Below are 45,874 nucleotides of genomic sequence, written 5' to 3'. Positions count from 1 at the left end.
CCCTGACCGCCGGTGACCTGGAGCCGCTCCTGGAGCAGTACGGCGCCGGCAAGCTGGTCACCCCGGCGCGTCCGGCCACCGCGACGCCCCGCGCGACCGCGCGGCCCGTGGTGACGACCCGCCCGGCCACTCCGGTCCGGCCCGCGGCCGCGACCCCGCCGCCGTCACCGGTGCGCCCGGCCACGCCCGCGCCTTCGCCCGTGCGCCCGGCTCCGCCCGCCCCGTCGCCGGTCCGCCCGGCGGTGACCGAAACCCCGGCCGAGCCGGAGCAGACCGAGAGCGCCGCGCCCGCCGAGGTCCCCGCGGTGGCTGCCGAGTCGCCGGAACCGGTTGCGGCACCGGCCGAAACGGAACCGGCCGAAGCCACCGACGTCCCCCGGCCCTCGTGGCCGCGCCCGGCCGAGCTGTACCTGGTCAGCCTCGTCGAGGGCGGCGAGCCGTCGGCCGAGGCCGAGTACCGGCTGGAAGAACTGTCCCGCGAGTACTCGCACCCCGGCGAAAACGGTGAAGCACCCTTCCGTGTCGAACTGTTCTGGGCCGACGACGGCCAGGGCCAGGACCCGCCGCGCACGCTGCGCGGCGGCGTGCACGTGATCCGCGTCTACAGCCAGAAGCAGGGCCGGGCGCTGGTCGGGTCGCGGACCGAGGCGCCCGGTCTCGTGCTGCAGGCCTACACCGACGAGTTCGCCTACCCCCGCCGCACGTACTGCTACCTCCTGACGCGCGAGACCACGGCCAAACCGGCGTTCGGGGACCTGCGCAAGGGCCTCGCCACGATCGGCGAGAAGCCGAACTTCCGGAACAGCTTCCAGGTCCCGCGGAAGATCGAAGCCCTGCTCGCCCTCTGGCCCGACCTCGAATTCGACCCCCGCTAGGGGGCGGTTCACGCCACACCGGGGGACGGACGCGCGGAAGTTGTCGGGGCAGGCGGATATCCTGCAGTACGGTGCAGGCCGAGTCCGCACCTCACCGAACCTTCGCGAGCCACGATCCGGGAGAACGACCCTGTGACTGCCGAGACCTTGTACGGGGCCGACGACCTGACGCACCTCGAGGGGCTCGAGGCCGTCCGCAAACGCCCCGGGATGTACATCGGCTCCACCGACAGCCGTGGCATCAACCACCTCTTCTCCGAGGTGGTGGACAACTCCACGGACGAAGGTGTCGCCGGCCACGCCACGCGCATCGTCGTCACGCTGCACGCCGACAGCAGCGTCCAGGTCGACGACGACGGCCGCGGCATCCCCACCGGAACCCACGCCAAGTCCGGTTTGTCCGGCGTCGAACTGGTCCTGACCCGGCTGCACGCCGGCGGCAAGTTCGGCGGCTCCGGCTACAAGACCTCCGGCGGCCTGCACGGCGTCGGCGCCTCCGCGGTCAACGCGCTGTCGCACCGCTTCGACGTCACGGTGAAGCAGGACGGCAAGGTCCACCAGATGTCGTTCAAGCACGGCGTCCCCGGCATCTTCGACGCGCCCGGCCCGAAGGCGAAGTTCACCCGCCACTCCGGCCTGAACCTCGTCGGCAAGATGAAGCGCGGCGAGCGCAGCGGCACCTCGATCCGCTACTGGTACGACGCCCGCTACTTCGAGTCCGGCGCGGCGCTGGACGTCGAGGGCGTGCGGTCGAAGCTGCGCAACACCGCGTTCCTCGTCCCGGGCGTCACGTACGTGCTGCGCACGGCGATCGAGGACACGATCAACGAGGAGACCTTCCACTTCCCCAACGGGCTAGTGGACATGGTCGACTTCCTCACGCCGTCCGGCGAGAAGCCGGTCTGCGGCACGCTGATGATCACCGGCGAGGGCACGTACAAAGAGAACGCGGCCGACGCCGCGGGCGTCATGCAGTCCAATGTGGAGCGCCGCGCCGAGATCGAGGTGGCGCTGCGCTGGGGCACCGGCTACGAGCGCACGGTCGAGTACTTCACCAACACGATCCGCAACGTCCACGGCGGCACGCACCGCCGCGGCTTCGACCGCGCGATGGCGAAGGCGATGCAGGACGCCATCTCCAAGACCCGCGGGCTGCTCAAGCCCAAGGAGGACATGCCGACGATCGAGGACGTCCTCGAGGGCATGACCGCCGTGATCCACGTCCGGCTGCCGGAGCCGCAGTTCACCTCGCAGACCAAGGACGAGCTGTCCACCGCCGGCATCACCCGCGTCATCCAGGGCATCGTCGACAAGCACGTGAAGGCCTGGACCGAGGACCGCCGGACCAAGTCCGAGGCCAAGGTCGTGCTGCAGAAGGTGGTCGACGCCTCCCGCGTCCGGCTCACCCAGAAGCAGCAGAAGGACGCCGCGAGGCGCAAGACCGCGCTCGAGGGCGCGGCGATGCCGCCGAAGCTGGTCGACTGCCGCACCACCGGCGTCTCGCGCAGCGAACTGTTCCTGGTGGAGGGCGACAGCGCGCTCGGGTCGGCCCGGATGGCGCGCGTCTCGGAGTACCAGGCGCTGCTGCCGCTGCGGGGCAAGATCCTGAACGTGCAGAAGGCGTCCCTGGGCGACACGCTGAAGAACGCCGAGATCGCGTCGATCGTGCAGGTGCTGGGCGCGGGCACCGGCCGCACTTTCGACCTGACGACGATGCGCTACGGCCGGGTGATCCTGATGGCCGACGCGGACGTCGACGGCTCGCACATCCGGACCCTGCTGATCACCCTGTTCGCCAAGTACATGCGCCCGGTGATCGAGGACGGCCGGCTGTACGCGGCGATGCCGCCGCTGCACAAGCTCGTCACGAAGGGCCGCAACCCGGAGACGCACTTCACGTACACGCAGCAGGAGATGGAGTCCAAGTACGCGGAACTGGAGCGGGCGGGCAAGAGCATCGTCACACCGGTGCCGCGGTTCAAGGGCCTCGGCGAGATGGACGCCGACGAGCTGTGGGACACCACGATGAACCCGGCCAGCCGCTCGGTCCGCCGGATCACGATGGACGACGCCGAGGCCGCCGAGAACGCGCTGGAACTGCTGATGGGCGAGAAGGTCGAGCCCCGGCGCAACTGGCTGGTCGCCTCCTCGGACCGCATCGACCGCGACGCCATCGACGCTTGATATTTTCGTAGCTACCAAGGAGTTCTGCCGTGGCACGCCGCAAGGGCACCACCACCAAGGTCGATCCCAGCGCGTTCGACTCCGCCGGTGCGAACGTCTTCGACAACTCGCTGAAGACCGAGATCGAGGACTCGTACCTGGAGTACGCGTATTCGGTCATCCACTCACGCGCCCTCCCGGACGCCCGGGACGGCCTGAAGCCGGTGCACCGCCGGATCCTGTACTCGATGAACGAGAACGGCTACCGCCCGACACACGCGTACGTGAAGTCGTCACGCGTGGTCGGCGACGTCATGGGCAAGTACCATCCGCACGGCGACGTCGCGATCTACGACGCGATGGTGCGGCTGGCGCAGGACTTCTCGTTGAACGTGCCGTTGATCGACGGGCACGGAAATTTTGGGTCTCCAGACGATGGACCGGCCGCGAGCCGTTATACCGAAGCCCGCATGTCCCCCGAAGCGATGCAGCTGGTCGGTGAGCTCGGCGAGGACACCGTCGACTTCCGGCCGAACTACGACGGTTCGCTCGAAGAGCCGACCGTGCTGCCCGCGGCGTTCCCGAACCTGCTGGTCAACGGCACGTCCGGGATCGCGGTCGGGATGGCGACCAACATGATCCCGCACAACCTCGGCGAGGTCGTCGCCGCGGCGCGGTGGCTGATCACGCATCCGACCGCGACGCTCGACAAGCTGATGGAGTTCGTGCCCGGCCCCGACCTGCCCACCGGCGGTAAGCTGCTGGGCCTCGACGAGGTGCGCCGCGCGTACGAGACCGGCCGCGGCGTCGTCCGGATGCGCGCGAACGTCGAGACCGGGCCGCTCGAAGGCAGCCGCGGGCGGCAGGCGATCACCGTCACCGAGCTGCCCTACGGCGTCGGCCCGGAGAAGGTGATCGAGAAGATCACCGACGAGGTCAACAAGTCCAAGCGGCTGACCGGCATCGCCGACGTCAAGGACCTCACCGACCGCGAGAACGGCACGCGGCTGGTCATCGAGTGCAAGGTCGGCGTCAACCCGCAGGCCCTGCTGGCCGACCTCTACCGGTTGACGCCGCTGGAGCAGTCGTTCGGCATCAACAACCTCGTCCTCGTCGACGGCCAGCCGCAGACGCTGGGCCTCAAGGAGCTGCTGGAGGTCTTCCTCCGGCACCGCTACGAGGTCGTCACGCGGCGCACGAAGTACCGGCGCCGCAAGCGTGAAGAGCGGCTGCACCTGGTCGACGGCCTGCTGATCGCCCTGCTGAACATCGACAAGGTCATCAAGCTCATCCGCGAAAGCGAAAACGCGCAGGCCGCGAAGGACGGCTTGATGACGCGGTTCAAGCTGTCGGAGATCCAGGCGACCTACATCCTCGACACCCCGCTGCGCCGGCTGACCAAGTACGACCGGCTGGAGCTGGAGTCCGAGCAGGAGCGGCTGCGCGAGGAGATCGCGGAGCTGAGCAAGATCCTCGACGACGAGTCGGTGCTGAAGAAGCTCGTCTCGTCGGAGCTGGCGAAGATCGCGAAGGACTTCCCGACCGAGCGCCGCACCGCCCTGATCGACGGCGACCTGAAGGAGGTCCTGGCCGCGTCGAAGCCGTCCGGGCCCCTGGAGGTCGAAGACGACCCGTGCCAGGTGATCCTGTCGGCGACCGGGCTGGTCGCGCGCACGGCGGCGGAGTCCGAAGAGTCGACGGAGACGCGCCGGCGCAACGGCCGCGTGAAGCACGACGCGGTGTCGGCGGTGGTCCACACCACCGCCCGCGGCCAGATCCTGCTGGTGACGAGCCGCGGCCGGGCGTTCAAGACGGACGTCCTGCCGTTGCCGGTCCTCCCGGAGCAGGCGGGCACGGTGTCGCTGCGCGGCGGCATGGCGGCGCGCGAGCTGATCCCGTTGGAGAAGGGCGAGACGGTCGTCGGCATCGCGCCGTTGGGTGAGCAGGCAGCAGGCTCTCCCGGCCTCGCGCTCGGCACGCGAGCCGGCGTCGTGAAGGTGTGTTCGCCGGAGTGGCCGGTCCGCTCGGACGAGTTCGAGGTCATTTCGTTGAAGGACGGCGACGAAGTCGTGGGCGCCACGTGGCTTCGCGATGGCTCGGAAACGCTGGCGTTCGTGACGTCGGAGGCGTCCCTGCTGAAGTACGCGGCCTCGCTGGTCCGCCCGCAGGGCTTGAAGGGCGGCGGCATGGCGGGCATCAACGTCGGCGCGGGGTCGGCGGTCTTCTTCGGAGCGGTCCGCACGGACGACGACGAGCACGGCGAGCCGATGGTGATCACGGCAACGGGCGTGAGCGTGAAGGTGACCCCGTTCAGCGAGTACCCGGCCAAGGGCCGAGCCACCGGCGGGGTTCGAGCGCAGCGGTTCCTGAAGGGCGAGACAGCGCTCCGAGTGGCCTGGATCGGCCCGCGCCCGGCAGGTTCGGCCCGCAACGGAGACCCGGTGGAGCTACCGGAGGTCGACGTCCGCCGCGACGGCTCGGGTCACGCCCACCCGGGTCCGGACGTGGTGGGTCACCTCATCGAGCGAGACTGACGGTTGTTGGTGGTGTGCCTGCCCGGCCCACCACCGACAACGTCGTAGCCGCCCGATTACTCGGCACAGAACTTCTCCAATTTTCTGGCCAGTTCCTCGGCCGCGCCATGGTCGGACTCTCCGGACCGTCGAGTGCCGACGCGATTCTTTCCGCCGAATACAAAGGCATCCGTCCTACCCGGGTTTTCGGGCCGCTCGCTCACGTCGGCCTGTTCTGCCGGGCCGAACACAGCAGCACCCATAGTCACGTCGGCAGCATGCTTGAGAAACCCCTCGCGAGCTGCCTCGGCCCTCTCGGCTGCCAGGAGCGCTGTCTCGAACTGCTCGGCCACCCAGAACGGTCGTGCGAACCTCGGCATCACGTAGAGCTCGGCGAGCAGCTCGCGACGACGCCCGTCGCCTTTCGGGTACAGCAAAACCGTTACTCGCAAACGAATCCGGGGGAACCCGAAGGCCAGTTCGTCTCGCCCCTTCTCCGTGAGCTCGTAGTAACGACGCGGCGGACGGTCGCTCACCTCTTCCGCGGCCTCCCAGCCGTCAATGCCCCAGCCGTCTTCGAGCATCCTGCGCAGGATCGGATGAAGGACTCCCGACCGCACCCCGGATTCCTTGCTGAGGCTGTATCCCCACTGTCGAGCGGCGGAGTCGGCCATCATGGCGATCGCCACTTGGACGAGCGCGTAAGTTGTCTTTCCGCGTTCAGGTGGGCTCTTTCAGGCCAACAGCGCCTTCGCGATGTGGGTCACCTGGATCTCGTTGCTCCCGGCGTAGATCATCAGCGACTTGGCGTCCCGGGCCAGCTGCTCCACCCGGTACTCCGCCATGTACCCGTTCCCGCCGAACAGCTGCACCGCCTCCATGGCCACATCGGTCGCGGCTTCCGACGAATACAGCTTCATCGCCGACGCCTCGGCCAGCGACGGGCGCTTTCCCGCCCGGAGCTTGGCCACCGTCTGGAACACCATGTTCTGGACGTTCAGCCGGGCCACCTCCATCTTCGCCAGCTTCAGCTGGATCAGCTGGAACCGCCCGATCTCCTGGCCCCACAGCGTCCGCGACCGAGCGTACGAGACGCACAGCCGCTGGCACTCGTTGATGATGCCCAGCGACAGCGCCGCCACGCCCACCCGCTCCGCCGCGAAACTCTCCCTCGCGTCCGACGAACCCGACGACGACAAGAGCCGGTCCGCACCCAGGCGGACGTCGTTGAAGAACAGCTCGCCCGTCGGGGACGACATCATGCCCATCTTCTTGAACGCCTTGCCCTGCACGAACCCCGGCATGCCGCGGTCCAGCACAAAGGCGAGCACCGGCCGGTCGCGCGGCGGCGACCCGTCGTCCAGCTTCGCGTAGACCACCACGACGTCCGCGTGCGGGCCGTTCGTGATGAACGTCTTCTGGCCGTTCAACACGTACTCGTCGCCGTCGAGCCGCACGGAAGTGCGCATGCCGCCGAACGCGTCCGAACCCGAGTCCGGTTCCGTGATCGCCCACGCGCCGATCTTCTCGAACGTCGCCAAGCCCGGCAGCCAACGCTCCTTCTGCGCCTGAGAACCCTTCGACAGGATCGTCGCCGCGGTCAACCCCAGCGAAACACCCAGAGAAGCCACGATCCCCAGGCTCACCCCCGCCAGCTCGCTGATCGCGATCAGCGCCAGCGTCTCCTGACCGCCCAACGATGAGGAAGACGAACCAGAAGACGGTGACAAGACCCGAGAGACCGCCTCCGCAGCGAGAACATCCAGCCCGAAAGCGGCAAAGAGCTTCCGGATGATGTCGTACGGCGGCAGCTGACCACTTTCGAGAGCATCCAGCTGCGGGCGGATCTCCTTCGCGATGAACTCGCGGATCGAGTCGCGGACCAGCAGGTCCGTCTCGGACCACTCGATCACGGCAGCCTCGCCGCGATGTCGTCGATCGCCCACGGGCCTTCGGTTTCGATCACCTTGACGTCGTGCCAGCCCGCCAGTTCCGAGATCGCGCCGCCCTGGACCGCGAACACCTTGCCCGTCAAGGTGCACTTCTCGGACGCCAGGTAAGCCACCAACGGCGAGATGTTCGCCGGCGAGAAAGCATCGAACTCGCCTTCGGAGACCGGTGCCGCGAAGATCGCGCCCATCCCCGGCGTCGCCAGTGTCAGACGGGTACGGGCGATCGGGGCGATGGCGTTGACGCGCACGCCGTAGCGCTCCAGTTCGGCGGCTGCCACCAGGGTCATCGCCGCGATGCCCGCCTTCGCCGCGCCGTAGTTGACCTGGCCGGCGTTCGGCAGCGTCACCCCGGACGCCGACGCCGTGTTGACCACCGACGCCGCGGCCGGCGTACCCGCCTTCGACTGCGCTTTCCAGTACGCCGCCGCGTGGTGCAGCACCGCCGCGTGGCCCTTGAGGTGCACCGCGATGACGTCGTCCCACTGCTGCTCGGTGATCCCGGCGACAAACGCGTCGCGCAGGATGCCCGCGTTGTTGACCACGACGTCGAGCCGCCCGAACTCCGCGACGGCCTGGTCGACCAGCTCCGACGCGCCCGCCCACGACGTCACGCTCGACGTGTTGGCCACCGCCTCCCCGCCCAGCTCACGGATCTCCGCGACGACGTCGGAGGCGGGCCCGGAGGACGAGCCGCTCCCGTCGTTGTCACCGCCGAGGTCGTTGACGACCACCCGCGCGCCCTCGCGGGCGAACAGCAGCGCGTGCTCCCGCCCGATCCCGCGGCCGGCGCCGGTGATGAGCGCGACGCGCCCGTCGAGTGCACCCATCAGCTCTCTCCGATCTCGGCGAGGCCGTCCTTGACGACGACCTGGTCTCCCACCGTGGTTTCGAACGCGTAGAGACCGGGCCCCGCCGACCAGATCGACGTCGAGAGGTCCTGGCCCGGCAGCACCGGCGACGCGAACCGCACGGCCAGCCGCCGCAATCTGTCCACTGAGGACTCGCCGACCTCGGTCAGCACCGCCCACGACGTGAACGCCATCGTGCAGAGCCCGTGCGCGATGATCCCGGGCAAGCCGGCGGCCCGGGCGACGTCTTCGTCGAGGTGGATCGGCATCGGGTCGCCGGCGGCCGGGCCGTAGCGGAACGTCTGGTCGTCGTCGACGTGCTGGCCGACCTTCGCGACCGGGGCCCGCGAGCGCAAGGCGTCGTCGAAGCGGTGGCCAGGGCCGAGCACCCCCTGCTTCTCGCCGGTGTCGAAGCCGCGCACGAAGAACGTCACGTACTGCTCGTTCACCAGTTCGCCGGAAACGGAACGGCACTCGAGGTGGACGGTCGCGCGGGTCCCCTTCGGCAGCCCCTCGTACCCGGTCATCTTGGCGCGCGACACGAGCGCGTCGCCGGGCCGGATCGGGCGGTGGAACCGGAAGTCCTGCTCGCCGTGCAGCACCTTGCCGAACAACGACGCCGGCACCACTTCGAGCGCCGGTTCCAGCAGCGACTGGAACACCGGCACGATCGCGAACACCGGGCTCGCGACGTCGCCGGCGCGGTGGGCCGGGATGGGATCGTTGGTCGCAGCCGCGTACTCGGCGAGCCGCTCACGCGTGACGTCGAAGGACACCGGCTCGGTCCACTTGTCCAGGCCGGTGGCGTCGAACTTCATGCGACCAGGGCCTTGAACTTGTCGAGGGACTCGTCGAGGTTCTTCTTGCCGTCCTTCTCGACGGCCTTGCCGAGCGCGCCGACGATCATCTGGCCGGTGAACTCGGCGTCGATCGAAGCCGCCGAGCCCGCACCGGCCGCCGCGACGGACAGCGAGAACTTGATCTTCACCCCGGCCATCCCGGTCCCGGAGATGACCAGCCGGTGCGGCGCCTCGTAAGCGTCGACGGTCCAGGTGATCGTGTTCGCCATGCCGAGCATCGTGACGACCTCGGACACCTGGGCGCCCTGCGCGAACTCGGCGGGGACGTCACCCTTCCACTTGGTGTGGATCGTCAGCCACTTCTCGAAGTTGTTCGGGTTCGAGAACTCCGCCCACACCTTGTCCGGCGTGGCCGGCAGTTCGACGGACGCGCTGATCTGGCCCATGGTTCTCCTAAGCTCGCTGGTAGGCGGTGACGACGGCGGCGCCACCGAGTCCGATGTTGTGCTGCAGCGCGGCCCGCACGTCCGGGACCTGCCGCTTGTCCGCGTCGCCGCGCAGCTGCCAGGTCAGTTCGGCGCACTGGGCGAGACCGGTCGCGCCGAGCGGGTGCCCCTTCGAGATCAGCCCGCCGGACGGGTTGACCACCCACTTGCCGCCGTAGGTGGTGTCGTTGTTGTCGACGAGCGCCCCACCTTCGCCTTCGAGACAGAGGCCGAGTGCTTCGTACGTCAGGAGTTCATTGGCGGAGAAGCAGTCATGCAGTTCGATGACCTGGAAGTCCGCCGGTCCGAGGCCGGCCTGGTCGTACACCTTCAACGCGGCCTGGCGCGTCATGTCGTAGCCGACGATGTTCTTGGCGCTGCCGTCGAAGGTGCTGCGGAAGTCGGTGGTCATGGCCTGCCCGACGATCTCGATCGCACGCTCAGCCAGGCCGTTCGTCTCGACGAAGGCCTCGCCGGCCAAAATTGCCGCGCCGGAGCCGTCCGACGTCGGTGAGCACTGGAGCTTGGTCAGCGGGTCGTAGATCATCCGCGACGCGAGGATGTCGTCGAGCGAGTAGACGTCCTGGAACTGCGCGTACGGGTTGTTCACCGAGTGCCGGTGGTTCTTCTCGCCGATCTTGGCGAAGTGCTCGGCGGTGGTGCCGTACGCCTTCATGTGCTCCCGGCCGGCGGCGCCGAACATCCACGGCGCGGGCGGGAACAGCACCTCGGAGATCTCGGCGAGCGCCTGCATGTGGTTACCCATGGGCTGCTCGCGGTCGTCGAACGTCGAGCCGAGCGAACCGGGTTTCATCTTCTCGAAGCCCAGCGCCAGCACGCAGTCCGCGCGGCCGCCGCGGATCGCCTCCGCGGCCAGGTACAGCGCGGTCGACCCGGTGGAGCAGTTGTTGTTGACGTTCACGACCGGGATCCCGGTCATGCCCAGCTCGTAGACGGCACGCTGCCCGGACGTCGACTCGCCGTAGACGTACCCGACATACGCCTGCTCGACGGCGTCGTACCCGAGCCCGGCGTCCGCGAGGGCGTGGGTCCCGGACTCCTTCGCCATCTGCGGGTAGTCCCAGTTCTCGCGCCGCCCGGGCTTTTCGAACTTCGTCATCCCGACACCGACGACGTACACCTTGTTCGCCATGCAACAAACATACAGACCGGCATGTATTTATCAAGACCAAGACCGTAACCCGCAGGTCAACGGGACAAAATTCAGCCCAGCGGAGCCAGCGGACCCGGGTAACGGACCGGATCGAGGCAGCTGCCGAGGCCGTCGACGACCGAGCAGAAGCCCGGCGGCCGCACCGGCGTGTAGCCCGCCGGGACCCCGTGGCCGTCGATCAGCTGCCGGTACGTCGTGACCGCGTCCGTCGGATGGCGCACCAGAGCGGTATCCGAGCGAGCGTCCACCGTGTACAGACCGAAGCGGGGCTGGTAGCTGCCCCACTCGTAGTTGTCCGTGAGGCTCCAGTAGTTGTAGCCGATCACGTTCATGCCGTCGGCCTTCGCGCGCTGCACCCAGTAGATGTGGTCACGCAGGTGGTCCGAGCGCGTGTAACCGTCCGGGCGCGCGTTGCCGTTGTCGGTCGGCATGCCGTTCTCGACGACGTACAGCGGCAGCCCCGGGAACTTCCGCGCGTAGTACCGCAGCGCGTAGTAGATCCCGTCCGGCTGCGGGGTCACCTTCCAGAACTCGCCGCTCGCCGCGTGGATCGCGCTGAGGTTGTCGAGGCTCGCGCCGTAGTAGTAGTCCAGGCCGGCGAAGTCGAGCTTGTCGCGCACCTGGTCGAGGAACGACGCGTCCAGCACCCCCTGCACCGCCGGGACGTACGCGGTGTTGCTGGAGACGAGCGCGCCCGGATCCAGCTGGTGGATGAGGTCGTAGGCGGCGCGGTGGACGCGCACCAGCCGGGCCTGCGCCCACGGCAGCTTCCAGCCGGCGAGCCCGCCGTTGGCGGTCTCGTTCTGCAGGTAGACGGTCGGCTCGTTGATCGTGATCCACAGCGCGCCGAGGCCCTTGTAACGGTCGACGACGCGGCGGGCGTTGGCCAGCCAGGCGTCGACCGTGCGGTCGCTGTCCCAGCCGCCCTGGTCGGCGACCCAGCCGGGGTAGACCCAGTGGTCGAGCGTGATCATCGGCCGCATGCCGGCGTCGAGGACGTGCCGGACGACGTCGTCGTAGTACGCCAGCTCGCTTTGGTCGATCTGGCCCGGCTGCGGTTCGATCCGGGCCCACTCGACGCTGAAGCGGAACACGTTCACGCCGAGCTGCTTCGCGCGGTCGATGTCCGCCACGTAGTTGTGCCGGAAGTCGACGGACTCGCGGTAGGGCTCCTTGATCGACGACGTCTTCGCCTGCTCGTAGCGGCGCCAGTTGCTGTCGAGCGCCGAACCTTCCGCCTGATAACCCGAGGTCGCGACGCCCCAGAAGAACGGCTGGGTGACGGCCACCGCCGGCGACACCCCCGCGAGGAGACCCGCGAGCACCGTCACGACCACGAGGACTGCACTGCGCCGCATCGCTCCCCCATTCATGAAGGAACTTCATGTTAGTGCCGCGGTGACTCGCCGCACATCCACCGAAGGACGGAAGACAGACGGCCGACCCGCCGCTGGTACCGGCGCAAGCCCGTACGACGCGCGCTGGTCGTCACGCACCGGTGGACGTCGCTGGTGCTCGGGCTGCCGCTGGTCCTCGAGACCACCGCCGGCGTCATCCTGCTCTATCGCGCCGAGTACTTCCGGGCCACGCACGCCGACTTCTACGCGCACACCGACAGCGCGCACCCGCTCGGCCTGCAGCAGGCCCGCGACCTCGTCAGACAGGCGCACCCCGAGTTCTCCGCGGCCTGGGTGAGCAACGACGGCGGGATCATCGCCGTCGGCGACACCGGCTACACCACGGCCTACACCGACGGCGTCATGGGCTGGCTGACGAACCTGCACGACTGCGCGTTCACCTGCAAGGACGACCCGGGGTACGTGTCGTGGCCGGCCGCGCCGACACCGGTCTCGGAGATGAACGGGGGTGAGCTGGTCCTCGTCGTGCTCGGGCTGCTGATGATCCTGCTGGCGATCACCGAAATCGTCGTCTGGTGGCCGGGATTCAAGAAGTTCTCGCACGGCTTCCGCGTCCGGCTCGGCAAGGGCCGGTTCGCGCGCGACTACGACCTGCACAACGTGATCGGCCTCGTGTCGGTGCCGTTCGTGCCGATGTGGGGTGTCACCGGCGCCGCGTTCTACCTGCCGCCGGTGGAGAACGCGTGGCTCGCCATCACCGGCGGCACCACGCCGGACGAGGCGAAGTACAGCTTCACGGCGAACCCGGCGGCGCCCGGCACGCCGGTGATCGGCATCGACCAGGCGTCGTCGGCTGCCCTGGCCGCGTCCCCCGGCACGGTCCGCTACCTCGTCCCGCCCGCCGAAGGCACGGACTACTACTCGGTGTCGATCGCGGACGACGGCTACCAGCCCTACGGCGCCCGCGCGTTCTTCGGCGGCGACCGCACGGTGTACGTCGACAGCCACGACGTCACCCATGTGTCCTCTGTGGACGCAGCACCGGAGCCGACGGCGAACCGCTTCTACAGCAAGGTCTTCGAGGCCGCGTACTTCGGCTGGCTCGTCGACGGCTGGTGGCGGCTCGTCTGGGTCGTCCTCGGCCTGGCGCCGCTCGCGCTGCTGCTCACGGGTATCTCGACGTGGCTCTTCCGCCTCGGCACGAAACGCCGTCGCCGCAAAGCGCGCCGGGCGTGATCGAGCCACTGGCCTTCGCGACGACGGTGCTCTGCCTGCTCTCCGGCCTCTTCGCCCTGGTCACCGCGGCGCTCGGCCGCTACCGCCGGCCACCCTGGCGCCCGCTGGCCGTCCTGATCAAACCGGCCCTGCTCGCCCAGGCGATCGCGGGCCTGGCCTCCGCTCACCACCCGGCGGAACCCGGCACGCACGTCGCCTACCTCGTCACCTCACTGGCGGTCCTCCCCGCAGCCCTGACGTGGGGCGCCCGCGACACCACCCGCTCAGCGGGCTCACCCTGGCCGTCCTGGTCATCCGCCTCCAGACCACCTGGCACTGAAAGCCGTGAATGGCACATTGAGGGGCTTGGAGTCCCTCAATGTGCCATTCACGGACCTTCCTCAGCCGACCTTGAACGACTGGGCGGCGCTGCCGTTGCACGTCGACTGGACCAGCTGGACACTGTCCGCTGTGGACGATGCCGGCACGGTCAGGCACTTGCCCGTGTGACGGACGGCGAAGTGGTAGTACCCGCTGCCTTCCGACACCGGCTGCCACTGCTGGTTGTCACCACCGCCGTAGGCCCACAGCTGCAGACCGGCGTTGTCGGTCGTCGCCACGTTCGCGACGTCGATGACCTGCGCCGGGTTGGTCCGGTTGTTGATCCGGTCGTACCCGCCGCTGGTCGGGGCGAACTGGAACTGCTGCGCCGTGGTGCCGTTGCAGGCGTACTGCTGGATCACGGTGCCGTTCGCGCTGGCCGCGGCCCGCGCGTCGACGCACTTGCCGTTCGCCTTATTCGACACGGCGTACCAGGCCGACGGGTCGATCGAGCCGTCCGGCGGCGGGGTGGTCGTGCCGCCGCCACCGAGCCACTTCAGGCCGTCGAGCAGGAATCGGTTCTGGTCGGCGCTTTCGAACGTCGACGACAGCGCGGTGTTCGTGTCGTAGTTCATCGCGTTGTGGCCGAAGTTCGAGTAGATCATCTTGTAGTTCTTGTTGGTCCACGAGATCGGGTAGTAGCCGCTGTACCAGGTCTGGTTCGGGTCGGTGCCGATCGGGAACGTGGACTGGTCCATCGACGCGAGGATGGTGATGTTGCTGTTCTGGCGCAGGTCGTTCTGCCAGGCGTACCACTCGGACGTCGAGGACTTGATCGTCGCCGGCAGGTTCACCGTCGACGGGTGGGTGCGGTTCTCGATCTTCAGCGTCTCCGGCGTCGGGCCCCACGAGTTCGAGGTGAACCGGCCGGTGCCGAGGAAGTCGTTGTGGAACCAGTTGGCGTACGACGGCGTGGTGTCGTCGTTGTAGGCCGTGACGTGGAAGCCGTAGAACCCGCCGCCGGCCTGCATGTACCGCTGGAAGCCCTGGAACTGCGCCTGCGACTGCGGCTGGTCGTCGAGGAACATCACGACCTGGTACTGGTCCGGGGTGATGGACGTCAGCTGGTTCCAGTTGGTCGTCGAGGTGTAGGTGAAGCCGTTGGCCGCCGCCTGCTGCGGGAACCAGACGTTGGCCTCCTTCTCGAAGCTGATGTGCGCGGCGTCGTAGGTGCCGCTGTAGAAGGCGAGCACCTTGAACGGCGTCGCGGCGTGCGCGGCGGGGGCCGCCGGGCTGCCGAGGCTGAGCCCCAGCAGCGCGGCGAAGAACGCCAATATCCGGATCAACGGGCGGCGGGTTCTGGACGGCATGCGTGTTCCTTCCGGGTGGGGGCGGGTCACCGATGACGCGGGTAGTGGAGGCCGTAGCCGAACGGGAACAGCGCGGGCTGGCCGTCGCCGACGTTGATCGGCTGCTGGCCGGCGCTGCGCATCCAGGTCACCGGCAGCTTCCCGGTCGGGTTGTAGTCACCGAAGAGGACGTCGGCGACACCCTGGCCCTCGCTGCCCGGCAGCCACGACTCGACGAGCCCGGCCCAGTCCCCCACCTGCGCCGCGATGTCGAGCGGCCGCCCGGACACCAGGACGACGACCGTCGGCACACCGGAGTCCTTCAGCTTCGCCAGCGTCGCCAGGTCCGCGTCGTCCAGGCCCATCCCTTGTGGACGGTCGCCCTTCGTTTCGGCGTAGGGTGTTTCGCCCACCACGGCGACGGCGACGTCGTAGCTCTGGTCGATCCCCGTGCCGTCCTTGGCGTAGGTCACCTTCGAGGAACTGCTCCTGATGCCCTGCAGGATCGTGGTGCCGGGGATGACCGGGCCACTGGTGCCCTGCCAGCCGACCGTCCAGCCGCCGGACTGGTTGCCCATGTCGTCCGCGTTCTTGCCCGCCACGAAGATCTTTTCGTGCTTCGAGAGCGGCAGCACGTGGTGGTCGTTCTTCAGCAGCACCTGGGATTCCCGGACGGCTTGGCGCGCCAGGTCGCGGTGGTCCTTGCTGCCGATGGTCTTCAGGTACCGCCGGTCGGTCAGCGGGTGCTCGAACAGGCCGAGCTCGAACTTCTTGGTCAGGATGCGGCGGTTCGCGTCGTCGATGCGCGACATCGGCACACGGCCCTGCTGCACCAGCGTGCGGAGCGTGTCAATGAACTTCTGCCAGTCGTAGGGCACCATCACCATGTCGATGCCGGCGTTGATCGAGGCTTCGACCTCTTCCGGTGCGAAGCCGGCCTTGCCGTCGATCTTGTCGACGCCGTTGTAGTCCGAGACGACGATCCCCTTGAACCCCAGTTCCTTCTTGAGGACGTCGTTGATCAGGTACGAGCCGGCGTGCATCTTGACGCCGTTCCAGCTGCTGTAGGAGATCATCACCGAGCCGACCCCGCGGTCGACGGCGGCCTTGAACGGCGGCAGGTGGATCGCGCGCAGCTCCTGCTCGCTGATCTCGGTGTTGCCCTCGTTGACACCGCCGGTCGTGCCGCCGTCGCCGACGTAGTGCTTCGCGGTGGCCATGATCGAACCCGGCTGGTCCAGCGAACGCCCCTGCAGGCCGGTGATGATCGTCGACATCTCGGTGGCCAGCTGCGGGACCTCGCCGAACGACTCGTAGGTGCGGCCCCAGCGGTCGTTGCGGGCGACACACAGGCAGGGCGCGAAGTCCCAGTCGATGCCGGTGCCGGAGACCTCTTCCGCGGTGGCGCGGCCGATCTTCTGCACCAGCTTCGGGTCGCGCGACGCGCCGAGGCCGATGTTGTGCGGGAAGACGGTGGCGCCGTAGACGCCGTTGTGGCCGTGGACGGCGTCGACGCCGTAGATCAGCGGGATGCCGAGCGGCGTGGCGAGGGCGGCCTTCTGGAAGCCGTCGTACATGTCGGCCCAGGTGACGGGCGTGTTCGGCGTCGGCTGCGAGCTGCCGCCGGAGAGCAGCGAGCCGAGCCGCCCGGTGGTGACGTCGGCCGGCGACTTCACCCCGAGACGTTCGGCCTGCATCATCTGGCCGAGCTTGTCGTCGAGCGACATGCGGCCGAGCAGATCGGCCACCCGAACCTTGACGGGTCGCCAGGAATCCTTGTAGGCCGGGCCGTTCCCCGCGAGGGCCGGGGATTCCGACGTCACCAGGAGCCCGAGGGCCAGCGCGCCGATACCCAGTCTACGTCCGAGACCCATCCGGGTCCTCCTCGTCGAGAGACCGAAATTCACGCCTTGAATTAAGACACAGGCTTTCGACGTTGGTCCAGACCTCTGAGCGAACTCGGTTGCCACTGAGCGGGATTGCGCTTTCCGGTCGCCTTCTGGCCTAATTCGGCGAAGCGCACGACGATCAGCGGGCTGCCCCCTCGGCGGCTTGGTCCGCCACCTCGCGACGGGCCGAACGGATGTGGCTGCAGGTCGCTGTCCGAGGTCATGCTGGACTCGGCGCAGTACTCGATGAGTGGAACGCTTTCCGGCTGGCTTTCGGCCTACTCGGCCGCCGCGGCGGAGACGGACGCGTACGTCTCGTCGTTCCGGTCCGCACGCCGGCCACGCGGACGTCATCCGCGAATCCCTGGACGGCGCGAACTCGACGGCCCGGCGGAACTGAGCCACACTGGCCCGATGCCTGCCGTCTACAAGAACCCGCGCGGACAGCGCGCGGTGCGGCAGTGGTGCACGGAAACGTTGGCGCGCGCGGACTTTTCGATCACCGGCCGGACGCTGGCCACCAGCGCCGGGCGGGTCGAACTGACCTCGGCAGGGACCGGGCCGACACGGGTCGTCCTGGTGCCCGGGACGGGGTTCAACGCGGCCGTCGCCCTGCCGTGGCTGCGGGCACTGTCGACCCGCTGGCCGACGACCGTGGTCGACCTGCCGGGTCAGCCCGGCCTCAGCGATCCGCGGCGGCCGTGGCGTTCCCGGCTCGCCTGGTACGGCCGGGTCCTGGACGAAATCCTGGCCGAGCTGGACGCCGACGACGTCGTGCTGGTCGGCAACTCCCTGGGCGCCGCCGTCGCCTTGGCCGCGAGCTCACCCCGCGTCGCGGCCCGGGCGCTGGTCTCCCCCGCCGGGATCATGCGGCTGAGCGTCGATCCGCACGTGGCCCTGGCGTCGACGCGCTGGCTGCTGCGGCCGACCCCGGCGCACACCCGCGCCATGCTCCGGTTGTTCGTCGGGCCCGGCGAAGAGCCACCGCCGACGGAGGTGGAGTGGATGACGCTGATGGCCGCCTGCTGCCACACGACGCTCGCTCCGCCGCCGCTGCCGCCCGCGCTCCTGGCTCAGCGCACCGGACGGCCGTGTGTCGTCGGGGTCGGTGAGCACGACCGGTTCCTGCCCCCGCGCCGGCTGGGGCCGGCCGCGCGCCGGACCATGGGTCTCGACGTCCGGGTCTTCCCCGGCATGGGCCACCTGACCACGCGCCTCGACGACGTCGTGGACCTGGTCGCCGAGGTCGCCTGAGCTACCGGTCCGAACGCAGCGACGCCGGGTCGAACGTGTCCCAGTACTCGTCGTCGTCCTCGACACTCGCAGGCGGAGGAGGCGCGGAACCCAGGCGTTCTTCCCGCAGCCGCTGGAATTCCTCGACCGTCATGCCCGGGTCGTCGTCCTCCGCGCGGGCCGGCGCGGGCACCCCCGTCATCTGCTCGATCATGAACGTCATGTCCTCGCCGAGCAGCAGCGCGACCTTGTTGTAGCCGTCCTGCGTCGCCTCGCGCATGGCTGCCTGGACGATCTCCACCACCAGCGGGCCCAGGCTCTCGCCCAGGTTGACCGCCGACGGCGCCAGCCACAGCCGCAGCAGCTTGCCGCGGGCGTCGACCGTGGCTTCCACCTGGCCGTCGAGGTCGTGGGCCGTGCCGGAAGCCGAGGCGAGCAGTTCCTCCACGCGAGCCATCGCCTCTTCGCGGGCCCGGGCCTGGGAAATCAGCTCACGCGTCGTGGGCATCGCGTTCACCTTCCGTAGGAGACGGACTCGGCGTCCGGGTCGTCGTCCGGGATCGGCTCGTAGCCCAGCGTCTCCAGCTGCGAAGCGTCGACGACCGGCGCGAGCGCGTGGTACATCCGGTCGCCCGCGCGGCGGGTCGCGCGCTGGGCCAGCTCGACGATCTGGTCGGCGATGACCGACGATCCGTGCCGCAGCGCGGACCGGTGGATCGTCAGTCCGGTGAGCAGCCCGCCCGGCGCGACCTGGACCTCGATGGCGCCGTCTCCGGACGACGCCTTGCCCACCACCGGACCCGTGCGCTCGAAGCGCGCGGACGCCTCCGCGCCCGCCCGGTCCGCCTGCTCGGCAATGCGGGCGGCGGCCAGGTCCATGTCGAATTCAGCCACGATGCGAAGTTACCCCGTCGGCCGGTAGAACCCGATGAACGACTGTCCCGCGTTCGTGGTGCGGATCTTGCTGATCTGGACCGGGTCGCCGGCCTCGATCATCTGGCCGTCGCCGATCACCATGGCGACGTGCCCGGACCAGACGACCAGGTCACCCGGCAGCAGCTGGTCGATCGAGGGCACCTCGGCCCCGACCGTCTGCATCTTCGCCGTCCGCGGCAGCTGCAGGCCGGCGTCCTGGTACGACGTCATGGTCAGCCCGCTGCAGTCGAGGCCCTGGCCGCGCGCGGTGCCGCCCCAGACGTACGGCACGCCGAGCTGCGACAGCGCCGCGCGCACGGCCTTCGCCGCCGTCTCGTTCGGCGCCATGACCTGCTTGCCGCCGGGCAGGTTGATGCCGACGCCGGTGCCGGGCTGCGGCGGGACCGCGACCGGCAGCCGCGGCTTGTGCACGGCACCGCCACCACCGCCGCCGCCTCCCCCACCGCCACCGCCGCCCCCGCCGGAGTCCCCGCCGCCGGAGTAGCCGCTGTTGCTGTTGAAGGACGAAGCCACCTTCGTCGGCGAAGCGCTGCTCGCGGACGTCGTCTGCTCGCCGCCGCCGAGCTTGGTGCCGATGTCGGTGAGCTGGTTGATCGTCTGCTCGCTGAACGTCGCGGCCTGGCCGGTCAGCCGGCTGATCTTGGTCTGCAGCTTCATCAGGATGTCGCGGGACGCGGCCCCGCGGCTCTCCGGCGGCTGGATGTTCTTGACCGCCGCCAGCGCCTTCATCGACGCCGAGATCTCCTTGATGATCTGGTCGCGGACCTGGTCGTTCTTGATCTGGCCCAGGTTGAGCGTCTCGGCGGCCTCGGCGACGGCCTTCTCGATCTCGGCGCTCTCGTCGAGCAGGTCCTGGACCTCCTGCTCCAGGCTCTTCGACGTCGCTGTCGCGCGGTCGGTCGTCGAGCCGGAGGTGGCCGAAGTCAGGTTGACGCGCTGCGCCGAAGCCGTGTCGTGGGTCCTGCCCATCGACGTCTGCAGCGCGACGTGGCCGTCGCGCGCGCCGCTGATCGCAGCCGGGTCGTGGCGCAGCTTGTCGGCGAACTGGTTCGTGGTGTCCAGGCCGTGCCGGACGAGCAGATCGGCGTGCTCGGTCACGTGAGGTCCGTGCCCAGCCGCCGGACGAGGTCGCCGTGCTCGGCCTCGACGCCGGCGTAGTTCCGGTCGGTCTGGCGGGCGGCATCACCCATCTGGCTCCAGCCGCCGCCGACGCGGTGCAGCTTCTCCTGCAGCGCCCGCATCCGGCCGGTGTAGGCGCCGGTCAGGCCGGACTCCTCGCCCATGGCGGAGAAGCCGACACCGACGTGCGGGCCGACGTGCTTGTCGGCCGCGCCCTTGACGTCTTCACCGAGCGGGTCGACCTCACGCGCGTACCGCGAGTACGCGCCGTCGTCGACGTGAAACCCCGAATGCGAACCGTCCACTGGCCCTCCCTGTCACCAGGGATGCGACGTGCTCGCGCCACCCCCGGTTCCCCACCCTGCGGAAGTAAAGCCTAGACCACGTTCCGTACCCGAGTGGGCGAATTGCCCGGACTCAGCCGAGCACCCCGGTGAGCCAGCCCTGGTCCTGCCAGTTGACGATCGCGCCGTTCGAAACGACCGTCGGCGTGCCGAATCCGCTCTGGCCGCCGCCGAAGTCCTGCGCCAGCTTCGGGTCGTTCTCGATCTGCTGGAACGCCGCGTTGATCTGCTGGTCGTAGGTGCCGGCGTTCACCGTCTGGGCGAACTTCGGGTCGGTGATGCCGACGTTCTTGCCGAGGTCGATCAGCTGCGCCTTGTCGTACCCGCGCTTGCCCTCTTCGGGCTGGTTCGCGTACAGCGCGTCGTGGAACTGGAGGAACTTGCCGGCGTCGGCCGCGGCGAGCGCCGCGTTCGCCGAGTCGAGCGAGTACCCGGGCGGGCTCGAGCGCTCGTTGAGCAGCGGCACCATGTGGTAGCGGACCGCCAGCTTGCCGTCGTTGACCGCCTGCTCGATCTGCGTCTTGTACGTCTTCTCGAACGTGCCGCAGATCGGGCAGAGGAAGTCGGCGTAGACGTCGATCGTGGACTTCGCGCCGGCCTTGCCGACGGTGACGACGACGCCGTCGCGCTTCTGCGTGACGTCGGCGGCCAGCGAGCTGGTGGCCTGGCCGGGGTCGATGACCTTGCCCTCGGTCTTGTTCTTGTCGGAGATCGTCCAGATCACGCCGCCGATCACGAGCGCGGCCACGACGACCACGGCGGCGATCCCGATGATCCACTTCCGTTTGTCCCCGGACGCGCCCCGGGCCTGGGCCACCGCCCTCGCGCCCCCGCTCTGCGCGGCCTGACGACGCTTCCGAGCCGTCCGCTCAGCTCCACCCACTGTGTATCAGTTCCCTTCCGCGATACCCGAGTAGTCGGGCTCGGGCTCGACAGAGTTCCCGCGACCTCGGGCGAGCCAGCCGTCGACCGACAGCCAGGTGCGCGGCCGCGCCAGCAGCCACACGGCCAGCAGCGCGAAACCGGAGTCGCGGAGGATTTCCTGCGGGTACGCGGTCTGCCCCGCCGCCACCTGGCCGCCACCGCCGAAGCACCCGCAGTCGATGCTCAGCCCGCGCGCCCACGACTGGGCGATGCCGGCGATGAGCACGAGCAGCAGCACCAGCGCGGCGCCGGCGACCCAGCGGGTCAGCAGGCCCGCGAGCAGGAACAGCCCGAGCACCAGTTCGACGAGCGGCAGCGCGACGGCCACCACGTTCACGAGGGCGCCGGGCAGCACGTCGTACGCCTGGACGGCGATCAACGTCTGCCCCGGATCCGCCAGCTTCACGGCACCCGAAACGAGCCAGACGGCGGCCAGCCCGAGCCGGGCGAGCGTGCCGACGGCGTCCAGCACGGGTTGGGACAGTCGCACCACGCACTTAGGCTAACGGGAGGACCTGAGAACTTCGTGAGGGCTCGACGGCGGTGGAGGGAGCGGCCGGATGCGCTGGCGCACGCTCTTCGCTGCCGCGTTGCTGCTGGTCACGGCCACCGCGTGCGGGCCGGGCCAGGTCTCGCCGACCGACTCGGTGGTGGCCAGGGCCCGTGCGGCGGATCACCTGACCATCGGCATCCGGTTCGACGCCCCCGGCCTTTCCGAGCACACCGTGGACGGGCGATTCGTCGGTTTCGACGTCGACGTCGCGACCTTTGTCGCCGGCGAGCTCGGCGTCGCCCCGAAGGACATCACGTGGCGCGAGACGACGCCGTCGACCCGCGAGACGGACCTCACGTCGGGCGCGGTCGACCTGGTCGTCGCGACCTATTCGATCACCGACAAGCGCAAGCAGGTCGTGTCGTTCGCCGGGCCGTACTTCACCACCGGCCAGGACCTGCTGGTCCGGCGCACGTCGGCCGACATCACCGGGCCGGAGGCGCTCAACTCGCGCAAGCTCTGCTCGGTCACCGGTTCGACGCCGGCCCAGCAGGTCAAGGACAAGTTCGCCCAAGCCGTCGAGCTGGTCGAGTACCCGCGGTACCCGGACTGCGTGACGGCGCTGCTCGCCGGGCAGATCGACGCCGTGACGACCGACGGCGTCATCCTGGCCGGGTACGTCGCGCGCGACCCGGAGCTGCTGAAGGTCGTCGGGAAGCCGTTCTCGAAGGAGAACTACGGTGTCGGCCTGCGCAAGGGCGACACCCAGGGGGTGACCGCGGTCGACGACGCCATCCGCAAGATGATCTCCTCGGGTGAGTGGCTGCGCTCGCTCAACGCGAACATCGGCCCGTCCGGTTACCAGCTGCCCCCGCCACCCGAGGTCACCGAGAAGTGAAACTGCCCGACCTGCCGGTCCGGTCCGTGCTGCCCGACGTGCTCGCGGCGCTGGACGCCCACGGCACCGCGGTGCTGGTGGCGCCGCCCGGCACCGGCAAGACGACGCTGGTGCCGCTGGCGCTGATGTCCGGCAGCGGCCGGGTCGTCGTCGCCGAGCCGCGGCGTCTGGCCGCGCGAGCCGCGGCCGGACGGATGGCGGCGATCCTGGGCGAGCCGGTGGGCGAGACCGTCGGGTACGCCGTGCGCGGCGACCGGAAGGTGTCCTCGCGCACGCGCGTCGAGGTCGTGACGTCGGGCCTGCTGGTCCGGCGGGTGCAGGGCGACCCGGAGCTGCCCGGGGTGTCGACGATCCTGCTGGACGAGTGCCACGAGCGGCACCTGGACGCGGACCTGCTGCTGGCGCTGCTCCTGGACGTCCGCGCCGGGCTGCGTGACGACCTCCGGCTGCTGGCGACGTCGGCGACGGTGGCCTCCGGGCGGCTCGCGTCCTTGCTGGGCGATGCGCCGGTGATCGAGGCGTCCGCACGGACGTACCCGGTTTCGACGGCGTACCTGCCGCCCGCGCGGGGCGAGCGCGCCGAGGCCGCGGTGGCCCGGGCGGTGCTGATGGCACTGTCCGAAGGGGACGGTGACGTGCTGGCGTTCCTCCCCGGCGCGGGCGAGATCGCCCGCACCTCCGGCCTGCTTCGGTTGTCCGATGTGGACGTTCTCCCCCTGCACGGCCGCCTCACGGCGGCACAGCAGGACGACGCGCTACGGCCGCGCGCCCGGCGCCGGGTGGTGCTGGCGACGGCGGTGGCCGAGTCGAGCTTGACGGTCCCGGGCGTGCGCGCGGTCGTCGACTCGGGCCTGGCGCGGGTGCCGCGCGTCGACCACCGGCGCGGCCTGCCGGGCCTGGCGACGGTCCGGGTGTCGGCGGCGGTGGCGGCGCAGCGCGCGGGTCGAGCGGGCCGCGAGGCGCCGGGCCGGGTGTACCGCTGCTGGGCGGAGCACGAGCAGGGCACACTGCCGGCGTACCCCGAGCCGGAGATCAGGACGGCCGAGCTGGCCCGGCTGGCCCTGGAGCTGGCCTGCTGGTCGACCCCGGACGGCAGTGGCCTGGCCTGGTGGGACCCGCCGGGCGAAGGAGCGTTGGCAGCGGGCCGGGCGCTGCTGGCGACGTTGGGCGCGACGGCTTCGGACGGCACGGTGACCGCGCGCGGCCGCAGGATGGCCGACCTCGGGCTGCACCCACGGCTGGCGCGCGCGTTGCTGGACGGCGCGGAGGCGGTGGGTGCGCGCAACGCGGCCGAGGTGGTGGCGCTCCTGGACACGGGCGGCAAGCTGACCGACGTCGATGCCGAGCTGCGCCGCCTGCGCGCGGCGAACGACGACGCCGCGCGAAGGTGGAAGCAGGAATCTCGCCGCCTGGCGGCGCTGGTGCCAGGGTCCGGGGATCGGCGATCCGGCGGCGCCGGCCAACCCCGCGGAAGTGGTAAGGGCCAGGCCGGTGCCGAGCGCGCGAACCCGGCAGCCGGGCAACCCGGCGAAACCGGCCGAACCCAGGCCGACCACCACAACCACGGAGCCGAGCAGCCCGGCGGAACCCAGGTCAACACCGACCACCCGAACCACGGAGCCGGGCAACCCCGCGGAACCCAGGTCAACACCGACCACCCGAACCACGGAGCCGGGCAACCCCGCGGAACCCAGGTCAACACCGACCACCCGAACCACGGAGCCGGGCAACCCCGCGGAACCCAGGTCAACACCGACCACCCGAACCACATAACCGGGCAACCCCGCGGAACCCAGGTCAACACCGACCACCCGAACCACGGAGCCGGGCAACCCCGCGGAACCAGCAGGACCCAAACCACCACCGGCCGGGCGAACGGCCCAGCCGGGCAGACCAGCGAAGGTGGCAAGGCCCAAAGCAGCGCAGCCGCTGAACCCAAGCCCGATCCCGCCCTCATCGTCGCCCTCGCGCATCCCGAGCGGCTCGCGCGGCGGCGTCCCGGCGGGGAGCCCGTCTACCTCATGGCCGGGGGCACCGCCGCCGAGTTGCCGCCGGGCAGCGGTCTCGACTCCGAGTGGCTGGCCGTCGCCGAGGCGACTCGCGATCCCGGGCGGGTGCACGGCACCATCCGGCTCGCCGCGGCCGCCGACGAGCAGCTCGCCACCCGGGCCGCCCCCACGACCGAAACCGACGAAATCACCTGGGCCGACGGCGATGTCGTCGCCCGGCACGTCAAAAAGCTCGGCGCCATCACCCTTTCCTCGCGCCCGCTCAAGCATCCGAACGTCCACGACGCTCTGGTGGCGGGCCTGAAAGCCGAGGGTCTCGGCCTGCTGAAGTGGACCGCCGACGGCACCCGGTTGCGCGAGCGGATGGCGTTCCTGCACCGCACCCTCGGCGCGCCCTGGCCCGCGGTGGACGACAAGAGCCTGCTGTCCGATGTGGACACCTGGCTCGACCTCTCCGGAATCCGCCGCCGCGCGGACCTCGCGAACCTCAACGCGGGCACCGCACTGAAGGCCCTGCTCCCCTGGCCCGCGGCGTCCAAAATGGACGAACTCGCCCCGGACCGGCTCGAAGTGCCCTCCGGGTCGCACATCCGCGTCGACTACAGCGGCGACCAGCCCGTGCTGGCCGTGAAGCTGCAGGAGACCTTCGGCTGGACGGAAACGCCGTCGCTGTCCGGTGTCCCGGTCGTGCTGCACCTGCTCTCCCCCGCCGGCCGCCCGGCCGCGATCACGGCGGACCTGGCGTCGTTCTGGACCGCCGGGTACCCGGCCGTGCGCGCCGACCTGCGCGGCCGCTACCCGAAGCACCCGTGGCCGGAGGACCCGGCCACCGCCGTCCCGACCCGGCACACCCGCCGCCGGGCCTGACGAAAGTCGGGGTCGGGCCGCGACCGTCGGCCGATGTTCCGGCACCCCGCAAAACCCAGACTGGGTCCATGATCACGCTCAGAGGACTCACGAAACGGTACGGGGAGAAGACCGTCGTCGACGCGCTCACCTGCTACGTCGCGGCCGGGCAGGTCACCGGGTTCCTCGGCCCCAACGGCGCCGGGAAGTCGACGACCATGCGGATGACCGTCGGGCTGGACCACCCGCAGGAAGGCGAAGTGCTGGTCGGCGGGCGGCGCTACGCCGAGCTGGAGCACCCGCTGCGTGAGGTCGGCGCGCTGCTCGACGCCGAGGCATTGCACCCCGGCCGCAGCGCGGGGAAACACCTCCTCGCGATGGCGCGCAGCAACGGCATCGCGGCATCGCGGGTCGAGGAGGTGCTCGCGACCGTCGGGCTTTCGGACGTCGCGGGCAAGCGGGCCGGGCAGTTCTCGCTCGGCATGGGGCAGCGGCTGGGCATCGCGGGCGCGTTGCTCGGTGACCCCGGTGTGCTGCTGTTCGACGAGCCGGTCAACGGTCTCGACCCGGACGGCGTCCGCTGGGTGCGGCAGCTGATGCGCTCGCTGGCCGCCGAGGGGCGGACGGTGTTCGTCTCCAGCCACCTGATGAGCGAGATGCAGCTGACCGCCGACCACCTCGTGGTGATCGGCAAGGGAAAGCTCCTCGCGGACGCGCCGGTCGCGGAGTTCATCGCGGGCAACTCCCGGAGCAGGGTCTCGGTGCGCGTCCCGGACGACGCCGACCGCGACACGCTGGACCGGCGGCTGCGGTCCGAAGGCGGGCGCACGCACCCCGGCGAGCCGGGCGAGCTGGTGGTCGACGGCGTCGACGTCACCCGCGTCGGCGACCTGGCGCACGAACTCGGGATCCGCGTGCACGGCCTCACCGAGCGGACGGCGTCGCTGGAGCAGGCGTACCTGGAACTGACCGCTTCTTCGGTGGAGTACGGGGTCTCGGCATGACGGCCGCGGTGGCTGTGGTGTCCGTGGTGTCCGTGGTGTCTTCGGAGTGGACGAAGTTCTGGTCGGTCCGCGCGACCTGGTGGACGCTGATCGTCGGATCCGCGCTGATGGCGTTCTACAGCGTCGTGTCGGCGATCTCCCAGCGCTTCGACAGCGACGACCCCCTGGGCGCGAACACCATCGCCCTCGGCGGCGGCTTCTACCTGACACAGTTCGCGGTGATCGCGCTGGCAACGCTGTTCGTGACAAGCGAGTACGCCGGCGGCGGCATCCGTTCGACGCTGCTGTGGACCCCGGTGCGCTCACGGGTGGTGCTCGCGAAGGCGGCAGTGCTGCTGCCGGTGCTGTTCGCCTACGGCGTGGCGCTGTCGTGCGTGGGAATGGCGTTGGCGGGGTCGCTGAAAGACGACCACGGCTTGCCGACGTCGTTCGCAGGCGCCTTCACGACGGCGACGGGCATGGGCGGCTATTTCGCGCTGTTGGGGCTGCTGTGCACAGGCGTGGGCTGGGCGCTACGGAGCGCGGCGGGGACGCTGGTGACGGTGATCGTGCTGCTGGTGCCGTTGCCGCTGATCGTGGCATCACTGGGGCTGCCGGGGCTGGTGCCGTACTTCCCGGGCATCGCCGGGGTGAACGCGATGGTCGAGGCAGGCCACCCGAACCCGATCACCATGGAGCCCGCCCCTTACGCGCCCTGGGTGGGGCTGCTGGTCTGCGCGGCGTGGACAGCGGCGGCGCTGCTGGCGGGCACCGCAGTACTGCGCCGCCGAGACGCCTGACACACACAAAGCAGCCGCCGCCCTCACTGGGGGACCGGCCCCGCTTCCAGCGTATCGGGGAGGTCCGACAGAAGCCGGAAAAGACCGAGGTCAGGGCCTGGTTGTCCACATCACGGCCGGGGTGTGGACGACCAGTTCACGCCCAGGCCGGCGAGCACTTCCCGGGCACCGAGGGTCAGTGCGGCCAGGGAGGGTGGGGCAAGAGAGCCCGTGCCGGCGATGGCGTCGAAGATCGCGCCGTCCAGCCAGGCCACCAGCACCGACGCGTGCCGGACCGGTTCCGGAGAGCCCGCCGCCGCGAGGACCGACGCGCAGCGGCGGCGGATCAGCAAGCCGCCCTTGTCGTACGCCTCCCGCAGCTCCGGACGCCGGGTCGCCTCCAACGCGAACTCGTACCGCGCCAGCATCCGCGTCCGACCGGAAGTGATCGCCGCGTGGACGAAACCCGCCAGGAACTCCGGTAGCCGGCCCGCCGGTGGCTCCACGTCGACGTTGTCCAGCGCGACCATCCGCGTGATCGTCAGCTCCAGCAGCGCCGCCCGGGTCCGCGCGTAGTACGACGTCGAGCCAGGCGACAGCCCCGCCGCCCGGTCCACCGCGCGGTGGGTCAGGCCGCGCATGCCCTCCGCCGCGATCACCTCGATCGCCGCGTCGCCGATGGCCTCAAGACGCTCCACAAAAGAGGACTCTACAGGCGTAGAGTCCTCTACAGATGTAGAGGAGGAGTCGAATGGACGCGGTGGTGGTCGGCGGCGGGATCGGCGGGCTCGCGGCGGCGGTCGGGCTGCACCGGATCGGCTGGGACGTGACCGTCCTGGAGAGAGCACCCGAGATCACCGGCGTCGGCGCCGGGATCTCCCTCTGGCCGAACGCCCAGCGCTGCCTGGACGTCCTCGGCGTCCAAGCACCCCTCGAAAAGCAGCCCGACGGCGGACTCAGAGACAAGAAAGGCCGCCGGATCACCGGCTGGGACGCGGCCGCCTTCGCACGCCACCACGGCCTGCCCCTCGCCGCGATCCACCGCCGCGACCTCGTCGACGCACTCGTGCGGGCACTCCCCGAAGAGACCAGAAAGACCGGCGCCGAAGTCACCGAAGTCCGCGAAGACGGCTTCGTGCGCTACACCGGCGGAGAACTCCAAGCCGACCTCGTCGTAGCCGCCGACGGGATCAACAGCCGGATCAGAGGCGGAGAACCGCCGGTCTACAGCGGCAGCACCGCCTTCCGCGGCGTCGCCCATCGACCCGGGACGCCGCTGAGCACCAGCTGGGACCGCGGCACCGAGATCGGCGTGCTGCCCCTGGCCGGTGACGACGTCTACTGGTGGATCTCCTACGTCGTCCGGGCCGGCGAAAGACCGGCCGACGTCAAGGCCTACCTGAAGCAGCACTTCGGCGACTGGCACGACCCGATCCCGGCGCTCATCGACGCGACACCCGCCGAGCACATCCTCCACCACGACCTCTACTACCTGGGCACTCCGCTCACCACCTACGTCCGGGGAAAGATCGCGCTGCTCGGCGACGCCGCCCACGCGATGCCGCCATTCCTCGGTCAGGGCGGCTGCCAGGCCCTCGAAGACGCCGTCGTGCTCGCCCACTCCGTGTCCACAGAGGACACCACCGAGAAAGCACTCGAGAAATACGACCAAGAGAGACGAGAGCGCAGTCAGAAAGTCGCCAGAGACTCCGTCCAAGCCGGGAAGGTCGGCCCACAGCTCACCAACCCGGTTGCCATAGCGATAAGAAACGCGCTCCTGAGACTGACCCCGGCCAAGGCGACGGCCAGGATCGGCGCCGGGGTCAGTGGCTGGCGTCCGCCGGATCTCCGCCGACCAGTCCCGCCTCGTACGCCGTGATCGCCGCCTGCACCCGGTTCTTCACGCCGAGCCGGGTCAGGATCGTGCTCACGTGCGCCTTCACCGTGCCCTCGACAACGAAGATCTTCGCCGCGATGTCCGCATTGGACAATCCGGAACCCAGCAGTGTCAGCACTTCCCGCTCGCGGTTGGTCAGCAAGGCGATGCGCGAGCGGGCCGCCGACGCACGCGCGAGCCGGCCGCCGGAGAGCCGCGCGATGACCCGCTGCGCCACCTTCGGCGAGAGGAACGCGGCTCCGTCGGCGACGGCGTGGATGCCCGCCAGCAGCTCGCGCGGGTCGCCCGACTTGAGCAAGAACCCGCCCGCGCCGAGGCCGAGCGCGCGTTCGATGTAGTCGTCCTCGCCGAACGTCGTCAGCATGATGACGCCGGTCGCGGGCAGCAGCCGCCGGATCTCGGCCGCCGCGCCCAGCCCGTCCAGGACCGGCATCCGGATGTCGAGCAGCACGACGTCCGGGTGCGTGGCCAGCGCCTGGTCGACCGCCGCCCGGCCGTCGGCGGCCTCGGCGACGACCTCGATGCCGCCGTCCGCGCCCAGGATCGCCGCCACCCCCGCCCGCATCAGCGCCTCGTCGTCGGCCAGCAGCACCCTGATCACGAAACCCCCTCGGCGAACCTGTCCTTCGAAACCAGTTTCCCTTCGGCGAAACACAGCCGGAACGCCGCGTAGTCGTTGTCCAGCAACGATCTTCCGGTGCCGTAGTACTCGCACGCGGCCCCGGGCACCGGCGGGAGCGGCGGCTCACCGCGCACCGGGCGCGCGCCGCGCTGGTTGCCCGGCAGCCGCGGCGCGATCTCGGCGCGCGGCTGCCCGACCCGCAGCCCGTCGTACACCTGCGGCGGCAGCTCCGACGACGTCCACTGGTAGAGGAACACGATCCCGGCGACGCCGACGACCACGGCGAACAGGCCCAGCGGGACGGCGACCGCCTGCACCAGGCTGCGCCGGACGTCGCGGCGCGCCAGCTCCAGCGCACGGGCCGACGTCGACTGCCCCACAGCGTCGTCGGCGGCCTCCCGCAGTTCGGCGGTCTCCTCGACCGGCGCCGCGTCGTGCGGCAGCGTCGCGGTGACGGCGAACCCGCCCTCGTGCGGCCCGGTCCGCAGCGTGCCGCCGACCAGCCGGACGCGCTCGCGCAGCCCGATCAGCCCGCGGTGCCCGGACGCGGCCCCCGGCAGCGGCCCGGCGGGCGGCGGCGCGTTGACGACACTCACTTCGGTCTGCGAGCCGGAGCTGGTCACCCGGACCGTCACGGCGGCGCCCGGCGCGTGCTTGGCCACGTTCGTCAGGGCTTCCTGGACCACCCGGTGGGCCGCGAGCGCGACCATCGGGGGCGCCTGCGCACTGTCCACTGTGGATTCGATGAGCAGGCCGGACGCCCTCGCCCGCGCGATCAGCTCGCCGAGGTCACCCTGCACCGGCTCGACGGGCGCGGCGTCCTCGCGCAGCACGCCGATGATCTCGCGCAGCCGCTCGGTCGCGGCCGCGGCGCCGGCCCGCAGCTGGGCCGCGGCGCCGCGCTGGTCGTCGTCGAGCCCGCCGGCGACCTCCAGGGCCGCCGCGCGGACGGCGATGAGGCTCAGCTCGTGGCCCAGCGAGTCGTGCATGTCGCTGGCGATCCGCGCGCGCTCGCGCAGCCGGGCCTGGTCGGCGATCAGCCGCTGGCGGCTCTCCATCTCCTCGGCGCGGCGCCAGCCGGTGCGAGCGAGCTCCCCACGCAGGCGGATGTAGCGCCCCAGCAGCCACGGCGAAAGCCCGGCGAACACCAGGACCGCGACGACCTCCGCCCAGTCGCCGAGCGCGTCGTCGCCGAAGATCAGCGAAACCGGCAGGGCGAGCACCGCGACGGCGCCGCCGACCAGCAGACCCGGCCGGGCCCGCGGCATCCGCAGGCCGGCCTGGTAACTCATCGCGACCAGCACGAAGATCATCCAGACCGGCACGCGGTTGCCGTACGGGAACGGCACGGCCAGCGTTCCCGCCAGCGCGACGGCGAGCGAGGCGGCGGGATAGCGCCGGGCGGTGGCCACCGAGACCAGGACGACCGCGAAGCCCCCGGCCATCTCCCCGTACGCGCCGGCCTGGATGGTGTCCGAGACGACGATGAACGCCAGGAACAGGGCGAGGGCGACGTCGAGCACCACCCGCCACCTGCGCTTCGTCACCTCTTGCACAGGATCGAAGCTACAAGCCGTGATCGGCGGCGACCACTGCCGAAAGTCAACCTTTCAGCGTGTCCAGGAACGCCAGGGTCTGCGGCCACGACAGCGCGAACGCCTCGGCGTTGACCGCCGTCCCGTGCCGCGACGAGTCGGTGAAACCGTGTTCGGCGCCCGGGAAGTGCTGGCTGAACGTCGCGCCGCGCGGCCGGGACTGCAGGGCGGCCTGAAGCCGGCCGAACGTCTCGTGCGAGACGACGACGTCGGCCTCCGGGTAGGAAACGAGCACTGGCGCGGTGATCTCTGTCGACAAAGCGACCGTGTCGAGGTCATGGTTCGGCGGCGCCGGGACGCGGATCGTCGGGTGGTAGGCGACGACCCCGGAAACCCGCTGGTCACGGGCGGCGAACAGGAGCGCGAACCGGCCGCCCAGGCACCAGCCCATGACGCCGGCCGACGTGCAGCCGAGCTCGCCGAGCAGGTGGTCGAGCAGCGCCGTCTGCTCGGCGAGCGCGACGTCGTCACGCAGTTCGCCGAGCTTCTCGCCGAGGTTGTCGCGAGAGGTGTTGTCGGTGCTCGCGCCGTGGAAGACGTCCCAGGTCAACGTCGTGATGCCACGGCCGGCGAGCTCGTCGGCCCAGGCCCGGACCTGCTCGCCGATGCCGGTGATCATCGGCAGCAGCAGCATGCCGAACCCGGAGCCGCCGGCCGGGCGGGCCAGGTACGCGGAGAGGTCGCCGACACGGGTGGTGGACGTCTCGATGCTCATATCCGCACGGTAGCGCCCCGGGTGATGCATCATGATCCACCATGGCCGAGCGCACTCTCGCCGAGCAGTTGGGCGGCTACCTCCCCGCGGGCATCGAGGCCCTCGAAGAGCACGAGCGGCAGGACCTCGCCGACGCGCTGCGCGACGCGCGCCGTCGTCAGGCGAAGGCCTTGGCCGAGGCCGGTGAAGAGGGCCTCCGGTACGTGCCCGCGCTGCTGCGCGGCGCCGTCCGGAAGGCGGTCGGGCTGTGAACGCGAACTACGAAGCCGAAGCCGAGATCCTCAAGCTGGCCCGCGTCCTCGGCGTCGAGCCCGAGCGGCTCGAGTACCTCGCCCGCGTCGACGCCGACGACCTGAAGGCGTTCCGCGAGCAGGTCACCGACACGCTGTTCGACGCGAACATCGCCGTGCTGCAGCGGATGGCGCTCGCCGCGCGGCTGCTGCCGGGCGGGGTGCTGGCGAAGATCGCCGAGAAGGTGTTCGGGCCGCTGCTGTGCGCGCGGATCGCCGGGGTGGTCGACGTCGCCCGCGGGGTCGACGTCGCCAAGCGGCTGACCCCGCGGTTCCTGTCCGAGGTCGCCGCGGACCTCGACCCGCGGCGGGCCAGCGCGATCATCTCGCGCATCCCGCTCGACACCGTGCTGGCGGTCGCGGGCGAGCTGGCCGGGCGCGCGGACTGGATCACGCTGGGCCGGTTCGTCGGGCACCTCCCGGACCCGACGGTCCGGCGCTGCCTCGAGGAGATCGACGACCCCGGCCTGCTGCGGATCGCGTTCGTGCTCGACGACAAGAGCCGCGTCGACCACGTCGTCGGCCTGCTCCCGGCCCACCGCCTGGGCCGCGTGATCACCGCGGCCGGCGCCGACGAGGACCTCTGGGTCCCGGCGCTGGACCTGCTGAACCACCTGAGCGCCGAGCGCCGGGGCACGCTGGCCCCGATGCTCGGCGCCCTCCCGGACGGCCTCCGGGAGCGGGCTCAGGCGACGATCAAGTAGATCCCGTAGCCGACGATCGCCAGGCAGACGACGAAGCAGAGGATCGCGCCGGCCAGCGGGCCGGTGCCCGAGCCGCCCGCTTCACGGGCCGACTCGCGCTGGGAGAGCCCCACCACCCCGAAGGAGAAGAGGCTCGTCAGCACGACCACCGAGGCGAGCGCGACGACGAAGACGAGACCGAGGGAACCCCAATCGATGTGCACGGCGCTCCTCAGACGTTGGCCGGCTGCGGGGCCGGCTCCGGCTCGTTGATGGTGTTGGCGCTGATCGGGTTCCGCCGCGACGCGAGGTAGATGCCCACCGCGACGACGACCCCGGCGAGGCCGATCAGGACCGTGCCCCAGGTGCCGAGCGTCGACACCTCGGCGGCGACCGCACCGACGATCGCGGCGGCCGGCAGCGTCAGCGCCCAGGCGACGACCATCTTGCCCGCGACGCCCCAGCGGACCTCGGCGAGCCGCCGGCCGAGGCCGGAGCCGATGATGCCGCCCGAGCAGACGTGCGTGGTGGAGAGCGCGAAGCCGAGGTGCGCCGAGGTGAGGATGACGGCCGCGGCGGACGTCTCGGCCGCGAAGCCCTGCGGCGTCTGGATTTCGGTGAGCTTCTTGCCCATCGTCTGGATGATCCGCCAGCCACCGAGGTAGGTGCCGAGCGCGATCGCGGTGCCCGCGGTCAGGATGACCCAGATCGGCGGGTTCGAGCCCGGCGCGAGCGAGCCGGACGCGATCAGCGTCAGCGTGATGACACCCATCGTCTTCTGCGCGTCGTTCGTGCCGTGCGCCAGCGAAACCAGCGAGGCCGACGCGATCTGGCCGGCCTTGAAGGTGCGGCCCACGGTGTCCTGCTTCGCCCGGTTGGTGATCCGGTAGACGAGGAAGGTGCCCAGCGTCGCGACGATCCCGGCGACGATCGGCGAGGCGAGCGCCGGGATGAGGACCTTTTCGACGACCTTGCCGAAGTGGACGGCGTCGGAGCCGGAGGCGATCCAGGTGGCGCCGATCAGCCCGCCGAACAGCGCGTGCGAGGAGCTCGACGGCAGCCCGATCAGCCAGGTCACCAGGTTCCACACGATGGCCCCGACGAGTCCGGCGAAGATGATGACCGGAGTCACCTTGGTGTCGTCGACGATCCCGCCGGAGATCGTCTTCGCGACCTCCACCGAGAGGAACGCGCCGACGAGGTTCAGCACCGCGGACACCCCCACCGCGACCCGCGGCTTGAGTGCGCCGGTGGCGATGGACGTGGCCATCGCGTTGGCCGTGTCGTGGAAGCCGTTGGTGAAGTCGAAGGCCAGCGCCGCGACGATCACCACCAGCACGATCAGCGAGAAGTCCATGCGGGGCTCATTTCCGTCGCCGGAGGCTGTTCGGGGAAAACGCTACTGATCGACTCCGCGGAACCCGATCCCTGCGGTGTGACGGCTCCCTGAACTCTCCATGAACCGGCCTGCGCTTCTCGGGACGAACCACGCATTTCCGGCAGGTAGGGCCGGGCTGGCCGATCACCGCGACAGCGGCGTCGGGACTGTTGTTCTTCTTCGGCACCGGCTTGCACCCGGTCCCCGAGCTGGCGTGGTGCGCACCACTGCCGATCCTGCTGCTCGCGCCGCGGGTGTCCGGGGTGACGGCGCTGCTCTGCGCGTTCATCGCCTACGCCGCGGGCAGCATCCCGAGCTGGAGTTACTTCTGGCACACGCTTTCGGTCCCGCGACCGGCCGGGATCGCCATCCTCGCCGGCAGCGCGCTGCTGTTCGCCCTGGCCGCCGCGCTGTTCCGGCTGCTCGTGCGACGCCGGCACGCGGTGCCGGCCGTGCTCGCCGCGGCCGGGCTGTGGACGGTCGCGCTCTACGCGGTCTCCCTGCTGAACCCGACCGGCCTGATGGGGACGTTCATGACGACCCAGGCCGACCGGCCGGTCGTGCTGCAGCTCGCGTCCGTCACCGGTGGCTGGGGTGTCGAGTTCCTCGTGCTGGCCGTCCCGGCCGCGGCCGCCGCGATCTGCGCGCCCGGCATCAAGGGCGGTTCCCGGCTGGTCTCGGTGGTGGCGGTCGCCGCCGTGCTGACCGGCCTGTTCTTCTGGAGCACCGCTCGGCTGAGCAGTCCCGCGGGAACGACGACGAAGGTCGCGCTGGTCGTCCCGGCGAAGGCGGGCTGGGCCACGGACGTCACGACGCCGCAGGGGGCCGCCCTCCTGCAGTCCTATGTGGACCAGATCCGCGCGCTGCCCGACGGCGTCCGCGTCGCCGTGCTCCCGGAAGCGGCCTTCGCGGTGGACGACGCTTCCCGCCCCGGGCTCGTCGAGCAGCTGCGCCGCACCGGCGTCGAGGTGGTCACCGGCGTCTACGACACCACACCGCAGGGCCGGTTCAACGCGGCGCTCGACGTCCCGCCGTCCGGGCCGACGGTCGAATTCCGCAAGTGGCACAACGGGGATTCGAAGCACATCGCGTCCGGGACCGACCTCGCGTACCTCGCAGGACCGGCGAAGATCGGCCTGATGGTCTGCATGGACGTCAACTTCGCGAACCCCAGCGGCGGCTACGGCGAGGCGGGCACCGGCCTGGTGCTGATCCCGGCGTCCGACGAGGACGCCGACGGCTGGGAGCACAGCCGCACCGCGCTGATCCGCGGCGTCGAGAACGGGTTCTCGGTGGCGTGGAGCGCGGCCCGCGGCACCCCGATGCTGTCCGACGCCCACGGCCGCGTCCTCGCCGACACCCACCCGGGAGCACCGCCGTTCTCGGTGGTGACCGCGGAAGTCCCGCTCGGCAGCGGCGCCACGCCGTACGCCCGCCTCGGCGACTGGTTCGCGTGGCTGTGCGGTCTGCTCGCCGTCTGCGGGATCGTCACGGCCGTCCGGCGAACCGCGAAAACCTCCGCTGCCGCACCGGCCGGGGACGCTACGGTCGGAGCATGACCCTGCGTCCACCCGACAGCCCCGCCGGCGCCCTCCGGACCATCCGGCCCGCCAAGCCCACCATCGCGTATGGGCAGGACACCCAGCACTCGGCGTTCCCGAGCGTCACCCGGTTGCCCGACAACACCCTCCTGGTCGTGTACCGCCAGGGCAGCAACCACTACACCAACCGTGACGGCTTCGTCCGGAGCACCGCGAGCCACGACGACGGCCGGACGTGGAGCGCGCCCGCCACGGTGATCGCGGCCTCCGCCGGGACCGACTTCCGCGACCCGTCCATCTCGCTCAGCCGCGACGGCACCAAGCTCTACCTGACGTACTTCAAGGCCACCACGTCCGTCGGCGCGGCCGGCTCCTTCTTCCGCTCTTCCAGCGACGGTGGCGCGACGTGGGGCAGCGAGGTCCGGATCGACGCGAGCCTGCCGTCGTCGGCGATCTCCGCGCCGGTCGTCCAGCTCGCCGACAACTCGCTGCTCGCGCCGCACTACTCGAAGAGCAGCGGCGAAACCTTCGACTCGGCGTGGATCGCCCGCTCCACCGACAACGGCGCCACCTGGACCTCGACCCGGGTGGTCAACGGCCAGAGCGCGGGCCGTGACTACCAGGAGCCGTACCTGGTGAACCGGGGCAGCGCCCTGTTCCTGACGTTCCGCTGGGGCAACAACGCGTCCATCGGCGCGGCCCTGTCCACCGACAACGGCGCCACGTGGTCCACGCCGGCCGCCGCGTTCACCGGCACCGGGCGGCCGTCGTCGGTGTGGCTCGCGGACGACACCGTCGTCGTGTACCTGCGCGACAGCGCGGGCCGGTTCGCGATCCGCGCGACCCGCGACCGCGGTGCGAGCTGGCTGCCGCCGTACGTCGTCCAGATCCCGGCGAAGGGCGGCATGACGACCTACGCGTCGATGCTGGAAACCACGCCGGGCCAGGTCTTCACGGTGATGGCCACCGAAGACGCCCCGAGCACGGAGTCGCGGCTCGCGTTCACCTACCTGGGTGTCGGCGCGCAGCAGACGCCGCTCGGGTTCGTGCCCGGCGAGCAGGCGGCCGTGCCGGCCGGCTACGACCAGCTCGTGCTGGCGACGTCGTTCCAGCAGCCGAACGGCGCCCTGCCCATCCCCTGGTGGGTCGCCGCGGGTGCCCTGACCGTGACGGACGGGCTGCTGCGATCGGCCAGCGCCGACAACGTCGCGGACCACGGCGTGGTCGAAACGGGCAGCCCGGACCACCGGGCCGAGGCCGACTTCCTGTGGACCGGCCAGGCCGGGTTCGGGATCTTCCTGCGGTACACCGACGCGTCGAACTACCTGCTGTTCACCCCGGAGACGGGCGGGGTGAACATCCGGCTGTACAAGAACATCGGCGGCACGATCACCCAGCTGGTCCTGGCGACCGGGAAGCCGGTCAACGCCGGCGGGTTCCACACGCTGACCGCGACCGTCCGGGCCGGCACGGTGATCGCCGCGGTCAACGGCGAGACCCTGATCCACTACGACCTGACGGCGGCCGAGAACTCGGCGCTGACCGGCACCAGCGCCGGGGTGAAGATCAACGAGCAGGCCGGCTCGGTGACCCAGTGCCGCCGGGTCGTGATCACCGCCTAGCCACGGGCGGTCTTCGTGGCGGGACGGCACCCGTCACGAAGACCGGCCCGGTGCACGTGGCCGAACTACGCGCCGTTCATCCTGCCGCTGTGACGGGCAACGGGTGCTGGCCCAGGTACCGGCGCCCGTTTTCGGCGGACTCCCGGACCGCCGCGAAGCCGTAGCCCACCATCGCGGACTCGTACTTCGCCACGGCGTCGAGCAGCGGGAACCCGGCCAGCGCGGACGCCAGCGCCGCACCGTCACGCAACGCGGTGTTGGCGCCCGCGCCGGCGGCCGGGCTCATCGCGTGGATCGCGTCGCCGACCAGAGTCACCCGCGAAGGCGTCCAAGGCTCGATCGGCACGCTCGTGCGGATCGGCTGGGGGAACGTCGCCCCGGCGTCCCAGCTTTCGACCATCGCCCGGACCCGCGGGTGCCAGCCCTCGACCAGGCCGAGCGCGAGTTCCCGCAGGTCGGCCGGCGACATCGCGGCCAGCTCCGCGTCCGACCGGCCGAGCACGACCCGGCGCGCGCCGACCGCGCACGTCATGTACGGCTCGTGGTCGCGCAGCCGCAGCTGCGGCACCAGGCGCGCACACGCCTCGGCGACCGGCTCCGGGTAGTCGACCGGCGCGAACCCGACCATCGTCCGGTCCGGCCCGATCGCCATGGAGAACACCGCGAACATCTCGGGGTCGAACAGGGCGCGCGTGCGGCCGGTGAGCGGGATCCGGCCGTAGAGGTGCACCAGCCCGGCGTCGACGACCTCGGCGTGCGGCAGGTACTGCTGCCGCACCGGGGAATGGACGCCGTCCGCTCCCACCAGCACCGTTCCCCGCGCGGAGGTCCCGTCGGCGAAGTGCGCGGTCACGCCGTCTTCGTCGAGTTCGTAACCCGTGAACCGCTTGCCGTAACGGATTTCCTGGCCGTGCAGCAGGATCTGCCGCAGTGTGAAGCGGTTGACGTTGAGGTGGGTGCCCTCGTCGACGAGTGTCGTGACCAGGCTCAGCCGCTCGTCGTAGACGTTCGTGCGCGGCAGCGCCCGGCCCGCCGTGGCGCGGAAGAGTTCGTGCAGTTCGGGGCGCAGCACCTCGTGCAACGCGGTGTCCCCGGCGCCGTTGATGTGCAGCCGGTAGCCCTGCAGCCGGGCGTCCGGTGCCGCGTCGCGTTCGTAGACCTGGCACGGGATTCCGGCGCGGCTCAGCCCTTGGGCGAGGCTCAGGCCACCCAGGCCGGCCCCGATGATGACAACAGACACACTTGTCCCTTCGTCGCTTCCGATGAAGGGACGCACAGGTAAGCCGGTGCTGCGCCGCCCGGACTAACCCATACCGGACTGTGTCTTCGCGCGTCCTCGCTCCCGACGTTAGCGCACCGGCACTCCGGCGCGCCACACGGCTTTGGTGAGCGGGACGCCGGGGCGGTAGGCCAGATGTGTGACCGACGGCGCGTCGAGCACGTGGACGTCCGCCCGCGCGCCGGGCCGCAGGACGCCGACGTCGTTGCGGCGCAACGCCTGCGCGCCGCCGGCCGTCGCCGACCAGACGGCCTCCTCGATCGTCATGCGCATCTGCAGCACGGCCGTCGCGACGCAGAAGGCCATCGACGTCGTGTACGAGCTGCCGGGGTTAGCGTTGCTGGCCAGCGCGACCGTCGCGCCCGCGTCGAGCAGCCGCCGCGCCGGGGCCAGGGGTTGCCGGGTCGACAGGTCGCACGCGGGCAGCAGCGTCGCCACGGTTTCGGACGCGGCCAGCGCCTCGACGTCGGCGTCGCTCAGGTAGGTGCAGTGGTCGACGCTCGCCGCGCCCAGCTCGACCGCCAGCCGGACGCCGGGGCCTTCCCCGAGCTGGTTGCCGTGCACGCGCAGGCCCAGCCCGCGCTCGGCCGCGGCCTTCAGGACCCGCGCCGACTGGGCCTCGTCGAAGGCACCCGTCTCGCAGAAGACGTCGGCCCAGCGCACGCTTTTCGCGACCGCGTCGAGCATCTCGCCGCACACGAGGTCCACATAGGACTCCGCGTCGGCGCCCGGCGGCACCAGGTGCGCGCCGAGGAACGTCACCTCGTCGGCGACCTCCCCGGCGATCCGGGCACTGCGCGCTTCGTCCGCGACCGTCAGGCCGTAGCCCGTCTTGGTCTCCAAGCAGGTCGTCCCCTGCCGAGCCGCTTCGTCGACGTGCCGGCGCAGGTTCGCGGCCAGCTGCTCGTCGGACGCCTCCCGCGTCGCTCCGACGGTGATCGCGATTCCGCCCGCGGTGTAAGGCTTCCCGGCCATCCGGGCTTCGAACTCGGCGGTGCGGTCACCGGCGAAGACGAGGTGGGTGTGACTGTCGACCCAGCCGGGCAGCACTGCACGACCTTCGACGTCGACGTGCTCGTCGGCGTCCGGCGCCCGGGACGCCGGACCCACCCAGGCCACCTCGGTACCGTCCAGCACCAGAGCCGCGTCGGTGAGGCGGCCCAGCTCGGGGTCGTTGGTCGTCAGCTCGCCGATCCCCGTGATCACGACAGCCACAGTGCCTCGATCTCCTTCGCCAGAACGGTTTCCGGTCGTTCGATCAGCTGGTGCGCCCCGTCGCGGACGACGTCCCGGCCCGCGACGACGACGTGCCGGACGTCGGCCCCGGACGCGGCGAACACCACGCCGGACGGCTCGATCCCGGCCGTCCGCACGGAGTCCAGCGCGACCGTCACGAAGTCCGCGCCCGCGCCCGCTTCGAGACGCCCGGCCTCCGGCCACCCGACGGTGGCGTGGTCGGTGCCCGCGGCCAGGAGTTCCTCGGCGGTGAACCGGCCGCGCTCCTCGCTGGCCAGCCGGTCGTCGAGTTCGAGCGCGCGGGTCTCCTCGAAGGCGTCGACGACGGCGTTGCTGTCACTGCCGACGCTGAGCCGCACACCCGCGTCCCGCAGCGCGCGGGCCGGGCCGATGCCGTCGCCGAGGTCGCGTTCGGTGGTCGGGCAGAAGCACGCCCCGGCCCTTGCGGCGCCGAGGCGGTGGATGTCCGACGCCGTCAGGTGCGTGGCGTGCACGGCGACCAGGCGGCCGGTCAGCACACCGTGGTCGTCCAGGAGCTCCGTCGGGGTGCGGCCGTAAGCGGCCAGGCACTGCTCGTTCTCGGCCCGCTGCTCGGAAAGATGGACGTGGACGACGCGGGCACTGTCCACAAGCGACAACTGGTCGGCCGGAACCGCGCGCACCGAATGGATCGCGGCGCCGACACGGAACAGCTCGTCCTCTTTCAGCGCGGCGACCCGTGCCGCCCACGCCGAAGCCGAGCCGTCGGAGAACCGCCGCTGGACCTCGTCGGGCTCGACGCCGATGCCGCCCGCCAGGTAACAGGTGTCGAGCAGGGTCAGCCGGATCCCGGCGTCGGCCGCGGCCTGGCGCAGCGCCACCCCCATGGCGTTCGGGTCGGCGTACGGCTTGCCGCCGGGCGCGTGGTGCAGGTAGTGGAACTCGCCGACGCTCGTGTACCCACCCAGGACCATCTCGGCGTAGACACCGCGGGCCAGCCGGTAATACGCGTCGGGATCGAGCCGGGACGCGAGTGCGTACATCCGCGCACGCCACGTCCAGAACGTGCCGCGCTCGTGGTGCGTCCGCCCGCGCAACGCCCGGTGGAACGCGTGCGAATGGCCGTTGGCGAAGCCGGGCAACGTCAGTCCACTCAGGACGGCTCCGGCGCGCGTCGACCCCGGCACGACGCCGGTGATGCGCCCGTTGGCAACGTCGATCCGCACTCCGCGTGCGATCCCGCCGGGCAGCCAGGCCTGTTCGCACCAGTAGGTCATCGCGCCAGCTGCTCCAGCGCGGTGGCCAGCGCCTGCGCCCCCGCCTCGACGTCGGCGGCCTCGGCGAACTCCTCCGGCGAGTGGCTGATGCCGGTCGGGTTGCGCACGTACAGCATCCCGGCCGGGACGAACCCGGCGAGAATCGCCGCGTCGTGCCCGGCGCCGGTCGGCAGTTCCGGCACCCCGCCGAGCCAGCCGCCGAGGTCCCGGCGCAGCGCGTCGCCGAACACGACGTCCCCGGAGTACGACTCGCGGGTCACCTGGACCTGGCAGCCTTCTTCCCGCGCCGCGGCCGAGGCCGCCTGGCTGATCTCGGCGACCAGCCCCGGAGTTCCCTCGCCGGGGACCCGCGCGTCGAGCCACAGGTCCACTGTGGACGCGATGACGTTGGTGCCGCCGGGGGTCGGCACGAGCCGGCCGACGGTCGCCCGCGCGTCCGGCACACCCGCAGCCAGCCGCCGGACCGCGGTGACGGTCGCCGCGGCGGGCAGCATCGGGTCGGCCCGGTCGGCCAGGAGCGTCGCGCCGGCGTGGTTTCCCTGACCGGAGAACGAGAAGCGCCACCGGCCGTGCGCGATCACGGTGCTACCTACGGCCACCGGCGCGCCGAGGTCGATCAGCCCGCGGCCCTGTTCGACGTGCAGTTCGAGGAACTGCCCGATCTTGTCGAGCCGTTCGGCGTCCGGCCCCATCCGCGCCGGGTCGACGCCGGCCTTCCCGGCCGCCTCGGCGAACGTCACGCCGTCGGCGTCGCGCAGCCCGCGCGCCTTGTCGGGGTCGATGGTGCCGGTGAGCAGCCGTGAGCCGAGGCACGGGACGCCGAACCGGCCGCCCTCCTCCTCGGCGAACACGACAACGGCGATCGGCTTGCGGGCCCGGAACCCCTTTTCCTGCAAGGCTTCCACGGCGGCCAGCGCGCTCGCGACACCGAGCGGACCGTCGAACGCGCCGCCACCGGGCACCGAGTCGAGGTGGCTGCCGGTGACCACCGCGTGGCGCCCCGGCGGCCCCCACCAGGCCCAGATGTTGCCGTTGCGGTCGGTCTCGACGTCCAGCCCGAGCCCCAGCGCGCGGTCGACGAACCACTCGCGCAGGTCGTGCTCGGGCGCGTCGAAGGCGTGGCGGGAATAGCCGCCGCGCTGCGGATCGCGTCCGACGTCGGCGATCTCTTCCAGAAATCCAGAAGCGGTCACGCATCCCCCTGCATCGGCACCCGCACGCCCCGCTCGTCGGCGACGTCGGCCGCGCGATCGTAACCGGCGTCGACGTGCCGGATGACGCCCATGCCCGGGTCGTTGGTGAGCACGCGCTCGAGCTTCTGCGCGGCCAGGGCCGTCCCGTCGGCGACGCTGACCTGACCGGCGTGGATCGAGCGGCCCATGCCGACGCCGCCGCCGTGGTGGATCGACACCCAGCTGGCGCCGGACGACGTGTTGACCAGCGCGTTCAGCAGCGGCCAGTCGGCGATCGCGTCGGAGCCGTCGGCCATGCCCTCGGTCTCGCGGTACGGCGAGGCGACGCTGCCGGAGTCGAGGTGGTCGCGGCCGATGACGACCGGGGCCTTCAGCTCGCCGCTGGCGACCATCTCGTTGAACCGCAGGCCGGCCAGGTGCCGCTCGCCGTACCCGAGCCAGCAGATCCGCGCCGGCAGGCCCTGGAACGCGACGCGCTCGCCGGCCAGCTTGATCCAGCGCGCGAGGGATTCGTTCTCCGGGAACAGTTCCAGCATCGCGCGGTCGGTCGCCGCGATGTCCTCGGGGTCACCGGACAGGGCCGCCCAGCGGAACGGGCCGTTGCCCTCGCAGAACAGCGGGCGGATGTAGGCGGGCACGAACCCGGGGAAGTCGAACGCGCGCTCGCAGCCGCCGAGTTTCGCCTCGCCGCGCAGGGAGTTGCCGTAGTCGAAGACCTCCGCGCCCTTGTCGAGGAAGCCGAGCATGGCCTCGACGTGCTCGGCCATCGACTCGCGCGAGCGGTCGGTGAACTCGTCGGGCTTCTTGGCCGCGTAGTCGTGCCAATCCGCGACGTCGACACCCTTGGGCAGGTACGACAGCGGGTCGTGCGCGGACGTCTGGTCGGTGACGATGTCGACCTCGACACCGCGGCGCAGCAGCTCCGGCAGCACCTCGGCCGCGTTGCCGACGACACCCACGGATAGCGCCCGCTTCTCCTGCTTCGCCTTGGTGACGCGGGAAATCGCGTCGTCGAGGTCATCGGCGACCTCGTCCAGGTAGCGCGTTTCGACGCGGCGGTGCGCGCGCTGCGGGTCGCACTCGATGACCAGCGCGACGCCGTCGTTCATGGTGACGGCGAGCGGCTGCGCGCCGCCCATGCCGCCGAGGCCGGCGGTCACCGTCAAGGTCCCGCGCAGCGAGCCGCCGAACTTCTTCTTGGCGACGGCGGCGAACGTCTCGTAGGTGCCCTGGAGAATGCCCTGGGTGCCGATGTAGATCCACGAGCCGGCCGTCATCTGGCCGTACATCGTGAGGCCCTGCTGCTCGAGGCGGCGGAACTCGGGCCAGGTGGCCCAGTCGCCGACCAGGTTCGAGTTCGCGATGAGCACGCGCGGCGCCCACTCGTGCGTGCGGAACACCCCGACCGGCTTGCCGGACTGGACGAGCAGCGTCTCGTCGACGTCCAAAGTGGTCAGTTCGCGGGTGATCGCGTCGAAGCTGGCCCAGTTGCGGGCGGCCTTGCCGGTGCCGCCGTAGACGACCAGGTCCTCGGGCCGCTCGGCGACGTCGGGGTCGAGGTTGTTGTGGAACATCCGCAGCGCGGCTTCGGTCTGCCACGACTTCGCGGTGAGCTGGGTGCCGCGGGCGGCACGGACGACACGGGACATGCTCAGACCTCCAGACGGGCGGCGTCGAGGACGGCGCCGGAGCGGACGAGTTCTTCGGCGGCCGCGATCTCGGGCGCCAGGTGCCGGTCGGGGCCGGGGCCCTCGACCTTGGTGCGGAGCAGGTCCCGGACCCGGCCGGTGACCGGTGACGGCTCGAGCGGGGCCCGGAAGTCGAGCGCCCGGGCCGCCGTCAGCAGCTCGATGGCGAGCACGGTCGTCAGGCCGTCGACGGCCTTGCGCAGCTTCCGCGCGGCCGACCAGCCCATGGAGACGTGGTCCTCCTGCATCGCGCTGCTCGGGATCGAGTCGACGGACGCGGGGACCGCGAGCCGCTTGAGCTCGCTGACGATCGCGGCCTGCGTGTACTGGGCGATCATGTGCCCGGAGTCGACGCCGGGGTCGTGCGCGAGGAACGGCGGCAGGCCGTGCGAGCGCGCCTTGTCGAGCATCCGGTCGGTGCGGCGCTCGGCGATGCTGGCCAGGTCGGCGATCGGGATGGCCAGGAAGTCCAGCACGTATGCGACGGGCGCGCCGTGGAAGTTGCCGTTGGACTCGACCCGGCCGTCGGCCAGTACGACGGGATTGTCCACAGCGGACGCCAGCTCGCGCTCGGCGACGAGCTCGGCGTGCGTGAGGCTGTCGCGCGCCGCGCCGTGCACCTGCGGGGCGCAGCGCAGCGAGTAGGCGTCCTGGACGCGGTTGCAGTCCGGGCCGCGGTGGCTCTCGACGATCTTGGAGCCCTGCAGCGCTCCCCACATCCGCGCCGCGCTCAGCGCTTGCCCGGGGTGCGGCCGCAGCGACTGCAGTTCGGCGGCGAACGCGCGGTCGGTGCCCAGCAGCGCCTCGACGCTCATCGCGGCGGTGAGGTCGGCGATGTCGAACAGCCGGTGCAGGTCGGCGGCGGCGAGCAGGAGCATGCCGAGCATGCCGTCGGTGCCGTTGGTGAGGGCGAGGCCCTCCTTCTCGGCGAGCACGACCGGCTCGATCCCGGCGTGCTTGAGCGCTTCTCCCGCGCTCATGACCTCCCTGCGGTATTCGACGTCGCCCTCCCCCATCAGCGCCAGCGCGACGGCGGCCAGGGGTGCGAGGTCGCCGGAGCAGCCGAGGGAACCGTACTCGTGGACGATCGGCGTGATGCCGGCGTTGAGCAGGGCCGCAAGCGTTTGCGCGGTGCCCGGGCGGACGCCGGTGTAGCCGCTGGCGAGGGTCCGCAGCCGCAGCAGCATCAGCCCGCGGACGACCTCCGTCTCGACGGCCGGCCCGGCGCCCGCGGCGTGCGAGCGGATCAGGCTGCGCTGCAGCGCGGTCCGGCTCTCCACCGGGATGTGGCGGGTGGCCAGCGCGCCGAACCCGGTCGAGACGCCGTACGTCGGCGAAACGGCGTGGGCGAGGTCCTCGATGTGCTGGCGGGT

At 70.9% G+C, this 45,874-nt stretch carries 40 protein-coding genes and 1 pseudogene (1 of these 41 running past the window's edge); 14 read left to right on the top strand and 27 right to left on the bottom strand.

Going from position 1 to position 45,874, the window contains the following annotated elements:
• The 3 genes and pseudogenes from ACGFMK_RS26655 to ACGFMK_RS26645 form a co-directional block, all read left to right on the top strand.
• Positions 1–875: pseudogene (locus tag ACGFMK_RS26655) on the top strand (hypothetical protein); the annotation flags it as partial.
• 132 nt (positions 876–1,007) lie between these two features.
• Positions 1,008–3,059, top strand: coding sequence for a type IIA DNA topoisomerase subunit B (locus ACGFMK_RS26650; RefSeq protein WP_392768456.1), 2,052 nt, complete (start codon positions 1,008–1,010; stop codon positions 3,057–3,059).
• A 29-nt stretch (positions 3,060–3,088) separates the two neighbouring features.
• Complete coding sequence (locus ACGFMK_RS26645; protein WP_392768453.1) at positions 3,089–5,572, top strand: DNA topoisomerase (ATP-hydrolyzing) subunit A; 2,484 nt, start codon at positions 3,089–3,091, stop codon at positions 5,570–5,572.
• Positions 5,573–5,628: 56 nt separating this feature from the next.
• Here the strand turns inward: ACGFMK_RS26645 and ACGFMK_RS26640 are convergent, their stop codons facing one another.
• From ACGFMK_RS26640 to ACGFMK_RS26610, 7 genes are all read right to left on the bottom strand, one after another.
• Positions 5,629–6,240 (bottom strand): PadR family transcriptional regulator, encoded by a 612-nt coding sequence (locus ACGFMK_RS26640; protein ID WP_392768450.1) that lies wholly within the window; start codon positions 6,238–6,240, stop codon positions 5,629–5,631.
• 45 nt (positions 6,241–6,285) lie between these two features.
• The gene (locus tag ACGFMK_RS26635; protein ID WP_392768448.1) at positions 6,286–7,464 is read right to left on the bottom strand and encodes an acyl-CoA dehydrogenase family protein; all 1,179 of its coding nucleotides are present in this window, start codon (positions 7,462–7,464) and stop codon (positions 6,286–6,288) included.
• Positions 7,461–8,330 (bottom strand): SDR family oxidoreductase, encoded by an 870-nt coding sequence (locus ACGFMK_RS26630; protein WP_392768445.1) that lies wholly within the window; start codon positions 8,328–8,330, stop codon positions 7,461–7,463. Before ACGFMK_RS26630 ends, ACGFMK_RS26635 begins: the two co-directional genes overlap by 4 nt.
• Positions 8,330–9,169, bottom strand: a complete 840-nt coding sequence (locus ACGFMK_RS26625; protein WP_392768442.1) for a MaoC/PaaZ C-terminal domain-containing protein — start codon at positions 9,167–9,169, stop codon at positions 8,330–8,332. The genes ACGFMK_RS26630 and ACGFMK_RS26625 overlap by 1 nt, the downstream gene beginning before the upstream one ends.
• Positions 9,166–9,597, bottom strand: a complete 432-nt coding sequence (locus tag ACGFMK_RS26620; protein WP_392768440.1) for an SRPBCC family protein — start codon at positions 9,595–9,597, stop codon at positions 9,166–9,168. The genes ACGFMK_RS26625 and ACGFMK_RS26620 overlap by 4 nt, the downstream gene beginning before the upstream one ends.
• A 7-nt stretch (positions 9,598–9,604) precedes the next feature.
• The gene (locus ACGFMK_RS26615; RefSeq protein WP_392768437.1) at positions 9,605–10,789 is read right to left on the bottom strand and encodes a lipid-transfer protein; all 1,185 of its coding nucleotides are present in this window, start codon (positions 10,787–10,789) and stop codon (positions 9,605–9,607) included.
• A 71-nt stretch (positions 10,790–10,860) separates the two neighbouring features.
• The gene (locus tag ACGFMK_RS26610; protein ID WP_392768435.1) at positions 10,861–12,168 is read right to left on the bottom strand and encodes a family 1 glycosylhydrolase; all 1,308 of its coding nucleotides are present in this window, start codon (positions 12,166–12,168) and stop codon (positions 10,861–10,863) included.
• A 54-nt stretch (positions 12,169–12,222) separates the two neighbouring features.
• Here ACGFMK_RS26610 and ACGFMK_RS26605 point away from each other — a divergent pair, with 54 nt between their 5' ends.
• On the top strand, positions 12,223–13,404 hold the full coding sequence (locus ACGFMK_RS26605) for a PepSY-associated TM helix domain-containing protein (RefSeq protein WP_392768468.1): 1,182 nt from the start codon (positions 12,223–12,225) through the stop codon (positions 13,402–13,404).
• 380 nt (positions 13,405–13,784) lie between these two features.
• Here ACGFMK_RS26605 and ACGFMK_RS26600 read toward each other — a convergent pair whose 3' ends face one another.
• Both ACGFMK_RS26600 and ACGFMK_RS26595 read right to left on the bottom strand, forming a co-directional pair.
• The gene (locus ACGFMK_RS26600; protein ID WP_392768432.1) at positions 13,785–15,074 is read right to left on the bottom strand and encodes a ThuA domain-containing protein; all 1,290 of its coding nucleotides are present in this window, start codon (positions 15,072–15,074) and stop codon (positions 13,785–13,787) included.
• A gap of 26 nt (positions 15,075–15,100) precedes the next feature.
• Entirely contained in the window at positions 15,101–16,927 is a 1,827-nt protein-coding gene (locus ACGFMK_RS26595; protein ID WP_392768429.1) for a glycoside hydrolase family 3 protein, read from the bottom strand.
• Positions 16,928–17,356: 429 nt separating this feature from the next.
• On the opposite strand from ACGFMK_RS26595, the gene ACGFMK_RS26590 reads away from it, so the two are divergent.
• Positions 17,357–18,196: an alpha/beta fold hydrolase gene (locus ACGFMK_RS26590; protein ID WP_392768427.1), complete on the top strand. Its 840-nt coding sequence runs from the start codon at positions 17,357–17,359 to the stop codon at positions 18,194–18,196.
• Position 18,197: 1 nt separating this feature from the next.
• Here ACGFMK_RS26590 and ACGFMK_RS26585 read toward each other — a convergent pair whose 3' ends face one another.
• From ACGFMK_RS26585 to ACGFMK_RS26560, 6 genes are all read right to left on the bottom strand, one after another.
• The gene (locus ACGFMK_RS26585) at positions 18,198–18,683 is read right to left on the bottom strand and encodes a YbaB/EbfC family nucleoid-associated protein (protein ID WP_392768424.1); all 486 of its coding nucleotides are present in this window, start codon (positions 18,681–18,683) and stop codon (positions 18,198–18,200) included.
• A 5-nt stretch (positions 18,684–18,688) separates the two neighbouring features.
• Positions 18,689–19,069, bottom strand: a complete 381-nt coding sequence (locus ACGFMK_RS26580; RefSeq protein ID WP_392768421.1) for a YbaB/EbfC family nucleoid-associated protein — start codon at positions 19,067–19,069, stop codon at positions 18,689–18,691.
• Positions 19,070–19,078: 9 nt separating this feature from the next.
• Entirely contained in the window at positions 19,079–20,209 is a 1,131-nt protein-coding gene (locus ACGFMK_RS26575; RefSeq protein WP_392768418.1) for an NlpC/P60 family protein, read from the bottom strand.
• On the bottom strand, positions 20,206–20,535 hold the full coding sequence (locus tag ACGFMK_RS26570) for a hypothetical protein (protein WP_392768416.1): 330 nt from the start codon (positions 20,533–20,535) through the stop codon (positions 20,206–20,208). The genes ACGFMK_RS26575 and ACGFMK_RS26570 overlap by 4 nt, the downstream gene beginning before the upstream one ends.
• 112 nt (positions 20,536–20,647) lie before the next feature.
• Positions 20,648–21,391, bottom strand: a complete 744-nt coding sequence (locus tag ACGFMK_RS26565) for a DsbA family protein (RefSeq protein WP_392768413.1) — start codon at positions 21,389–21,391, stop codon at positions 20,648–20,650.
• A 72-nt stretch (positions 21,392–21,463) separates the two neighbouring features.
• The gene (locus ACGFMK_RS26560) at positions 21,464–21,970 is read right to left on the bottom strand and encodes a MauE/DoxX family redox-associated membrane protein (protein WP_392768466.1); all 507 of its coding nucleotides are present in this window, start codon (positions 21,968–21,970) and stop codon (positions 21,464–21,466) included.
• A gap of 88 nt (positions 21,971–22,058) precedes the next feature.
• Between ACGFMK_RS26560 and ACGFMK_RS26555 the strand changes: the two genes are divergently transcribed.
• The 4 genes from ACGFMK_RS26555 to ACGFMK_RS26540 all read left to right on the top strand — a co-directional run bounded on the left by ACGFMK_RS26555 (position 22,059) and on the right by ACGFMK_RS26540 (position 27,527).
• Positions 22,059–22,889, top strand: coding sequence for a glutamate ABC transporter substrate-binding protein (locus ACGFMK_RS26555; protein ID WP_392768410.1), 831 nt, complete (start codon positions 22,059–22,061; stop codon positions 22,887–22,889).
• Positions 22,886–25,765, top strand: coding sequence for an ATP-dependent helicase C-terminal domain-containing protein (locus tag ACGFMK_RS26550; RefSeq protein WP_392768407.1), 2,880 nt, complete (start codon positions 22,886–22,888; stop codon positions 25,763–25,765). Before ACGFMK_RS26555 ends, ACGFMK_RS26550 begins: the two co-directional genes overlap by 4 nt.
• Before the next feature lie 68 nt (positions 25,766–25,833).
• Positions 25,834–26,748, top strand: coding sequence for an ATP-binding cassette domain-containing protein (locus ACGFMK_RS26545; RefSeq protein WP_392768404.1), 915 nt, complete (start codon positions 25,834–25,836; stop codon positions 26,746–26,748).
• Positions 26,745–27,527, top strand: a complete 783-nt coding sequence (locus ACGFMK_RS26540) for an ABC transporter permease (protein ID WP_392768401.1) — start codon at positions 26,745–26,747, stop codon at positions 27,525–27,527. Before ACGFMK_RS26545 ends, ACGFMK_RS26540 begins: the two co-directional genes overlap by 4 nt.
• A 110-nt stretch (positions 27,528–27,637) precedes the next feature.
• Here ACGFMK_RS26540 and ACGFMK_RS26535 read toward each other — a convergent pair whose 3' ends face one another.
• Entirely contained in the window at positions 27,638–28,204 is a 567-nt protein-coding gene (locus ACGFMK_RS26535; protein WP_392768398.1) for a TetR/AcrR family transcriptional regulator, read from the bottom strand.
• Between the two features lie 53 nt (positions 28,205–28,257).
• Here ACGFMK_RS26535 and ACGFMK_RS26530 point away from each other — a divergent pair, with 53 nt between their 5' ends.
• Complete coding sequence (locus ACGFMK_RS26530; protein WP_392768396.1) at positions 28,258–29,385, top strand: FAD-dependent monooxygenase; 1,128 nt, start codon at positions 28,258–28,260, stop codon at positions 29,383–29,385.
• Here the strand turns inward: ACGFMK_RS26530 and ACGFMK_RS26525 are convergent.
• Genes ACGFMK_RS26525 through ACGFMK_RS26515 form a run of 3 tightly spaced genes read right to left on the bottom strand, consistent with a single transcriptional unit; the run spans position 29,330 to position 32,335 of the window.
• Complete coding sequence (locus ACGFMK_RS26525; protein WP_392768393.1) at positions 29,330–30,004, bottom strand: response regulator; 675 nt, start codon at positions 30,002–30,004, stop codon at positions 29,330–29,332. The genes ACGFMK_RS26530 and ACGFMK_RS26525 overlap by 56 nt on opposite strands.
• Positions 30,001–31,581 carry a histidine kinase gene (locus ACGFMK_RS26520; RefSeq protein ID WP_392768390.1) on the bottom strand — a complete coding sequence of 527 codons (1,581 nt, stop codon included), beginning with the start codon at positions 31,579–31,581 and terminating at the stop codon, positions 30,001–30,003. Before ACGFMK_RS26520 ends, ACGFMK_RS26525 begins: the two co-directional genes overlap by 4 nt.
• Positions 31,582–31,627: 46 nt before the next feature.
• Positions 31,628–32,335: a dienelactone hydrolase family protein gene (locus ACGFMK_RS26515; protein ID WP_392768388.1), complete on the bottom strand. Its 708-nt coding sequence runs from the start codon at positions 32,333–32,335 to the stop codon at positions 31,628–31,630.
• Between the two features lie 41 nt (positions 32,336–32,376).
• On the opposite strand from ACGFMK_RS26515, the gene ACGFMK_RS26510 reads away from it, so the two are divergent.
• Both ACGFMK_RS26510 and ACGFMK_RS26505 read left to right on the top strand, forming a co-directional pair.
• A complete protein-coding gene (locus ACGFMK_RS26510; RefSeq protein WP_392768385.1) occupies positions 32,377–32,586 on the top strand; it encodes a hypothetical protein in 210 nt (69 codons plus the stop codon).
• On the top strand, positions 32,583–33,329 hold the full coding sequence (locus ACGFMK_RS26505) for a hypothetical protein (protein ID WP_392768383.1): 747 nt from the start codon (positions 32,583–32,585) through the stop codon (positions 33,327–33,329). The genes ACGFMK_RS26510 and ACGFMK_RS26505 overlap by 4 nt, the downstream gene beginning before the upstream one ends.
• Here the strand turns inward: ACGFMK_RS26505 and ACGFMK_RS26500 are convergent.
• Together ACGFMK_RS26500 and ACGFMK_RS26495 are read right to left on the bottom strand one after the other, a co-directional pair.
• Entirely contained in the window at positions 33,311–33,532 is a 222-nt protein-coding gene (locus ACGFMK_RS26500; protein WP_392768380.1) for a hypothetical protein, read from the bottom strand. The two genes, ACGFMK_RS26505 and ACGFMK_RS26500, sit on opposite strands and share 19 nt — an antisense overlap.
• Positions 33,533–33,540: 8 nt before the next feature.
• On the bottom strand, positions 33,541–34,665 hold the full coding sequence (locus ACGFMK_RS26495) for an anion permease (RefSeq protein WP_392768377.1): 1,125 nt from the start codon (positions 34,663–34,665) through the stop codon (positions 33,541–33,543).
• Between the two features lie 191 nt (positions 34,666–34,856).
• Here ACGFMK_RS26495 and ACGFMK_RS26490 point away from each other — a divergent pair, with 191 nt between their 5' ends.
• The gene (locus ACGFMK_RS26490; protein WP_392768374.1) at positions 34,857–36,245 is read left to right on the top strand and encodes an acyltransferase; all 1,389 of its coding nucleotides are present in this window, start codon (positions 34,857–34,859) and stop codon (positions 36,243–36,245) included.
• Positions 36,242–37,849: a sialidase family protein gene (locus ACGFMK_RS26485; RefSeq protein ID WP_392768371.1), complete on the top strand. Its 1,608-nt coding sequence runs from the start codon at positions 36,242–36,244 to the stop codon at positions 37,847–37,849. Before ACGFMK_RS26490 ends, ACGFMK_RS26485 begins: the two co-directional genes overlap by 4 nt.
• Before the next feature lie 76 nt (positions 37,850–37,925).
• On the opposite strand, the gene ACGFMK_RS26480 is transcribed toward ACGFMK_RS26485, so the two are convergent.
• The 6 genes from ACGFMK_RS26480 to hutH form a co-directional block, all read right to left on the bottom strand.
• Positions 37,926–39,089 carry an FAD-dependent oxidoreductase gene (locus tag ACGFMK_RS26480; protein ID WP_392768368.1) on the bottom strand — a complete coding sequence of 388 codons (1,164 nt, stop codon included), beginning with the start codon at positions 39,087–39,089 and terminating at the stop codon, positions 37,926–37,928.
• Positions 39,090–39,197: 108 nt separating this feature from the next.
• Positions 39,198–40,343 (bottom strand): imidazolonepropionase, encoded by a 1,146-nt coding sequence (hutI, locus tag ACGFMK_RS26475; RefSeq protein ID WP_392768365.1) that lies wholly within the window; start codon positions 40,341–40,343, stop codon positions 39,198–39,200.
• Positions 40,331–41,620 carry a formimidoylglutamate deiminase gene (locus ACGFMK_RS26470; RefSeq protein WP_392768362.1) on the bottom strand — a complete coding sequence of 430 codons (1,290 nt, stop codon included), beginning with the start codon at positions 41,618–41,620 and terminating at the stop codon, positions 40,331–40,333. Before ACGFMK_RS26470 ends, hutI begins: the two co-directional genes overlap by 13 nt.
• Positions 41,617–42,813 carry an allantoate amidohydrolase gene (locus ACGFMK_RS26465; protein ID WP_392768359.1) on the bottom strand — a complete coding sequence of 399 codons (1,197 nt, stop codon included), beginning with the start codon at positions 42,811–42,813 and terminating at the stop codon, positions 41,617–41,619. Before ACGFMK_RS26465 ends, ACGFMK_RS26470 begins: the two co-directional genes overlap by 4 nt.
• Complete coding sequence (hutU, locus tag ACGFMK_RS26460) at positions 42,810–44,462, bottom strand: urocanate hydratase (protein WP_392768356.1); 1,653 nt, start codon at positions 44,460–44,462, stop codon at positions 42,810–42,812. Before hutU ends, ACGFMK_RS26465 begins: the two co-directional genes overlap by 4 nt.
• A gap of 2 nt (positions 44,463–44,464) precedes the next feature.
• Positions 44,465–45,874 carry the 3' portion of a histidine ammonia-lyase gene (gene hutH, locus ACGFMK_RS26455; RefSeq protein WP_392768353.1) on the bottom strand. Its footprint extends 117 nt past the window's final position, so the window shows 1,410 of its 1,527 coding nt (coding positions 118–1,527); its start codon lies off the right edge, out of view; its stop codon occupies positions 44,465–44,467.

It is taken from the genome of Amycolatopsis sp. NPDC049252 (assembly GCF_043197175.1).
In the GTDB taxonomy this organism is placed as follows: domain Bacteria; phylum Actinomycetota; class Actinomycetes; order Mycobacteriales; family Pseudonocardiaceae; genus Amycolatopsis.
This window is presented reverse-complemented; position numbering and strand designations above follow the sequence as displayed.

Bases quoted from the DNA above. Each gene is read 5' to 3' on its own strand.
- ACGFMK_RS26630 (WP_392768445.1), bottom strand. From the start codon at position 8,330: ATGGGTGCACTCGACGGGCGCGTCGCGCTCATCACCGGCGCCGGCCGC.
- ACGFMK_RS26625 (WP_392768442.1), bottom strand. From the start codon at position 9,169: ATGAAGTTCGACGCCACCGGCCTGGACAAGTGGACCGAGCCGGTGTCC.
- ACGFMK_RS26620 (WP_392768440.1), bottom strand. From the start codon at position 9,597: ATGGGCCAGATCAGCGCGTCCGTCGAACTGCCGGCCACGCCGGACAAG.
- ACGFMK_RS26615 (WP_392768437.1), bottom strand. From the start codon at position 10,789: ATGGCGAACAAGGTGTACGTCGTCGGTGTCGGGATGACGAAGTTCGAA.
- ACGFMK_RS26610 (WP_392768435.1), bottom strand. From the start codon at position 12,168: ATGCGGCGCAGTGCAGTCCTCGTGGTCGTGACGGTGCTCGCGGGTCTC.
- ACGFMK_RS26600 (WP_392768432.1), bottom strand. From the start codon at position 15,074: ATGCCGTCCAGAACCCGCCGCCCGTTGATCCGGATATTGGCGTTCTTC.
- ACGFMK_RS26595 (WP_392768429.1), bottom strand. From the start codon at position 16,927: ATGGGTCTCGGACGTAGACTGGGTATCGGCGCGCTGGCCCTCGGGCTC.
- ACGFMK_RS26590 (WP_392768427.1), top strand. From the start codon at position 17,357: ATGCCTGCCGTCTACAAGAACCCGCGCGGACAGCGCGCGGTGCGGCAG.
- ACGFMK_RS26585 (WP_392768424.1), bottom strand. From the start codon at position 18,683: ATGCCCACGACGCGTGAGCTGATTTCCCAGGCCCGGGCCCGCGAAGAG.
- ACGFMK_RS26555 (WP_392768410.1), top strand. From the start codon at position 22,059: ATGCGCTGGCGCACGCTCTTCGCTGCCGCGTTGCTGCTGGTCACGGCC.
- ACGFMK_RS26545 (WP_392768404.1), top strand. From the start codon at position 25,834: ATGATCACGCTCAGAGGACTCACGAAACGGTACGGGGAGAAGACCGTC.
- ACGFMK_RS26540 (WP_392768401.1), top strand. From the start codon at position 26,745: ATGACGGCCGCGGTGGCTGTGGTGTCCGTGGTGTCCGTGGTGTCTTCG.
- ACGFMK_RS26530 (WP_392768396.1), top strand. From the start codon at position 28,258: ATGGACGCGGTGGTGGTCGGCGGCGGGATCGGCGGGCTCGCGGCGGCG.
- ACGFMK_RS26515 (WP_392768388.1), bottom strand. From the start codon at position 32,335: ATGAGCATCGAGACGTCCACCACCCGTGTCGGCGACCTCTCCGCGTAC.
- ACGFMK_RS26510 (WP_392768385.1), top strand. From the start codon at position 32,377: ATGGCCGAGCGCACTCTCGCCGAGCAGTTGGGCGGCTACCTCCCCGCG.
- ACGFMK_RS26495 (WP_392768377.1), bottom strand. From the start codon at position 34,665: ATGGACTTCTCGCTGATCGTGCTGGTGGTGATCGTCGCGGCGCTGGCC.
- ACGFMK_RS26485 (WP_392768371.1), top strand. From the start codon at position 36,242: ATGACCCTGCGTCCACCCGACAGCCCCGCCGGCGCCCTCCGGACCATC.
- ACGFMK_RS26470 (WP_392768362.1), bottom strand. From the start codon at position 41,620: ATGACCTACTGGTGCGAACAGGCCTGGCTGCCCGGCGGGATCGCACGC.
- hutU (WP_392768356.1), bottom strand. From the start codon at position 44,462: ATGTCCCGTGTCGTCCGTGCCGCCCGCGGCACCCAGCTCACCGCGAAG.